Below are 57,671 nucleotides of genomic sequence, written 5' to 3'. Positions count from 1 at the left end.
GAGGTAGAGCTGGCAGCCGAGGCAGTAGTCGAAGACCGAGTTCAGGAACGCCGCGATGAACGCGAAACCGGCGGCGATCCCGACTGCGGGGGCGAGACCGAACAGTCCGAGCACGACGCCGATGACGGTCACGAACAGGCCGACCCCCTGGGCGAAGGTCGGCGGAGCGGCGTCTTCGAGTTCGGCGGGCGGTGCAAGGCGGGGACGTACGAATCGCTTGAACAGCAGGCCGTACGGGTGCCGGCCGACGCCTGCGAATGCTCCCCAGGCGAAGAGCGCCGCGATCGCGGCGAGCAACACGAGAGCGGCGACGGATGCCCCGGTCAGGGAGAGGAAGATCACGACGAGCAGGAGCACGGCCGTGATGGCGGCGCTGAACCGCGGGCCTCGGGGGTCGACGGGCGCGCGACGGGGCGGAGCGGCGGGGCTCGGCGTGGTTGCGCGGTTCGCGGAGGAATCACTGGGCATGGGGGCTCCCTGGCAGGTGTGACGCGGTGAGGGGGTTCGCCGATTCGGGCCCGGCGAGATGGTCGAGGTGACGGAGGACATCCGCCCGGTGCGGCGCGCCGCCGACGCGGGCGTGCACGCGACCCGCGCCGTCGAGGATGAGCGTCGTCGGGGTCTGCAGCACACCGAAGCGGTTCGCGAGGTCGGCCCGGTGCGTGAGGTCGACGTCGACGTGGGCAACGCCGGGACGGCCATCGGCGATCTGGCTGAGGAGTCGGTGGGTGCCGGGGCAGCGGCTGCAGAACTCCGTGGAGAACTGCACGAGGGTGGCCGCGGGGCCGAAGGGGACCTGGCTGCCGACATCCGCAGGGGTCAGCACGGTCGTTTCGGTGTCGGCGACGTCGCGGAACAACCCCTGGCGCGAGCGGTAGACGAGGCCGAGCACGGTCGCGACCGCGACGAGGGCGACCACGACGAGTGCGGCGCCGAAGGGGTTCATGGGGTCGACGTTACGCGGGACTCGAGCGAGGAATCTTCGTGTGACGAGAGATTACGGACGGCGCCCCCCGTTAGGGTGGGACCCGTGCCTCACAATTCCCGGGCGCGTCCCTCCCGCGCGCTCCGCCATTCCGCCGCTGTCGGCGCAGTCGTCAGCGTCGTAGCGCTCCTCGCCGGCTGCACAGCGGCACCGGGCTCCGCGTCTCCGACGGTCTCGTGCGCGGTCACATCGACGGCCGACCTGGTTCCACACACGGGGGTTCTGTTCGGGGTCAACCTGGACTGGGGCGCCGAGACCCTCGCCGAATTCAGCGGTAGCGGCCTCCGTCCCGCGGTCGCCGTCTCCTTCTCCGGCCTGCCGATGAGTGCGGACGACCGCGCCAACGTCGGGGCCGCAGCGGGCCAGGTGCTCGCCAACGGCGGCGAACTCCTGCTCACCCTCGAACCTCGCGCGGGTCTCGCCGCCATCACCCCTGCCGTTGCCGACAACCTCGGCGCCCTGCTCGGCGGACTCAACAACCGCGGCGTACCCGTCGTCGTGCGCTTCGCCCACGAAATGAACGGGTCCTGGTACGAGTGGGGCCAGCAGCCGACGGAGTATGTCGCGGCGTTCCGCAGGGTCGCGGACGCCGTGAAACGCGATGCCCCTGGTTCGGCGATGATGTGGGCGCCGAACTACGGCGGCGGCTATCCCTTCGCCGGTGGAGTGTACGCGGCGAAGCCCGGCACGCCCGATTTCACCGCCCTGGACACAGACGGCGACGGCACGCTCACCATCAGGGACGACCCCTACCTGCCGTACTACCCCGGAGACGACGTGGTGGACTGGGTCGGCATGTCCCTGTACCACTGGGGATCCGCATACCCCTGGGGCGAGGACGAAGTGCCGGAGCCCGGCAAGTTCGCCGCCCAGCTCACCGGAACCTACGCAGGGCTCGCCGGCGACGAGACCGCCACGCCCGACTTCTACGGCGTCTACGGCGAGGGGCACGGCAAACCCGTCGCGATCCCGGAAACCGCGGCGCTCGTGGTGTCCGGGGGAGATCCGGCCCAGGAACTGGCGATCAAGCGGGCGTGGTGGCGCCAGGTGTTCTCGGCCGACACGGCGACGAGGTTCCCCAGGCTGCACATGATCAACTGGTTCGAGTGGGAGAAATACGAGACCGAGATCGGGGCGCGCGTCGACTGGACCCTCGCCCGCAGCGCCGCGGTACGGTCGGCCTTCCTCAGCGATCTTCCGGGCTGGCTGATCTTCGGGCATCCCGACGAGTCGTGCGCCCAGAAGGCCGGTTAACGCGGCCGGGACTGCCGCCGGACGCCGGCAAGGCGATAGCCTGTCCACGTGTCTATGTCTGAGAATCCGTTCGGCCAGGTCCTCGTCGCCCTGGTAACCCCCTTCACCGCCGACGGTGAGGTCGACTGGGCGGGCGTGGCGAAGCACATCGACGACGTGATCACGGCCGGAGCAGACGGCATCGTCGTGACCGGAACAACGGGGGAGACCTCGACCCTCACCGACGCGGAGAAATTGCGCCTCGTCGAGGTCGGCAAGGACGTCGCGGCCGGCCGCGCGAAGATCATCATGGGCGGTGGCTCGAACGAGACCGCGCACGCGATGCAGCTGGCCAGGCAGAGCGAGAAGGCCGGCGCCGACGGCAACATGATCGTCACCCCGTACTACAACAAGCCCACCCAGGCCGGCATCCTCACCCACTTCCGCATGATCGCCGACGCGACCGACCTGCCGGTGATCCTCTACGACATCCCCGGCCGCACCGGCGTCGCGATCGCATACGAGACTCTGCTGCGCGCCGCGAAGCACCCCAACATCCTCGCCGTCAAGGACGCCAAGGGCGACCTCGCCCAGGTGAGCCGCGTGCTCAACCAGACCGACCTGCTCTACTTCTCCGGCGACGACCCCAACGTGCTCCCGCACCTGTCGATCGGCGCGACCGGACTGATCGGCGTGACCGCGAACATCGCGGCGACCCCGTACCGGCAGATGGTCGACGCGGTCAACGCCGGCGACCTCAAGACCGCAACCGCCGCACACAAGCAGCTCGAGCCGCTCGTGCGCGCCGTGATGACCCACGTGCCCGGAACCGTCGCCGCCAAGTACATCCTGCACGGCCTCGGGCGCATCACGAGCCCCCGCGTGCGGCTGCCCCTCGTCGGCCCGGAGGAATGGGAAGCCGCCGAGATCGAGGACGAGATCGACCTCGTCAAGAACATCCCCGGTGTGGACTTCTCCAACTTCCGCCCGGACCGCAACGCCGCCGCCGGCGGGGCCCTGCCCAAGATCGCCGGAACCACCCGCTAGTCAGCACACCGAACCACGAGGAGGGCCCATGCCCATCGACGTCTACGAACCGGCCACACTCGAACCGGGAACGCTCCGGATCATCCCGATCGGCGGCCTCGGCGAGATCGGCCGGAACATGACGTCGTTCGAGATCGACGGCAAGATCCTGATCGTCGACTGCGGCGTGCTCTTCCCCGAGGAGCACCAGCCGGGCGTCGACCTGATCCTGCCCGACTTCAGCCCGATCAGGGACCGCCTCGACGACATTCTCGGCGTGGTGCTGACGCACGGGCACGAGGACCACATCGGCGCCGTACCGTACCTGCTCAAGCTGCGGGCGGACATCCCCCTGATCGGTTCGGGGCTCACCCTCGCGTTCATCGAAGCCAAGCTCAAGGAACACCGGATCGTGCCGTACACGCTCCAGGTCGCCGAGGGGCAGACCGAGCGGCTCGGCCCGTTCAACCTCGAGTTCGTCGCGGTCAACCACTCCATCCCGGATGCCCTCGCCGTCGCGATCAAGACCGCGGGCGGCACCGTGCTGCACACCGGCGACTTCAAGATGGACCAGCTCCCTCTCGACCACCGGCTGACCGACCTGCGCGAGTTCGCCAGGCTCGGCACTGAGGGAGTCGACCTCTTCCTCGTCGACTCCACCAACGCGGATGTCCCCGGCTTCACCGCCTCGGAGCGGCTGATCGGTCCCGTCCTCGACGACGTCATCGCCCGGGCTCCGCGCCGCGTCATCGTCGCGAGCTTCTCCAGCCACGTGCACCGGGTGCAGCAGGTGCTCGACGCCGCGCACGCCAACGGACGCCGGGTCGCCCTGCTCGGCCGCTCCATGGTGCGCAACATGACCATCGCAGCCGATCTCGGCTACCTGACCGTGCCGGAAGGGGTGCTCGTCGACTTCAAGAAGGCCGGCAGCATCCCCGACGACAAGATCGTCTACATGTCGACCGGCTCCCAGGGCGAACCGATGGCCGTGCTCGCGCGGATGGTCAACCAGGACCACCAGGTCGAGGTCGGCCCCGGCGACACCGTGATCCTCGCGAGCTCACTCATCCCCGGCAACGAGAACGCGGTCTACCGCATCATCGACGGCCTGACCAAGCTCGGTGCCAACGTCGTGCACAAGGGCAACGCAAAGGTCCACGTCTCCGGCCACGCCGCCGCGGGCGAGCTCACCTACTGCTACAACATCCTGAAGCCCAAGAACGTGCTCCCGGTGCACGGCGAATACCGGCACCTCGTCGCCAACGCGAAGCTCGCCGCCGAGACCGGGGTGCCGCCGGAGAACGTCATCCTCGCCGAAGACGGCACCGTGCTCGACCTCAAGGACGGCGTCGTGCGGAAGGTCGGCCAGCTCGACCTCGGCTACGTCTACGTCGACGGCTCCACCGTCGGCGAGATCACCGAGGCCGACCTCAAGGACCGGCGCACCCTCGCAGAGGAGGGCTTCATCTCGATCATCATCGTCGTCGACGCCAAGACCGGCAACGTCATCGTCGGCCCGGAGATCCACGCGAAGGGCTTCGCGGAGGACGACTCTGTCTTCGATGCGGTGCTGCCCAAGATTCGCGCCGCCCTCGGCGAGGCCGCCGAGAACGGGGTCCGCGACCCGCACGCGCTGCAGCAGATCGTGCGCCGCACGGTCGGCCGGTGGGTCAACGTCACGTTCCGCCGCCGCCCGATGATCGTGCCGCTCGTCATCGAGGCCTAGGGTCGCCGGAGGCGCTCGCGTGTGCGGCGCCACGACCAGGACCGCGTGGGCTCACGCGGAATCGGTGGCTCGGCGGTACCGTGGACTTCATGGCCACGAGCACTAAGTCGACCGGGCGCGCCCGCACCACGCCGGCCCGCGGTACGCCCGCGCGCAAGCCGGCTGCCCGCACCACAGCACAGAAGACGGTCAAGTTCGCCGCAGCGGAGGCCGAACCCGGCCTCTTCGTGCGCTCCTGGCTCGCCCTCGCCCATGTCGCCGGCGCCGCCGCTCGCGCACTCGGCCCGGAAAAGCTCTCCAAAGAGGAACGCCGCGACGGCCTGCCGTTCTTCCTCGTGCTGCTCGCCGTTGCCGGCGCGGTCGTGGAATGGTTCCTGATCGACAACGCGATCGCCCGCAACTTCGACGCCTGGACCTTCGGCGGGCTCTTCGGCCGGGTCGCGTTCGCCCTGCCGGTGATCCTCTTCGTCTTCGCGATCTGGCTGTTCCGCAAGCCCAGTTCTGTGCACGACAACGGGCGCATCGGCATCGGCCTGAGCCTGCTGCTCGTCTCCGTCTCGGGGCTCTGCCACGTCTACGGCGGCCAGCCGACGCCCACCCAGGGCATGAACGTGCTCGCCCTCTCCGGCGGCGTGATCGGCTGGATGATCGCAGCCCCGCTGATCGCCCTCACGACAGCCATCGGCGCCACCGCCATCATCATCCTGCTGCTCGCCCTGAGCCTGCTGATCATCACGAAGACCCCGCCGAACCGGATCGGCCAGCGTTCGCGCGAGCTCTACGCCTGGCTGTTCGGCGCGGAGCTCTCCACGGAGGACGAGCGCGCGGCGGCGAAGACCGCGAAGATCGAGCGCGCCGAGAAGACCGCCCAGGTCGAACTCGACGGTCTCGACGGCGAGCCGGACGGCAACAGCGCCCTGCCCTGGTGGCGTCGCAACAACAGCAAGCGCGAGGAAGACCCTGACTTCGGTGGCGCCCTCGTGTCGGATGCCGGCGCTCACGGTTCGAAGGCGGGCGACGGCCCGTCCGGGGCCGGCGACGATCCCCTCAGCACCCTTCTCGGCGGCGACGGCCGCGGCGGCTTCGACAGCGCCATCGCGCCCGCGGACGGGTCCCCGGTGCCGACACCGGCCACGCCGTTCTCGGTCGGGCTGTCCGGCGGCGGTTCCGGCGGCGACCACTACGGCACAGAGGTACTCGAGGACCTGCTCCGCGCCGAGGACGCCATCAAGCGTTTCACCGGCGAGATCGACGTGCCGCGCGGCTCGGACTTCGGCCTGCACGACGACGAGGCGACCGGCGGCCCAGGCTCGGCCGCGGCGGCGGGACTCACCGAGGTGCTTCCGGGACTCGACGGCCTGGGTGCCGCAGGGGCGACCGGTGCGGTGCCCGGCGAGGACGGGCATCCGCTGCACCCGGACACCGGCGATCACCCGGCCGTGCCGTACGAGCTGCCGTCGAACACGACCCTGACCGCCGGACCTCCCGCGAAGGCGCGCTCGGCGGCGAACGACGTCATCGTCACGTCGATCACCGAGGTGCTCACCCAGTTCCAGGTCGACGCCCGGGTGACCGGGTTCTCCCGCGGCCCGACCGTGACCCAGTACGAGATCGAACTCGGCCCCGGCGTCAAGGTCGAACGGGTCACCGCCCTCAGCAAGAACCTCTCGTACGCGGTCGCGTCCAACGAGGTGCGCATCCTCTCGCCGATCCCCGGCAAGAGCGCGATCGGCATCGAGATCCCGAACACCGACCGCGAGATCGTCACCCTCGGCGACGTGCTCCGCTCGGCGGCGGCCACGAACAGCACCCACCCGATGACCATCGGCGTCGGCAAGGACGTCGGCGGCGGATTCGTCGTGGCCAACCTCGCCAAGATGCCCCACCTGCTCGTCGCCGGTTCGACCGGTTCCGGTAAGTCGAGCTTCGTGAACTCGATGATCACGAGCCTGTTGATGCGCGCCCAGCCGAGCGACGTGCGCATGGTGCTGATCGACCCGAAGCGGGTCGAACTCGCCGCATACGCCGGCGTGCCCCACCTCATCACGCCCATCATCACGAGCCCGAAGAAGGCCGCCGAAGCGCTGCAGTGGGTCGTCAAAGAGATGGACATGCGCTACGACGACCTGGCCAGCTTCGGCTTCCGCCACATCGACGACTTCAACAAGGCCGTCGTCGGCAACGAGATCGTGCTTCCGGCCGGGAGCGCCCGCACCCTCAAGCCGTACCCGTACCTGCTCGTCGTCGTCGACGAGCTCGCCGACCTGATGATGGTCGCCCCGCGCGACGTCGAAGACTCGATCGTGCGGATCACGCAGCTCGCCCGTGCCTCCGGCATCCACCTCGTGCTCGCCACCCAGCGTCCGAGCGTCGACGTCGTCACCGGCCTGATCAAGGCCAACGTGCCGTCCCGCCTCGCGTTCGCGGTGACGAGCGTCACCGACTCCCGGGTCATCCTCGACCAGCCGGGCGCGGACAAGCTCATCGGCCAGGGCGACGCGCTCTTCCTGCCGATGGGCGCATCCAAGGCCATCCGCGTGCAGGGCGCCTGGGTCAGCGAGGCGGAGATCGAACGGGTCGTCAAGCACGTCACCCAGCAGGCCCGCCCCGACTACCGGCCGGACGTCTCGATGGAGGCGCCGCGCAAGGAGATCGACTCCGACATCGGAGACGACCTCGAGGTGCTCCTCGCCGCCGCCGAACTCGTCGTGTCGACCCAGTTCGGCTCGACCTCGATGCTGCAGCGCAAGCTGCGCGTCGGCTTCGCCAAGGCCGGCCGGCTGATGGACCTGCTCGAGTCCCGCGAGATCGTCGGCCCGTCCGAGGGGTCGAAGGCCCGCGACGTGCTCGTCACCGTCGAACAGCTCCCGAGCGTGCTCGCCCTGCTCCGCGGCTCCGACGACGAGCACCACGCCGCAACGGCGGCCCGCCAGGCCAACGCCGCCCACGAGGCGGATGCCCGCCGCGATTCCCAGCCCGACCCCCGCTACGCCGGCGACCCGGTCGCGAAAATGAGCGAGGGCTACCCTGAGGAAGAGGCGTCGTCAGCAGACGAGGATGCCTGGAACCTCACCGGCAGGGACTGATCATGGCCACAGCATCCGAACCCGTCGCACACCCCAGCAACTGGAACCTGCCCAACCTCATCACGGTCGTGCGGATCCTGCTCGCCCCGCTGTTCATCTGGATGCTGCTCGCCGACGCCGGCCAGGACGGCGCGCTGCGCTGGGCGGCCGCCGTGCTGTTCATCCTCGCGATCGCCACCGACGGGATCGACGGAGCGATCGCCCGCAAGTACAACCTCGTCACCGACCTCGGCAAGCTGCTCGACCCGATCGCCGACAAGGTGCTCACCGGGGGAGCGCTCGTCGCCCTCTCGATCCTCGGCGAACTGTGGTGGTGGGTCACGATCGTGATCCTGGTCCGCGAGCTCGGCATCACGGCGTTCCGCTTCGTGATGCTCCGCGACCGGGTCATCCCGGCCTCCCGCGGCGGCAAGCTCAAGACGATCATGCAGTCCGTCGCGATCTCGCTCTTCCTCGTGCCGCTCTGGCTCGTGCTCGGCGACTGGATCCACTGGGTCAACTACGCGGCCATGGCCGTCGCGCTCGTGCTGACCGTGTCGACCGGCATCGACTACCTCGTCGCCGCCCGGCGTGTCTCGCGCCAGTCCCGGCACGACGGCTGACCTGCCGTGACCATCCATACGAACGATGTGCCCGATCCGACCGATGTGACGGTGAATGCGACCGAAGCGGATGATCCGACCGCGGCCCTGATCTTCGAACTCACCAGCCGGCGCCTCACCATCGCCGTGGCCGAGTCCCTGACCGGGGGAGCACTCGCGGCCGAACTCATCAGGATCCCCGGGGCATCCGTCGTCGTCGCCGGCGGCATCGTCGCGTACCAGACCGAACTCAAGCACACCCTCCTCGGCGTCGACCCCGCACTCCTCGCCGCGCACGGCCCCGTCGACCCGGAGGTCGCGTGCCAGATGGCCGCGGGCGCGCGCAGGCGGCTCACCCTCGGCGGCCGCGGCGCGGATATCGGGGTCGCGACGACCGGTGTCGCCGGTCCGGACCCCCAGGGCGACCGACAACCGGGGACGGTCTATCTCGGCCTCTCAATCGGAACCGAATCCTCAGCGGTCCTGCTCACCCTCACCGGTGACCGCGCCGCGATCCGGGCGAAAACGGTCCGGGCGGCCGTCGAAGCTGTGCGTGGGCTGATAGCCACGTTACCGACGGAATAGTTCGCGTAAACGCTGGGTTACACAGTACATATTCACAAGCAAACCCCAGTCGTTCTGGGTAGTCTGCAGGAGTCGGGTGGATGTAGTACTGTTATCCATCCGCCACCGGCATGACCGAAGTAGCTTTACTTGATAAGGCTGCACTTGATAAGTAATAGAAGGAGGTTCCGATGATTCTTGTACGACAGGAAATCGGCGATGTGCTCAGGGACTTCCGACTGCAGAAAGGGCGCACACTGCGTCAGGTCGCCAGCAAGGCCAGCGTGGCCCTGGGTTACCTGAGCGAAGTGGAGCGCGGCCAGAAGGAAGCGTCATCCGAGATTCTGGCGTCCGTCGCTGACGCGCTGGACACCCCGATCTCGGTCATCATGCGTGAGGTGGGAGACCGCCTCGCCGTCATCGAGGGAATCGATCGTTTCCCCGACACCGTTCCCGACGAGCTCGTCGCGACGTACGACACCGGCATGATGGTTCGTTGACCCCGGCCTTCCCCATCCCCTCCTTCCCCGCCGTTGAGGTGGCTTCGTGAGACTCAGTGAATTCCGTCAGGCGTTGAAAGACGAATTCGGCGAGTCGTACGGTCGTGTGCTGACCCGCGACCTCGTGCTCACCTCGCTCGGGAACACCGCCGACCAGGCCCTGGCCGGCGGTGTTCCGGCGCGCGACGTCTGGCTCGCGCTGTGCGCGGAGACCGACGTGCCCAAGAGCCGTTGGTTCGGCGCAGGGGTGCCGGCGCCGCGCCCGTAGTCTTCCTCCGGACTTCGACGACGCACCCGTTTCGGCGCGTCGGTGCTCGAATACGTGTTCGACCTTTGGTAGGCTCCTCACCAGCAGGAGTCAGTGCAGAAGTGTCCACCGTCGTAGCGCTTCCCGATCAATGTCGGGGGTGCGGCGTACAGTCGCCTTCGTCAGTGACAGACAGCGAATGCCTTGTCCCAGAGCACGCACCGGGGTCCTCCCGGTGAGTGTTTCGCGACAGCCTATAGGCGCCGAAACGCACGACCGAAGGAGACCCACCATGGCATCAGCAGCAGACCGCGAGAAGGCGCTCGACACCGCGCTCGCCCAGATCGACCGCCAGTTCGGCAAGGGTTCGATCATGCGCCTCGGCAGCGACGACCGGGCACCGGTCGAAACCATTTCCACCGGTTCGATCGCACTGGACGTGGCCCTCGGCATCGGCGGGCTCCCGCGCGGGCGCATCGTCGAGATCTACGGTCCGGAGTCCTCCGGTAAGACCACGCTCACCCTGCACGCCATCGCCAATGCCCAGAAGGGCGGCGGCATCGCCGCGTTCATCGACGCCGAGCACGCGCTCGACCCTGATTACGCAAAGAAGCTCGGCGTCGACATCGATGCCCTCCTCGTCTCCCAGCCCGACACGGGGGAGCAGGCGCTCGAAATCGCCGACATGCTCGTGCGCAGCGGCTCGATCGACCTCATCGTCATCGACTCCGTCGCCGCCCTCGTGCCCCGCGCCGAGATCGAGGGCGAGATGGGCGACTCCCATGTCGGCCTCCAGGCCCGGCTGATGTCGCAGGCCCTCCGCAAGCTCACCGGCGGGCTCAGCCAGACCAACACCACGATGATCTTCATCAACCAGCTCCGCGAGAAGATCGGTGTCTTCTTCGGCAGCCCGGAAACCACCGCGGGCGGCAAGGCACTCAAGTTCTACGCCTCGGTTCGCCTCGACATCCGCCGGATCGAGACCCTGAAGGACGGCACAGAAGCCGTCGGTAACCGCACCAGGGTCAAGGTCGTCAAGAACAAGATGGCGCCGCCCTTCAAGCAGGCCGAGTTCGACATCATCTACGGCATCGGCATCTCCCGCGAGGGCAGCCTGATCGACTTCGGTGTCGAACAGGGAATCGTGAAGAAGTCCGGCGCCTGGTACACCTACGACGGCGACCAGCTCGGGCAGGGCAAGGAGAACTCCCGGAACTTCCTGCTGAAGAACCCGGACATGGCCAACGAGATCGAGAGCAAGATCCTCTTCAAGCTCGGCATCTCGCCGGAAGGCGCAGCCGCCAAGAAGGCCGCCGCCGCCGCGGAAGCTGCGACGGAGCTCGCCGCGAAGGAGGCCGCGACCGCTGCCCGCGCGGCGGCAGGGGACGACGTGACTCAGCCGAAGACCACCCAGGCCAGGCTCGCCGCCCGGAAGGGCGCGTAAGCATGGTGCACTTCGAACCCAAGGCCGAGCCGGACATCAAGCCGGCCGCCGCGGCGGCCACCGGAGCCCCGGCCAAGCGTCGGGGCACTCTCGCGACGGTGAGCTACCTGCCGGGCGCCCAGGCATCCTCCTCTGTCGGGGACGTCTCCGAGGTTGACTCCGGCGGGGTCGCCTCGGGTGCGGTCGATACCGGAGACCTCGACCACGCCGTCGACCCGGACAGCGAACACGCCGAGCAGGTCCTCCTGCAGCGGCTTCGCGGTCGCTCGTTGTCCATCTCCGAGGCCCGCGGCGTGCTCGTCGGACTCGACCTTCCGGAGAGCGAGATCGAAGAGATCGTCGAACGGTTCATCCGCCTCGACTATCTCGACGAAGCGAAGCTCGCCGAGCAGATCGTTTACAGCCAGCACGAGCGCAAGGGCCTCGGGCGCTCCGGCGTCCAGGCCGAGATGCGCCGCCGCGGCCTCGACAAGGAGCTCATCGCGGAGACGCTCGACGCCATGCCCGACGACGAGACCGAACGGGCCATCGAGGTCGCGATCAAGCGCGTGCAGCAGCTGGGCCGCCTCGACGATCGCACCATCGATCGCCGGCTCAATGCATTTCTGATGCGCAAGGGTTACCCGTCCTCGGTCGTGCGCGAAGCGGTCCAGGCCGCGCTCGACTCGCGCAACGGCGGCGGCTCGTCCGGCGTGCGGTTCCAGTAGCCGAATCGGGAAGGTCCGGCGCGGTCGCGTAAACTGGAGTCACTATGACCCTGAGCACGAAGACCCTGATCGCCCCGTCGCCGGCGGCCCGCGACGACGACGGCCGGGCACGCACCTATGAGGTGCGCACCTTCGGCTGCCAGATGAACGTGCACGACTCCGAACGGCTGAGCGGTTCCCTCGAGGCGGCCGGGTACGTTCCCGCCGACGGGGCCGAAGCCGACATCGTCGTCCTCAACACCTGCGCGGTGCGCGAGAACGCCGACAACAAGCTCTACGGCAACCTCGGCCAGCTCGCGTCGATCAAACGGCGCCACGCGGGCATGCAGATCGCCGTCGGCGGCTGCCTCGCCCAGAAGGACAAGGACGTCATCCTTGGGAAGGCGCCGTGGGTCGACGTCGTCTTCGGAACCCACAACATGGGTGCGCTGCCGAGCCTGCTCGAACGCGCCCGGCACAACGGCGAGGCCCAGCTCGAGATCCTCGACGCCCTCGAGACCTTCCCCTCGACACTGCCGACCAAGCGCGACTCGAGCTACAGCGGCTGGGTCTCCATCTCCGTCGGCTGCAACAACACCTGCACCTTCTGCATCGTCCCCGCCCTGCGTGGCAAGGAGAAGGACCGTCGGCCGGGCGAGATCCTCGCCGAGATCCAGGCCCTCGTCGACGACGGAGCCATCGAGGTCACGCTGCTCGGCCAGAACGTCAACTCCTACGGCGTCGAATTCGGCGACCGCCTCGCCTTCGGCAAACTTCTCCGCGCCGCCGGGAAGATCGAGGGACTCGAGCGCATCCGCTTCACGAGCCCGCACCCCGCCGCGTTCACCGACGACGTCATCGAGGCCATGGCCGACACTCCCGCCGTGATGCCGCAGTTGCACATGCCGCTGCAGTCCGGTTCCGACCGGGTGCTCAAAGCCATGCGCCGGTCCTACCGATCCGAGCGTTTCCTCGGAATCCTCGACCGGGTTCGTGCGCGGATGCCCGATGCGGCGATCAGCACCGACATCATCGTCGGCTTCCCCGGCGAGACGGAGGAGGACTTCCAGGAGACCCTCCGTGTCGTCGAACGGGCACGGTTCGCGACGGCCTTCACCTTCCAGTACTCGATCCGCCCGGGCACACCGGCCGCGGAGATGGCCGACCAGGTGCCCAAGGAGATCGTCCAGGATCGGTACGAGCGCCTCGCAGTGCTTCAGGAACGCATCTCGTGGGAAGAGAACCAGGCCGTGATCGGCCGGGAGCTCGAACTGCTCGTCGCGAACGGGGAGGGCCGCAAGGACTCGGACACCCATCGGATGAGCGGGCGTGCGCCCGACAGCCGCCTCGTGCACTTCGACGTGCCGGACGGTTCGGAGCGCCCGCGTCCCGGGGACCTCGTCACGGTGACGGTGACCCAGGCCGCACCGTTCCACCTCATCGCCGACTCCCCGGACGGGGCGCCGCTGCGCATCCGCCGGACCACGGCCGGCGACGCCTGGGACCGTGCCGAGGCGGATGCCTGCGGCGTGCCGAGCCACGCCGGCACCTCCGCTGCTGGTTCCGTCTCGCTCGGGATGCCCACGCTCGGCCTTCGTCCCGCGGCCCCGCACGCCGCGTCGCACTCTGCCACGCCGCACTCTGCCACGCCGCATCCTGTTGCGGCCTCCGCCGCGGCCCAGGGCCCTGCTCCGGTGCCCGCCGTTCCGACCGCTTCCGGCCGGATCCCGGCGGTCAATGCCAGCTCGACGGTACCGATCTATGCCGTCGACGACGGTGAGCGCTAACCGGGTGCTTGTCGTCATCGTCGGACCGACCGGCACCGGCAAGAGCGAGCTCTCGCTCGACCTCGCCGAGAGCCTCAGGGCAGAGGGCACCCCGGCCGAAATCGTCAACGCGGACGCCATGCAGCTCTATCGCGGCATGGACATCGGCACCGCCAAGCTTGGAGCCGACGAGCAGCGGGGGATCCCGCACCACCTGCTCGACGTGCTCGCCGTGACCGACGAGGCCGCGGTCGCCCGTTACCAGACCGAGGCCCGTTCGTCGATCGAGGACATCGCCGCCCGCGGGGCCGTGCCCATCCTCGTCGGCGGATCCGGGCTCTACGTCTCCTCCGTGGTCTTCGACTTCCAGTTCCCGGCGACCGACCCGGTACTGCGCGCCCGGCTCGAGGCCGACCTGGTCGAGCAGGGCCCCGGCGTCCTCTATGCGCGCCTGAAGGTCGTCGACCCCGGCGCCGCCTCCCGGATCGGCGCGAGCAACGGCCGCCGCCTCGTGCGCGCGCTCGAGGTCGTCGAACTCACCGGAGCGCCGCACCTCGCCGCCCTACCGGGGGAGCCCGTGTACTGGCGTCCGGCCGTGACCCTCGGCCTGAGGGCGCCGCGCGAGGAACTCACCGCGCGCCTCGATGCCCGTGTCGACCGGATGTGGGCCGGCGGTCTCCTTGACGAGGTGCGGGGCCTCATCCCGGCCGGCCTCGAAACCGGGGTGACCGCGAGCCGCGCCATCGGCTACGCGCAGGCGCTCGGCCAGCTCAGCGGCCGGCTCAGCCAGGCCGAGGCGATCGAGCAGACCCAACAGCTCACCCGTCGCTACGCGCGCAGGCAGGTCAGCTGGTTCAAGCGCTCACAGGACACGCACTGGATCGACTACGACGCCCCCGACCGCGTCGAGGCTGCCCGCTCGCACCTCTGACCCGGAACCGATTCGACGGGGAGTGTGGGTCTGTGGTGCCCGGTCTGCTCCCTACACTGGTCTGATGGGCATCGATCTCAACTTCACCAAGGGCCAGGGCACGGGCAACGACTTCGTGTTGTTCGCCGATCCGGACGGGGAGATCGAGCTGACCCCGGCGCAGATCCGCGCGATCTGCGACCGCCGCTTCGGCATCGGCGCCGACGGCATCATCCGCGCGGTCCGCTCGCGCAGCCTCGAGGCCGGCGCCCCAGCCCTCGCGGAGGACGACCAGGCCGAGTGGTTCATGGACTACTGGAACGCCGACGGGACGCTCTCCGAGATGTGCGGCAACGGCATCCGTGTCTACGCCCGGTTCCTCGCCGAACAGGGCCTCGCCGACGTGCCCGGCGGGGACACCCTCGTCGTCGGAACGCGCGCGGGCGTCCGTGACGTGCAGCGGAACGCTGCGGGCTACCAGGTCGACCTGGGCCGCTGGCGGCTCGACGGCGGCGAACCGCTCGTCCGTGCCAGGAACCTCGCCGTCGCCCGGCCCGGTCTCGGGATCAACGTCGGCAACCCGCACGTCGTGGTCGCCCTCGCGGACCTCGGTGAACTCGAGAGCGCGGACCTCGGCTACATCCCGCAGCTCGACCCCGAACCGGCCGACGGGGCCAACGTCGAATTCGTGGTGCCGGGCGACCCCCTGGTCGTCGACGGCGTCGGACACATCCGGATGCGCGTCCACGAACGCGGCAGCGGCGAGACGCTCTCCTGCGGCACGGGAGCCGCAGCGGCCGCCCTCGCGACCCGGCACTGGGCGGGCGCGGGAGCCCCGAACCAGTGGCGCGTCGAGGTGACCGGCGGCACGCTCGGCGTGCGGATGTTCCCTGCAGAGGACGGCGAGCACGTCGCGCTCTCCGGGCCGGCCGAGCTCGTCTACGACGGCGTCTTCCGCCTCAACTGACCAAGGCCCCCAGGTCGGGGATTCGCCCGTCCCTGCCGCGAGAGTACGAATATGGCCCCTTCGCGGTCCGCGAAAGGGCCATATCTCCGCTCTCGCGGAACCTTGCGGGCGCGGGCTCAGCGGGGGAGTGCTCTCGCGGTTAGAGGGTGGGGTCGCCGTGGCGCTTGACGCGGAGGACCCGGAAGCCCTTGCTGATCGCGAAGCGGGAGACCGCGAAGTCGTGGGGGAGTTCGCCGTCGAGCCAGCGCTGCAGGGAATCGGACCCGAGGTTGCGCTGCACGACGAGCCAGGCATCCGAATCGGGCTCGAGGCGCGGTAGCCAGCTACTCAGCAGGTTGTGCAGCTCGTTCTTGCCGACCCGGATCGGCGGGTTCGACCAGATCGTGCGGAACTGCACGTGCGAGGGAACCTGGTCGGGTGTGACGGCCGTGATGTTCGTCAGCCCGAGCTTCTCGGCATTCAGCCGTACGAGGTCGAGGGCGCGCTCGTTGACGTCGACCGCCCAGATCGTGGCGCGCGGCGAAGCGAGCGCGAGGTGGAAGCTGATCGGACCCCAGCCGCAGCCGAGGTCGAGGAAGTCGCCCCCCGGCGGCGGCGCCGGCGTGTTCTCGAGGAGCACCTTGGTGCCCGTGTCGATGTGGTCGGGACTGAACACCGAATTGGCGGTCGTGACCTCCCGCGCCTGACCGCCCAGGTGCACGGTCACCTGCTGCAGCCTGAGCTTGCTGTCGGGGGCAGGGGTGAAGTAATGGTCGGAGGGCATAGAGGGAACCTACCGCTCTTCGAGGAAGTAAGGTTAAAGGAATGATTGAACCAGTTGAAACCCCGGACGACGACGTTGTGGCACGGGTCCTTGCCAGTGCCGATTCCAAGGCCGCCGGCTACTCCCTGTTCCGCAGCGGGAGCGCCCAGGCCCTCGACGCCGAGCCCCGCTCCGACGAACACGATGACGGCCATGACGGCGCCCAGCTCGACCGCGAAGACCGCAACGCCCTCCGCCGCGTTCCCAGCCTCTCCACCGAGCTCGAGGACGTCACCGAGGTCGAATACCGGCAGCTGCGCCTCGAGAACGTCATCCTGATCGGCCTCTACACCCAGGGCACTGTCGCGGACGCCGAGAACTCCATGCGCGAACTCGCTGCCCTCGCCGAGACCGCGGGCGCCACCGTGCTCGACGGCCTCATGCAGCGCCGCGCCACCCCGGACACGAGCACCTACCTCGGCAAGGGCAAGGCGCAGGAACTCGCCGGCATCGTCAAGGCGCTCGGCGCCGACACCGTCATCGCCGACACCGAACTCGCGCCCAGCCAGCGACGCGCCCTCGAGGACGTCGTCAAGGTCAAGGTCATCGACCGCACCGCCACGATCCTCGACATCTTCAGCCAGCACGCCAAGAGCAGGGAGGGCAAGGCGCAGGTCGAACTCGCCCAGCTCGAATACCTGCTGCCCCGCCTCCGCGGCTGGGGTGACTCCATGTCGCGCCAGGCCGGTGGCCAGGTCGGCGGAACCGGTGCCGGAATGGGTTCCCGCGGCCCCGGCGAGACGAAGATCGAACTCGACCGTCGTCGCATCCACACCCGGATGTCCCGGCTGCGCAAGCAGATCCTGGCCATGAAGCCAGCCCGCGAGGCCAAGCGCGCCAACCGCAAGCGCAACGCCGTGCCCTCCGTCGCCATCGTCGGCTACACCAACGCCGGCAAGTCGAGCCTGCTCAACCGGATCACGCGGGCCGGCGTGCTCGTCGAGAACTCCCTCTTCGCCACGCTCGACGCGACCGTCCGGAAGTCGACAACGAGCGACGGCCGGCTGTACACGCTGACCGACACCGTCGGCTTCGTCCGCAACCTGCCGCACCAACTCGTCGAGGCCTTCCGGTCGACCCTTGAAGAGGTCGCCGACGCCGACGTCATCGTGCACGTCGTCGACGCCTCCCACCCCGACCCGGCGAGCCAGCTCGCGACGGTCCGCGAGGTCATCGGTGAGGTCGGCGCCCGGGAGATCCCTGAGCTCGTCGTCTTCAACAAGAGCGACCTCGTCACGGACGACGATCGTCTCGTGCTGCGCGGCCTCTGGCCGAAGGGCATCTTCGTCTCCACCCGCACGGGTGAGGGCGTCGACGAGGTGCTCGCCGCGATCGCCGGACTGCTTCCGCGCCCGTCCATCGAACTCGACCTGCTCATTCCCTACGAGCGTGGCGACCTGATCGCGATGCTGCACGCCCAGGGCACGGTGCTCACGACGGACTACGCCGAAACCGGCACCCGGGTGCGCGCCCTCGTCACGACGGAGATCCAGTCCCAGTTCGCACCGTTCGCCGTCGCACCGGCGGCCGCCGTGCCCGCCGTCGCAAGCTGAACCAGGTAACGAACGGTCACACTCGTGCAATCCGATTAAGGGATTGCTAGAGTTTTCTTCAATCGTTGCCGACGGATTTCTTCCGCCGGCATGGAGCGACAGCCGAGCCCGGCACCCGCCCGCGAACACCCGCCAGGGCTTTCTGGCGGTCCGCGGCCGCCCGGCCATTCAGTGCACACACTGGCTACTGTCGAATGAGGAATGAATGTCCACTCCAACGGACTCCGCCCGCACACGGCGCATCCCCTTTTCGTTCGAGCTGTATCCGCCGAAGACGGATGCCGCAGCATCCGCTCTCGCGACGACGATCGACCATCTCGCAGCGGCGGGCCCCGACTTCCTCTCGGTCACCTACGGAGCCAACGGATCCTCACGCCGCTCCTCGCTCGACGTTCTCAGCCGAATCCTCCGCACGACGAACGTCGAAGCGATGGCCCACCTCACCTGCGTCGGCTCCACCCACGACGAGGCGAACCGGCTGATCCGCGAATTCCTCGACGCCGGAGTGCGCAGCTTCCTCGCCCTCCGCGGCGACCCCCCGGCAGGCACGAAGGAGGGCGAGGCGTTCCTCGGCGACTTCGGCAGCGCCGCCGAACTCGTGCAGCTCATCCACCGGGTTCAGGCCGAGAAGTCCCCGTACCGCGAGACGATCATCCCCGGTATCCCCGCCGCACGCGCCGTCAAGCCCGGCCACGAGAAGGTGCGGATCGCCGTTGCGGCGTTCCCGAACGGCCACCCCCGGTCACGTTCATCGGCGCAGGATATCGACACCCTGCTCGCCAAGCAGGCCGCGGGCGCGAACCTCGGCATCACCCAGCTCTTCTTCCACGCCGACCACTTCCTGAGCTTCGTCCAGCGCGCCAGGGAAGCCGGAGTGCTCTTCCCGATCCTGCCCGGCATCATGCCGGTGACCAGCCCGGCCAGGCTGCGGCGGATCATCGAACTCTCCGGTGAGCAGATGCCGGCAGACCTGTCCATCCGGCTCGAGATCGAACCGACCAAGGAAGGACAGCGTGAGATCGGCATCCAGCACGCCGTCGACCTCGCCAGCCAGGTGATCGCCGGGGGAGCGCCCGGTCTGCACCTCTACGCCTTCAATCAGCACGAGACCGTACTGGAGGTGCTCGACGGCTGCGGCCTGCTCGGCGCGCCGGCTCCGGTCCGGACGCCGACGGCACTGCCCACGATCGTGTAACCCGGCCTGGCGCCCCGCCCCGCCCCGGACGCCATCGCCGCTCCCGCTCCACCGACCGCCATACGGGCGCCTCGGGTTTCCGTCGCGCCCGAAAGCACCCTGCACGCCGCGGCATCCGCCCCACACACCACCCGCCAGCATCCGCTGCACCGCCCAACCGCAAAGGAAACGTTATGACCAGCACTGCCCCGTTCCCCGCAGGCACGATCCTCGGCTATCCGCGCATCGGCCCGCGCCGAGAACTCAAGAAGGCCGTCGAATCCTTCTGGGCCGGCACATCGAGCGCCGCCGAACTCGAGGCCGCTGCGGCCGGACTCCGTCAGGCCACCCGCGACCGCCTCGCCGCCCTCGGCCTCGGCCGCACCGACTCCGCCATCCCGGAGTCGTTCTCCTACTACGACCAGATGCTCGACGCGCTCTGCACGGTCGGCGCCGTGCCCGCCCGCTTCGCCGGACTCGTCGACGCCGACGGGCACATCGACCTCGCCGGATACTTCACCCTCGCCCGCGGCGAGGGGGACAGCCTCCCGCTCGAGATGACCAAGTGGTTCGACTCGAACTACCACTACCTCGTGCCCGAGATCGGGCCGGAAACGGAGTTCTCCCTCTCGAGCGACCGGATCGTGCGCGAATTCGAGGAGGCACGCGCCGCCGGCTTCCTGACCCGGCCCGTCATCGTCGGCCCGGTCACGTTCCTGCTGCTCAGCAAGCCGAGCGACGAAGCCCCTGCGGGCTTCGAGCCCCTCGACCGGCTCGATGACCTCATTCCGGTGTACGCGACCCTGCTGCAGCGCCTCGCCGACGCCGGTGCCGAGTGGGTGCAGCTCGACGAACCCGGCCTCGTCAGCGAGAGCATCCACGTGCCCCGCGCCGAGACCCTCAGCGCCGTGCAGTGGGCGTACGGGACCCTCGGGCACCTCGCCCAGCGTCCGGCGATCTTCGTCGCTGCCCCCTACGGCAGCCTCGACGACGCCCTGCCCGTGCTCGCCGGCGCACCGATCGAGGCCATCGGCCTTGATCTCGTCCGCGGCACGCTCCCCGAGACCGCCCCAGGGCTGGACGGGAAGACCCTCGTCGCCGGTGTCATCGACGGGCACAACATCTGGCGCGGTGACCTGGCGGATGCCTTCGCTCAGGTCACCGGGGCCGGCGCACTGTCGCCGCGGATCGCCGTCTCGACCTCGACGAGCCTCCAGCACGTCCCGCACACCGTCGCGGACGAGACCGCGCTCGGCGCCGAACTCGTGAGCTGGCTCGCATTCGCCGACGAGAAAGTCGGCCAGGTTGTGACCCTCGCCCGCGGCCTGGCCGACGGACGGGAGGCCATCAGCGCCGAACTGGACGCTGCGACCGGCGCACTCGCCGCCCGCAGCGCCGCCCCCGGCGTCCGCGACGGTGCCGTGAGGGCCCGTGCCGCGGAGCTCACCGACGCCTCGTACAGCCGAGGGGTTTACGCCGACAGGCTCGCCGCCCAGGAGGCCGCACTCGCGCTGCCCTTCCTGCCGACGACGACCATCGGCTCCTTCCCGCAGACCGGGGAGATCCGCCGTGCCCGCGCCCGTTTCCTCACCGGAGTGCTCAGCGACGCCGAATACCGCGACCTGATGCGCGCGGAGATCGCCAGGGTCGTCGCCCTGCAGGAGGAGATCGGCCTCGACGTGCTCGTGCACGGCGAACCCGAGCGCAACGACATGGTGCAGTACTTCGCCGAGAACCTCGACGGCTTCGCGGTCACCGAGAACGGCTGGGTCCAGTCCTACGGCAGCCGCTGCACCCGCCCGTCCATCCTGTGGGGCGATGTCTCCCGCCCGAAGCCGATCACCGTCGACTGGTCGACCTACACGCAGGGGCTGACGGCGAAGCCGGTCAAGGGCATGCTGACCGGCCCGGTCACCATCCTCGCCTGGTCCTTCGTGCGCGACGACCAGCCCCTCGGCGAGACGGCGCGCCAGGTCGCCCTCGCCCTCCGCGACGAGATCGCCGACCTCGAGGCCGCCGGAATCGGCATCATCCAGGTCGACGAGCCGGCCCTGCGCGAACTGCTTCCGCTCAAGAAGGCCGGCCACGCAGACTACCTCGACTGGTCCGTCGGCTCGTTCCGGCTCGCGACCGCCGGGGTGCGGGACGCCACCCAGATCCACACCCACCTCTGCTACTCCGAGTTCGGTGTCGTGCTCGAGGCGATCCGCGCTCTCGACGCCGACGTGACGAGCATCGAGGCGGCCCGCTCCCGGATGGAGGTCGTGACGGACATTCAGGCCAATGGCTTCGACCACGGCATCGGCCCGGGCGTCTACGACATCCACTCACCGCGGGTGCCGGGCGTTGCCGAGCTGACGGAGCTGCTCGACCGTGCCGTCGCCGCCATCCCGGCCGGTCAGGTCTGGGTGAACCCGGATTGCGGGCTCAAGACCCGCGGCTACGCGGAGACGGTCGAGTCTCTCGGAAACATGATCGAGGCGACCCGCATCGTGCGCGCCCGCCTCGCCGCAGGCGTGCCCGCCCTCGCCTGATCCTCCTCGCGGCGAACACCCGCCGCGCGCGACGCGCCGTTTGCGCCGCTTCGCGCCAGGCTTGCCTGGCGCGAAGCGGCGCAGTTGGCGCGCACGGGGGATCTACAGGGAGCTACAGGGAACGCAGGACGGCGACGATCTTGCCGAGGATCTCGGCGTGGTCACCGAGGATCGGCTCGAAGTTGGTGTTCCTCGGCAGCAGCCAGGTGTGGCCGTCACGCTGCCGGAAGACCTTCACCGTCGCCTCGCCATCGAGCATCGCGGCGACGATCTCGCCGTTCTCCGCGGTCTTCTGCTGGCGGACGACGACCCAGTCGCCGTCCATGATCGCGGCGTCGATCATCGATTCGCCGACGACCTTGAGCATGAACAGCTCGCCCTTGCCGACGAGCTGGCGCGGGAGCGGGAAGATCTCGTCGACCTGCTGGTCGGCCATGATCGGAACACCGGCCGCGATCCGCCCGACGAGCGGCACCATTGCCGCGTCGCCCACCGGGGTACCCTGCTGGAAGTTCTCGGCGGCGCCGGCCGCGGTGTCCTCCGGCGACTGCGGCAGCTCGATCAGGACCTCGAGCGCCCGGGGCCGGTTCGGGTCCCTGCGCAGGTAGCCGCTCAGCTGGAGCTGGTTGAGCTGGTGGGTGACGCTCGACAGCGACGACAGGCCCACGGCGTCACCGATCTCCCGCATGCTCGGCGGATAGCCGCGCTGGCCGACAGAGCGCTGGATCACGTCCATGATCGCGCGCTGCTTGTCGCTGAGGCTCTTCCTCCGACGTGTTCCGCCTCGTTCGGGGGAACTGCCGGCGAACGGGGTCACGCTGTCCGGGGTCTCGCTGTCCGGGGTCACGCTGTCCTGGGTCACGATGTCGCTCCTGTCGGTGGCGGTGGGCGGTGGCGGGCGGTCGCCCCGGTGGATGCCGTGAGGCGACCGTATCCGAATGTCAGTGGTCGCTGGTTGAGTTCACACCAGTCAATCGAAACTGTAACCAGCCTGGGGCGAAGTGCAGACATTCATTCGAGTGTGTCGTGTACTTCACCCCAATAATAACCGGAGAAAGTCTTGATTGTTCGAACAATCGAATATATATTCGGAACATAGCTTCGTATCCGGCTCTCCCGGCCGAGAGTCGGATACGAATACACAGGAGGCAGACATGAGCACAACAATCGAGCTGGTCCCGGGGGCGCACACCCGGCTGCGCATCACCCGGCGCGGTCGTGCCGTGCTGACCGCGATCGCCGGCGTCCCCCTCGTCGTCGGCGCGCTTGCCCTCGCCCTCAACGGCGGCCTCGCCGCCGCAGACGGCAGCACCTTGAGCGGCAGCGGCATGAGCGCCGACGCGGGTGGAAGTGCGACGACCTTCGACTACGTCACGATCCAGTCGGGCCAGTCGTTGTGGCAGCTTGCCGAGCGCATCGCCCCTTCTGCCGATCCGCGCGAGGTCATCGCCGAGATCGTCAACCTGAACCAGCTGCCCTCCGAGAGCGTGCAGCCGGGCCAGCGCTTGGCTCTCCCTGCCGAATACTGAGCAAGCCGGATACTGAGCAAGCCGGATACTGAACCACCGGAGTACTGAGCAAGCCAAATACTGAACCACGGGCAATATGACCCGCCGGTGCTGAGGCCCATCGGTAACATGGGGGGAGTGACCAGTCTCAACGACCTGCCCCTCCGCGACAATCTTCGCGGGCTCACTCCCTATGGGGCGCCGCAGCTGCACGTGCCGGTCGCGCTCAACGTGAATGAGAACACCCACGGCATCCCCGAGGACGTGGCCGTCGACATCGCCGCAGCACTGGCCGCCGCTATCCGGGGGATCAACCGGTACCCGGACCGGGAATTCACGGAACTGCGCGAGGCGATGGCCCGCTACCTCGGACACGGTCTCACCCGTCAGAACATCTGGGCGGCCAACGGCTCCAACGAGGTTCTCCAGCAGGTGCTGCAGGCCTTCGGCGGGCCGGGACGCACCCTCCTCGGTTTCGCCCCCACCTATTCGATGTACCCGTTGCTCGCCTCGGGAACCGGAACCCGCTGGGTCGCCGGTGACCGCGACGCCGACTTCGAACTCACCCCGGAACGCGCCGTCGACTGGGTCAACCGGGTCAATCCCGACCTCGTCTTCCTGTGCTCCCCGAACAACCCGACCGGCACCCCGCTCTCTCTCGACGTGATCGCCGCCGTCTACGACGCCTGTGACGGCATCGTGGTCGTCGACGAGGCCTACGCCGAATTCGCTCCGGTGGGGACGGCATCCGCTCTCACCCTGCTGCCCGGCAGGGAACGCCTGCTGGTCTCCCGCACGATGAGCAAGGCCTTCGCATTCGCCGGGGCCCGGGTGGGCTACCTCGCCGCCGACCCGGCCGTGACTGATGCGCTGCGGCTCGTGCGCCTGCCGTACCACCTCTCCGCGCTGACCCAGGCCGCGGCCGTCGCCGCTTTCGCGCACACGCCGGAGATGCTGCGCATGGTCGACGACATCCGCGGCCAGCGCGACCGCCTCGTCACCGAGCTGCACCGGCTGGGCTACCGCCCCTTGCGGAGCTGGAGCAATTTCGTGCTGTTCGGCGGGGTCTCCGACCCGCGCGGAACCTTCGAGGCGCTGCTCGCCGAGGGCATCCTCGTGCGCGACGTCGGGATCCCCGGCCACCTGCGGGTCACGGCCGGCACCGAGCGCGAGACGAGCGTATTCCTCGACGCCCTCGAAGCACTGGGCCACGCGTAACCGCCCGGGCCAATAAACTAGCCGCATGAGCTCACAGTCACCGGCCGCACAGTCATCGACCGCACAGGCCCGCATCGCGCACCTGCAGCGGGAGACGAGCGAGTCGAGCATCGACCTGACGATCAACCTCGACGGCACCGGCGTCTCCGACATCCACACCTCGGTGCCGTTCTACGACCACATGCTCACCGCGTTCGCCAAGCACTCGCTGACCGACCTCACCGTGCGGGCGTCGGGGGACATCGAGATCGACGTGCACCACACCGTCGAAGACGTCGCCATCGTGCTCGGACTCGCCATCCGGCAGGCGCTCGGAGACAAGTCAGGCATCTCCCGCTACGGCGACGCGCTCGTGCCCCTCGACGACGCCCTCGCCCAGGCTGTCGTCGACATCTCCGGCCGCCCGTACCTCGTGCACACCGGGGAGCCTGCCGGCTTCGAGTTCCACCTCATCGGCGGACACTTCACCGGCTCGATGGTGCGCCACGTCTTCGAGGCGATCGCATTCAACGCGGCCCTCACCGTGCACGTCACCGTGCTCGGCGGCCGCGACCCGCACCACATCGCCGAGGCCGAATTCAAGGCCTTCGCCCGCGCCTTCCGCCAGGCCAAGGCCTACGACCCGCTCGTCTCCGGCATCCCCTCGACCAAGGGCGCCCTGTGACGAGCGTCGTCGTCTTCGACTACGGCACCGGCAACGTGCACTCGGCCGTCAAAGCCCTCGAACTCGCCGGCGCCGACGTGACCCTGACGAGCGACCGCCGCACCGCCCTCGAGGCTTCCGGCCTCGTCGTGCCCGGCGTCGGAGCGTTCAGCGCCGTGATGAGCGCCCTCACCGCCGTGCGCGGCGACGAGATCGTCGACCGCCGCATCGCCGGGGGACGGCCGGTGCTCGGCATCTGCGTCGGCATGCAGGTCCTGTTCGAGCACGGCGTCGAACGCGGCTCGGACACCGAGGGACTCGGCGAATGGCCCGGCACCGTCGCCCAGCTGCCCGCCAGGATCCTGCCGCACATGGGCTGGAACACCGTCACCCCCGACCCGGACTCGCGCCTCTTCGCCGGCATCGAGGACGAGCGGTTCTACTTCGTGCACTCCTTCGCCGCCCAGGAGTGGACGCTCGAGGTCACGCCGCCGTTCCCGCGGCCCCGGCTCACCTGGGCGGAACACGGCGGACCGTTCCTCGCCGCTGTCGAGAACGGACCGCTCTCCGCGACCCAGTTCCACCCGGAGAAATCGGGCGAGGCCGGCATCCGCCTGCTGAAGAACTGGATCGGTACCCTGCGGGACTGACCGTCCCCTCTCGCTTTTGTTCGGCGGCCCGGCCGCACCCATCCCTGATCTGAGGACTACCGTGACTGAAACCACCCCCCGCCTCGTCCTGCTCCCGGCTATCGACGTCGCAGACGGCAAGGCCGTGCGCCTCACCCAGGGCGAGGCCGGGACCGAGACCAACTACGGCGACCCCGTCGACGCCGCCCTCGACTGGGCGAGGCAGGGCGCCGAGTGGATCCACCTCGTCGACCTCGACGCGGCCTTCGGGCGCGGCACGAACACCGACGTGATCAGCCGGGTCATCCGCGAGGTCTCCGGAGTCAAGATCGAACTGTCCGGCGGGATCCGCGACGACGCCTCCCTGCAGGCGGCGCTCGGCGCGGGCGTCAGCCGGATCAACCTCGGCACGGCGGCCCTGGAGAACCCGGACTGGGCTGCCCGCGTGATCGCCGAACACGGTGACCAGGTCGCCGTCGGCCTGGACGTGCGCGGCACGACCCTTGCCGCCCGCGGTTGGACGAAGGAGGGCGGCGACCTCTGGGAGGTGCTCGCCCGCCTCGAGGAAGCGGGCTGCTCCCGTTACGTCGTGACCGACGTCACCAAGGACGGTACTCTGCAGGGTCCGAACCTCGACCTGCTCCGGCAGGTGCTCGCGCACACCGACCGTCCCGTCGTCGCCTCCGGCGGCATCTCGAGCCTGGCCGACCTCGTCGCCCTGCGCGAGCTGGTCCCGCTCGGACTCGAGGGCGCGATCGTGGGCAAGGCGCTCTACGCCGGCGCCTTCACCCTCGGTGAGGCCCTGGATGTCGCCGGCCGTTAATCTCGGATCGACCGGCCTCCCCGGGGGCCCAGAAGGCCAGGGAGGCCCCGGTCGCGCCGGCGTCCCTGCCGACTCCGCCGGGCAGCCCTGGGCCGGCCGTGCCTTCGAAGCCAACGACCACGCCGACGACGACGGATCGGCCCCGCTCGACCTCCTCGCCGCCCTCGCCCGCTACCGCGACCGGGAGTCCGGGGAGGAGGCCGTCGTCGACGCGATCCGCTCGTCCCGGCTGCTGATCCCGCTCGTGACGGCGCTCGGCGACTCCGGGCACACCGACGCCGGTCTCCTCGTCGACAAGACCCAGGAACTCTCGGTCATCACGGTCGCCGGACCGGACGGTCGGAACGTGCTCCCGGTGTTCACCTCGGCCGAAGCCATGGCCGCGTGGAACAGTGCGGCGCGGCCGGTGCCGGCCGACGGCATCCGGATCGCCCTCGCCGCGGCACAGGAGAACACCGACCTCGTCGTGCTCGACCCGACCGCGCCGACCGAATATGTCGTGCGGAGGCCGGCCCTGTGGGCGATCGCGCAAGGCCAGCCCTGGACGCCGAGCTACGCGAGCCGCGCCGTCGCCGACGCCTTCGCGGCGTCGATCACGAGCGAGCTGAGCGTGCTCGGCGTCGCGCTCTCCGCCGGCGACCCGCTCGGCCGGCTCGCCGGGCCAGAGCTCGTGGTGCGCCTCGAGCTCGTCGACGGCCTGACCCGCGCCGAACTCGACGCGACGCTCGCCCGGCTCGCCGCGCGGTGGTCGGCGAGCGACACGATCGCCACCCAGGTCGATTCCCTGCGCGTGCAGCTCGCCGCGTCACGCTGACCGGGCCGGTCGCTGGGGCCGATTGTCAGGGGTGGGCGGGAAGATGGAGAGATGACCGAGGTCCTGCAGAGATTCTCGCCCGCCACCCGGGCCTGGTTCGGCCAGGCCTTCGCCGCGCCGACCGAGGCCCAGCTCGGCGCCTGGGACGCCATCTCCCGTGGCTCGCACGCGCTCGTCGTGGCCCCGACCGGCTCGGGCAAGACCCTCGCGGCCTTCCTGTGGGCCATCGACCGGCTGGCGACGCCGGCCCCTGAGTCTTCCGCGGCCACGGATGCCGCAGGGACGGTCGCCGCCCCGCTGCCGCGCACCCGGGTGCTCTACATCTCCCCGCTCAAAGCGCTCGGCGTCGACGTGGAACGGAACCTCCGCGCTCCGCTCGTCGGCATCACCCAGGCGGCGGCCCGGCTCGGCTTCCCTCCGGTCACGGTGACCGTCGGCGTGCGCTCGGGGGATACCCCGGCCGCCGACCGGCGCAGCCTCGTCAAGACGCCCCCCGACATCCTGATCACGACCCCCGAGTCGCTCTTCCTGATGCTCACCTCCGCCGCCCGTGACTCCCTGCGGGGTGTCGACACCGTCATCATCGACGAGGTGCACGCCGTCGCGTCGAGCAAGCGCGGCGCCCACCTCGCCGTCTCTCTCGAACGCCTCGACGAGCTGCTCGCGCGGCCGGCGCAGCGGATCGGTCTCTCTGCGACCGTCCGCCCGGCCGCGGAGGTCGCCCGGTTCCTCGGCGGCGCCGCCCCCGTGCAGATCGTCAATCCTGCCGCGGGCAAGCGCTTCGACCTCCGCGTCGTCGTCCCCGTCGACGACATGACGCAGCTGGGCCCCGTTCCCGAACGGGAGGGGTCGACAGCGGCCGCCGCGCCGCAGGCCGGTTCGATCTGGCCGCACGTCGAAGAAGCCATTGTCGACGAGGTGCTCGCGCATTCCTCGTCCATCGTCTTCGCGAACTCGCGCCGCCTTGCCGAGCGACTGACCGCGCGCTTCAACGAGATCTACGCCGGGCGCCTGGCGGATGCCGCGGAGCAGGCCGCGGGCGAGCTCGCGCCGGTCGGGGCAGGGGTCGCACCGGCATCCGCTGCCGAGGGCGCTGCAGCGGGCGCAGCCGGTGCGGGCTCAGACGGTGCGGGCTCAGTCGGTGAAGGCTCAGCACGCGGTTCAGCGGGCCCTGCACGGCCGCCGGCAGACCTGATGGGAGCGAGCGGCCAGAGCGCAGGGGCCGAGTCGCTGCTCGCCCGCGCGCACCACGGCTCGGTGAGCAAGGAACAGCGTTCGATGATCGAGGAGGACCTCAAGGCCGGGCGGCTGCGCTGCGTCGTCGCGACGTCGAGCCTCGAACTCGGCATCGACATGGGTGCCGTCGACCTCGTCGTGCAGGTCGAGTCTCCGCCCTCTGTCGCGAGCGGGCTGCAGCGGGTCGGCCGCGCCGGGCACCAGGTCGGCGAGATCTCCCGCGGCGTCATCTACCCCAAGCACCGTGCCGACCTCATCCACGCCGCCGTCGCCGCCGAGCGGATGGTCGCCGGACTGATCGAGTCGATCGCGGTGCCCTCGAACCCGCTCGACATTCTCGCCCAGCAGACCGTCGCGGCGGTGGCGCTCGAGCCGATCCAGGCCGAGGACTGGTTCGACATCGTGCGCCGCAGCGCCCCATTCCAGGGCCTGCCCCGCTCGGCATACGAGGCAACGCTCGACCTCCTGGCCGGGCGGTACCCCTCCGACCAGTTCGCCGAGCTCCGCCCCCGGATCGTCTGGGACCGCGACACCGGCCTGCTCACCGGGCGTCCCGGCGCGCAGCGCCTCGCCGTCACAAGCGGCGGCACCATTCCCGACCGCGGGCTTTTCGGCGTCTTCATGGTCGGCGGCGAGCAGACCACAGGGCGGCGTGTCGGCGAACTCGACGAGGAGATGGTCTACGAATCCCGGGTCGGCGACGTCTTCGCACTCGGCACGACGAGCTGGCGGATCCAGGAGATCACCCACGACCGGGTGCTCGTGCTCCCGGCGTTCGGCGAGCCGGGGCGGCTGCCGTTCTGGAAGGGTGACGGCCTGGGCCGGCCGGCGGAACTCGGCGAGGCCGTCGGCGCCTTCGTCCGGGAGGTCTCCGCGTTGCCGGAGGCCGCCGCCCGGGTCCGCTGCGCGGCCGGGGGGCTCGATGAGCGCGCCGCGAACAACCTCCTGGTCTTCCTCGCCGACCAGCGCGCGGCCACCGGCCAGCTGCCGACCGACCGCACCCTCGTCGTCGAACGGTTCCGCGACGAACTCGGCGACTGGCGGGTGATCCTGCATTCCGCATACGGCATGCAGGTGCACGCGCCGTGGGCGCTCGCGGTCGCCGCCCGGGTGCGGGAACGCTACGGGCTCGACGGCGGGTGCGTCGCAAGCGACGACGGAATCGTCGCGCGCATCCCCGACACCGACGCCGAACCGCCCGGCGCCGAACTCTTCGTCTTCGAGGCGGAGGAGATCGAGCAGCTCGTGACCGATGAGGTCGGCGGCTCCGCCCTCTTCGCCGCCCGGTTCCGTGAGTGCGCCGCCCGCGCCCTGCTGCTCCCGAAGTACAACCCCGGCACCCGGTCGCCGCTCTGGCAGCAGCGGCAGAAGGCCGCCCAGCTGCTCGAGGTCGCCCGCACGTTCCCCACTTTCCCGATCATCCTCGAGACCGTGCGGGAATGCCTGCAGGACGTGTACGACCTGCCGGCCCTGCTCGACCTCACCCGCAAGATCAACAGCCGCACGATCCGCCTCGTCGAGACCCGCACGGAGACCCCGAGCCCCTTCGCGAGCACCCTGCTCTTCGGTTACGTCGCCGCGTTCATGTATGAGGGCGACTCACCGCTCGCCGAGCGCCGGGCCACGGCGCTGTCCCTCGACTCGAGCCTCCTCGCGGAGCTGCTCGGCAGGGTCGAACTGCGAGAGCTCCTCGACCCCGCCGTGATCGAGCAGACGGATGCCGAACTCCAGCGCCTGCCCGCCGACCGGCACGCGCGGGGCGTCGAGGGTATCGCCGACCTCCTCCGCCAGCTCGGGCCCCTCACGACCGAGGAGGTCGCCGCCCGGCTCGATACCCAGGACGACCCCGACGCCGAAACCGGCCTGCTCGAGCTCGTCGCCGCACGCAGGGCACTCAGGGCCGGGTTCGCCGGCCGCCAGTGGTGGGCCGTGATCGAGGACGCCAGCCGGCTTCGCGACGCCCTCGGCGTTCCGGTGCCGCTCGGGGTGCCCGCCGCCTTCACCGAGGCCGTGCCAGACCCGCTCGGCGACCTGGTCAGCCGGTACGCGCGGACGCACGGCCCGTTCACGGTGGCGGATGTCGCCGACCGCTTCGGTCTCGGTCCGGTCGTCGCCCTCGGGGCGCTGCGACGTCTCGCCGGCACCCGCCGGGTGATCGAGGGCGAGTACCGGCCGCACGGCACCGGCAGCGAATGGTGCGACGCCGAGGTTCTGCGCCGACTCCGCAGGCGGTCCCTCGCGGCGCTCCGCCACGAGGTCGAGCCCGTCGATCAAATCACGATGGGCCGGTTCCTGCCGTCCTGGCAACATGTAGGCGGACGGCTGCGCGGCGTCGACGGCGTCGCATCCGTCATCGAACAGCTCGAGGGGGCCCGCATCCCGGCGTCCGCCTGGGAATCGCTCGTGCTGCCCGCCCGGGTGAGCGACTACCGGCCGGCGATGCTGGACGAACTCACCAACGCGGGCGAGGTGCTCTGGGCGGGGGCAGGCACCCTCGCGGGCAACGACGGCTGGATCAGCCTGTACCTCGCCGAGACCGCCGCGCTCACCCTGCCGCCGCCAGCCCTCGTCGAGACCACGGAGCTGCAGGGCGAGGTGCTCGCGACCCTCGGCGGCGGGGGAGGGTTCTTCTTCCGGCAGCTCGCCGACGCGGTCGGCAGCCAGGACGACGTGCTCCTCGCCGACGCCCTCTGGGACCTGGTCTGGGCCGGCCTCGTCGGCAACGACACCTTCGCCCCGGTGCGGGCGCTGCTTTCCGGAGGCCGCACGGCGCACAGCACCCGGAGGGCGGTGCCTCGGGCACGCCTGCACGGCGGCCGCGGGTTTGCCCGGTCGGCGATGCCGTTGCGCGGCGGACCGCCGACGGTGTCCGGCCGCTGGTCGATCGTGCCTGTCGCCGACGATTCACCCACCCGCCGCGCCCATGCCCTCGGCGAGACCCTGCTCGAACGCTACGGGGTCGTCACCCGCGGCGCCGTCGTGGGGGAGGGCGTCACCGGCGGCTTCGCGCTCGTTTACCGCACCCTGAGCGGCTTCGAGGAATCCGGCCGCTGCCGGCGCGGCTACTTCATCGACGGGCTCGGCGCCGCACAGTTCGCGACCGCCGGAACGATCGACCGGTTGCGTTCCTTCACCGAGTCGGAGTCCGGCGCGCACGGTGGCCGGGGAGCGGGTCCCGCCGCGGCAGGGCAGGGGGCGCCGGTCGTCGTCACGCTCGCCGCGACCGACCCGGCCAACCCGTACGGGGCCGTGCTGCCGTGGCCGGCCCTGCCGGCCGGCACCACTCACCGTGCTGCCCGGAAGGCCGGCGCGATCGTCGTGCTCGTCGACGGCGCCCTCGCGCTCTACGTCGAACGCGGCGGCAAGACCGTGCTCGCCTTCGACGGAAGCCAGGTCGGAGGGGCCGACGATGTCGACGCCGGCGCCGTGCCGGCGGGTAACCGCGCCGATGCCGACGATGCCGTTGGTGCTGCCATCGGTGCCGACGTCGCCGCCGCCCGTGACGCACTCTTCGCGGCCGCGGCCGGTGCCCTCGCCGCCACGGTGACGAGCGGCCGGATCGCCAAACTCGGCGTCGAGACGGTCAATGGCGCCTTCGTGATCGGCACCCCGTTCGGCCGCGCGCTCCAGGCCGCCGGATTCGGCGTGACGCCGAAGGGACTGAAGCTGCATGCCTGAGGCCGACCGTGCCTGAGGGCGACACCGTCTGGCTGACCGCGCACAACCTCGACACGGCACTGCGCGGGGCCGTCCTGACCCGCTGCGACATCCGCGTGCCGGCCTATGCGACCGTCGATCTCACCGGCGACACCGTGCACGAGGTCACGAGTCGCGGCAAACACGTGCTGATCCGGGTGGGGGAGGCCAGCATCCATTCACACCTGAAGATGGAGGGCGCCTGGTACCTCTACCGGCACGGCTCGGCCTGGAAGCGGCCGGCCTTCCAGGCCAGGGCCGTGCTCGAGACGGCCGACTGGATCGCGGTCGGCTTCGAACTCGGGGTGCTCGAGGTGTTGCCCATCGGGGAGGAAGGTGCCAGGCTCGACTACCTCGGCCCCGACCTGCTCGGCGCCGACTGGGACCCCGCCGAGGCCGTGCGCCGCCTGGAGGACCGGCCCGAGCGTCCGATCGCGGTCGCACTCGCCGACCAGGCGAACCTCGCGGGTCTCGGCAACGAGTACGTGAACGAGCTCTGCTTCCTGCGGGGCGTGCTGCCCACCCGGCCGGTGGCCGACGTGACGGATGTCGCCGGTCTCGTCGACCTCGCGCACCGGCTGATCGTCGCGAACCGCGGCAGGACCGACCGGATCACCACGGGTTCCGCCCGCCGCGGCGAACAGTCCTGGGTCTACGGTCGTGCCGGCCGGCCCTGCCGACGCTGCGGCACCCGCATCCGCCAGGGGACGCTCGGCCGCTCTGAGCTCGAGCAGCGGGTCACCTACTGGTGTCCCCGCTGCCAGACCTGACGTGCCGGCTCAGGTGTCGCATATCGACGTTCGCGGGTCGCGGGAACGTCGATATGCGACACCTCAGGGAAGGGTGATCGGGCTAGTTGACCGGGCCGGTGTACTTCTCGCCTGGGCCCGCGCCGATCGGGTCCGGGATCGCGGAGGCCTCGCGGAACGCGAGCTGCAGCGAACGCAGCCCGTCGCGCAGGCTCCGCGCGTGCATGTCGGCGATGTCGGGGGCGGCCGCCGTCACGAGCCCGGCGAGGGCGTTGATGAGCTTCCGGGCCTCGTCGAGGTCGATCTGCGTGTCGGGGTCGTCGGCGAGCCCGCACTTCACCGCAGCGGCGCTCATCAGGTGCACGCACGCCGTCGTGATGATCTCCACGGCGGCCACATCGGCGATATCGCGGGTTTCCTGGCTGGCATCCTGGCTTGTGCTACTGGTCACTGCATTCCTCTGTTAGACTCGTCCGGGCTCCGAGGTATTTATCTCGGTACGAAAGTGGATAATCTCCCACCCGCGCATACCGCTTCACAAAGGTTACCGGGTTGTTTGCACTCCGCCGTCGTGGCACTGGAAACAGTGGCGCGAAGGTAGACAGGGTGCCGTACGCAGTGTTTGAGCAATAACGCTCCACCATTTCGCACGCGATTTTCCTCTCTTCGTCGCCAGGCGGCATCCGTTGCCTGGCTGTAGTCACGATGCATGAGAGAAGGAGAGACGCATCAGCGATCCCCGTACAAATGACCGTATCCGCGTCCCTGAAGTCCGTCTTGTCGGCCCCGCCGGCGAGCAGATCGGGGTCGTGGCCATTGACGTCGCACTGCGCATGGCACAGGAGGCGGATCTGGACCTCGTCGAGGTTGCCCCTACCTCCAAGCCGCCGGTCGCAAAGATCATGGACTACGGCAAGTTCAAGTACGAGGCTGCGCAGAAGGCCAAGGAGGCCCGGCGCAACCAGGCGAACACCATTCTTAAGGAAGTTCGGTTCCGCCTCAAGATTGACACGCACGACTACGAGACCAAGCGCAAACGCGCCGAAGGCTTCCTCAAGGCCGGCGACAAGGTCAAGGCCATGATTCTTTTCCGTGGCCGTGAACAGTCCCGTCCCGACCAGGGCGTACGACTGCTCCAAAGATTTGCCGAGGATGTCGCGGAATTCGGTTCGGTCGAATCGAGCCCGACTATCGACGGTCGAAACATGGTCATGGTGATTGGCCCACTGAAGAACAAATCAGAGGCCAAGGCAGAGGCCAATGCACATAGAGCTGCTGATAAGGCAGCGAAACAGGAGGAAAAAAATGCCTAAGATGAAGACCCACTCCGGGACTAAGAAGCGCTTCAAGGTAACCGGCAGCGGCAAGATCATGAAGCAGCAGGCCGGTTTGCGCCACAACCTCGAGGTCAAGAGCACCCAGCGCAAGTCCCGCCTGAACCACGACCAGGTGTTGGCCAAGGCCGACGCCAAGGTCATCAAGAAGCTTCTCGGTCGCTAGACCCCGTACCCCTAAAGGAACAAGAAAATGGCAAGAGTAAAAAGAGCGGTCAATGCTCACAAGAGCCGCCGCGTCATCCTCGAGCGCGCCAAGGGTTACCGCGGCCAGCGCTCCCGTTTGGTCACGAAGGCCAAGGAGCAGCTCACTCACTCCTTCACTTACAGCTACCGTGACCGTCGTGCACGTAAGGGTGACTTCCGTCGCCTGTGGATCCAGCGGATCAACGCTGCGTCCCGCCAGAACGGCCTGACCTACAACCGCCTCATCCAGGGCCTCGCCCTGGCCGGCATCGAGGTCGACCGTCGTATCCTCGCCGACCTCGCGGTCAACGAAGCGGCCACCTTCGCCGCCATCGTCGAGAGCGCCAAGGCAGCACTGCCCGCCGACACGTCCGCACCGAAGGTCAAGGCCTAGCCTTCACGCTTCAGCGCCGTTCAGTTCGCGAGCAGTTCGTTCCACCAGCACTCCGCATCACCCAAAACGGGAGCGGGCCCCAGGGCCCACTCCCGTTTTTGCGTTCCCGCGCCCGGAACCGGGTCAGGCGGCGGGGGTCGAGAGGTCGTAGACCGTCGAGCCGCCGACCGTGGTCGCGGTGTATGTCGCGGCCACCCAGGTCGCGATGGCCGTCGCGGTGCTGTCGCCGCCGCCCATGCCGCCGCCCTGGCTTCCGGAGATGTAGTAGCCGACGTCACCGGCCGCGACGTACGCCTGGAACTCGGCGAGGGTCGGCGTCGGGTCACTGCTCCAGCCGCCGATCGCCATCACGGCGACGCCGGTGGACAGTTCGAGCGTCGCAGCGGACTGCGATCCGTCGACCGCCGCGGCCCAGCGAGCCGTCGAGGCCGTGAGCAGGGCGGTGAGCTCGGACGAGGTCGCGGAATCCGAACCCGCGCCGGAGGGAGCGGAGCCGGAGTCGCCGGCGTTCGCCGCGGCATCCGTGCCCGTGTCGCTCGTGCCGGAGCCGGTATCGGTGCCCGTCGTTCCGGTCGTGCCCGAGCCGTCCGGACCGCCGGTGCCTCCCGTCGGGGGAGTGCCGCCTGCGCCGTCCGGCGCCGTGCCGCCATCGGGCCTCGTGCCGCCGCCGTCGCCTGTGGGGGCACCGCCCATCGCGCCGCCCGCGCCGCCGCCCATTCCGCTCGAGGACGAGACAGAACCGACAGAGGGAATCGAGCCGTTGTGCGCGACCGACGCCGTCGCGATCGCGTATGCCGCACTTCCGCCGAGGCCGCCGAGCATGCCGACGAGAACCGCGACGGTCGTGAGGCGACGCCAGCTCAGTGCGGCACCGACGACGAAGCCGGCCGCGCCGAGCAGGGTCACCGTGAGCAGTGTCCAGCGCAGCCACGGCAGCCAGTCCGCGTTCTCGGACAGGAGCACGAAGCCCCAGGCGCCGGCGGCGGCGATCATCGCGGCGAGGCCGAGCCGGCCGAACCAGTGCGAACGGCCGTGCCAGAGCACGACGCCGCCGGTTCCGACGAGGCCCGCGATCGCCGGGGCGAGGGCGACGGTGTAGTACGGGTGGATGGTGCCGCTCATGTAGCTGAAGACGAGTCCCGTCACGAGCAGCCAGCCGCCCCAGATCACGAGAGCAGCGCGGGCACCGTCGGTACGGTGCCGCTTGCGGGTGGCCCAGAGGCCGAGGACCAGGGCGAGCAGCGCCGTCGGCAGCAGCCACGAGATCTCGAGGCCCATCTCGCTGCTGAACAGGCGGCTGAGTCCGGTCGCGCCGCCGAAGCTCGAGCCGGCCGCGGCCGTCGTGCCGCCGCCCGCGTTTCCGCCGCCGCCTGCGGTCGCCCCGAAGATCCGACCGAGGCCGTTGTAGCCGAAGACGAGGTCGAGCACGGTGTTGTCCGTGGACCCGCCGATGTATGGGCGAGCGGATGCCGGCCACAGGGCGACCGCGAGCACCCACCACCCCGCCGACACGACGAGGGCGCCCGCGGCGACGCCGAGGTGTGCGAGGCGGCGCCAGACGGTCGTATTCGCCAGGAGCAGGTAGGCGAGGCCGAAGGCCGGCAGCACGACGAGGCCCTGGAGCATCTTGGTCAGGAAGGCGAAGCCGAGGGCGACGCCGGCGAGGGCGAGCCAGCGCCAGCTCGCGGCGGGCAGCGCGCGGACCACGCAGTACGCGGCAGCCGTCATCAGCACCGTCAGGAGTGCATCGGGGTTGTCGAAGCGGAACATCAGCGCCGCGGCGGGCGTGAACGCGAGCACCGCGCCGGCCACGAGCCCGCCGACGGCGCCCAGCCGTTGGCCGAAGGCCACGAGGCTGCGCCGCACGGTCGCGAAGACGAGGGCGACGGCCGCGACGCCCATCAGCGCCTGCGGCACGAGCACACTCCAGCTCGAGAAACCGAAGATCCGCGCCGAGAGCCCCATCACCCAGAGCGATGCCGGCGGCTTGTCGACGGTGATGAAGTTCGAGGAGTCGAGAGATCCGAAGAACAGGGCGGTCCAGCTCCTGGACCCTGCCTGCACCGCGGCGGCGTAGAAGCTGTTCGCCCAGCCGCTCTCGCTCAGGTTCCAGAGGTAGAGCAGGCCGGTGACGATCAGGAGCGCCCAGAACGACGGCCGGATCCAGGCGGCGTCCGTGCGCTCTCCGAGAATGATCCGGGCGATCAGTCCGCGGCGCGCCGTCGACGGCGCTGCGGCGCCGGACGTGCTGGACCCTGTGGTCGCGCCGGATGTGCGCGGCACGGATACGGGTGGGCGGGTCACGTGACCCGGAACGATGTGGCCGGTCATGGCTCCTCCAAAGGTTGATCCTTTGAGCTTGCCGAGTGCGTCCATGGGCCAGCTATGCCGGCGCTATGAGATGGCTATGGCCGGCTGTCAGCGCGGCAACCGCGCCGCCACAGCCCCGGCAAGTAGGCTGGGAGCATGTTAGATAATCCCCGTTCTCCGCGCGTGCGGGCCGTTGCGAAGCTGTCGAACCGGGCCGCGCGCTCCGAGACCGGGCTGTTCCTTCTCGAGGGCCCGCAGGCCGTCGCCGAGGCCCTGAACTTCCGTCCGGAGCTCGTCGTCGAGCTGTACGCAACCCCGACGGCCCTCGAGCGCCACCCCGAGATCGCCGAAACCGCCGTCGATGCGGGCGTCGACGTCGAATTCGTCACCGAGCAGGTCCTCGAGACGATGGCGGACACCGTCACCCCGCAGGGCTTCGTCGCGGTCTGCCACCAGTTCCCCACCTCGGTCAAGGAGATCTTCGCCAAGGAACCGAAGCTCATCGCGATCCTCGAAGAGGTGCGCGACCCGGGCAACGCCGGCACGATCATCCGGGCAGCGGATGCCGCCGGCGCCGACGCCGTGATCTTCACCGGTCGCAGCGTCGACCTCTACAACCCCAAGGTCGTGCGCTCGTCCACGGGCTCGATCTTCCACCTGCCCGTCGCCGTCGGCGTCACCCTTGACGACGTCCGCGAGCGCGCCCGCTTCGCCGGCCTCCAGATCTTCGCCGCCGACATCAAGGGCACCGACCTGCTCGCCGCCCGCAATGAGGGACTCCTTCTCGCGCCGACAGCCTGGCTGTTCGGCAACGAGGCCCGCGGCCTGACCGATGAGGACCTGGCCCTCGTCGACCGCTCGATCACCGTGCCGATCTACGGCCACGCCGAATCGATGAACCTCGCGACCGCGGCATCCGTCTGCCTGTACGAAAGCGCCTTCGCGCAGCGCAGCTAGTCGCGGGAACCGGGCCCGCCGGCGTGCGGATTGGTTTGCGCTGCTAACAATTTCCCCTAGATTGGGGGATATGGAGCCTACAGATCCCACGCCGGCTACGTCGAACATCACGGTGCGTCGGGGCGAGCCCCTCGTGGTCGTTACCGATGTCAACAAGCACTTCGGCGAGCTGCACGTCCTCAAGAACATCAACGCCGTCGTCACCCGTGGCGAGGTCGTCGTCGTCATCGGCCCGAGCGGGTCGGGCAAGTCCACGCTCTGCCGGGCGATCAATCGCCTCGAGACGATCGACTCCGGCGTCATCACGATCGACGGTCAGGCCCTTCCCGAAGAGGGCAGGGGCCTGGCCCGGCTGCGGGCAGACGTCGGCATGGTCTTCCAGGCGTTCAACCTGTTCGCGCACATGACGGTGCTGCAGAACGTCACCCTCGGGCCGATCAAGGTGCGCGGGCTGTCCAAGGCCGACGCCGAGACCCGGGCGATGGCCCTCCTCGAGCGGGTCGGCGTCGCCGACCAGGCCCACAAGATGCCCGCCCAGCTCTCCGGCGGCCAGCAGCAGCGCGTCGCGATCGCCAGGGCCCTTGCCATGGAACCCAAGGTCATCCTCCTCGACGAGCCGACGAGCGCACTCGACCCCGAAATGATCAACGAGGTTCTCGAGGTCATGATCGATCTCGCCAACGACGGAATGACCATGATCGTGGTCACCCACGAGATGGGCTTCGCCCGCAGGGCCGCCAACCGGGTCATCTTCATGGCCGAGGGCGAGATCGTCGAGGAATCGACCCCGGACCGTTTCTTCACCAACCCGCAGACCACCCGCGCCAAAGACTTCCTTTCGAAGATCCTCGCGCACTGAGGATCCTCTTCCCGCAGTACTTGCCGGTCACACGACCGGCGATCCCCGCACACAGCACCCAGGAGGACACCATGCGACTCAATAAAGGTCTAGTGATTTCTGCCATTGCCCTCGCGAGCGTTCTCACGCTCAGCGCCTGCACCGACTCCGGTGCATCCCCCTCTGCGGCCCCCGTCGCCGCCACCCCGACGTTCGCGCCGGGCACGACCATGGCCAAGCTCGCCGAAGCAGGCAAGATCACCATCGGCACCAAGTTCGACCAGCCGTTGTTCGGACTCAAGGGCCCGAACGGCCCCGTCGGATTCGACGTCGAGATCGGCAAGCTCATCGCGGCCAAGCTCGGCATCGCAGCGGACAAGATCAACTGGGTCGAGACCGTGTCGGCCAACCGGGAACCGTTCATCACGAACGGCCAGGTCGACATCGTCATCGCGACCTACACGATCAACGACAAGCGCAAGGAGGTCGTCTCCTTCGCCGGCCCGTACTACGAAGCCGGACAGGACCTGCTCGTGCTCGCCGGGAACCCGAACAAGATCACCGGGCCAGAAGACCTCACTGGGAAGCCGGTCTGCACCGTGAGCGGCTCGACCTCGGAGAAGAACATCGCCGCGTACACGACCAACGTGATCGCGACGGACACTTACTCCAACTGCCTCGGCCCGCTGCGCAGCGGTGAAGTCGTCGCGGTCACGACCGACAACGTCATCCTCGCCGGTCTCGCCGACCAGAACTCCGGCGAATTCGAGGTCGTCGGCAAGCCATTCACCAAGGAGCCGTACGGCATCGGGCTGAAGAAGGACGACACCGAATTCCGCGCCTTCATCAACGACACCCTGGACGCCTCCTTCACCGACGGAACCTGGGCAGCGGCCTGGGAGGCCACCGCAGGCAAGGTCCTCGACACCCCCACCCCGCCGACCATCAACCGCTACTAGAACCCGCGCGACGCCGGGCGGATGCCTGATGCGGCATCCGCCCGGCCTCGCGTTCGAATGCACCCACCGACACCCACAGACACAGACATAGAAGAGGAGTTGAGGCATGGACGCAGTCATCGATAACCTGCCGGTCTTCCTCGAAGGCTTTCGAAACACCCTCGGCCTGCTCGTCATCTCCGGGGTGGGCGCACTCATTCTCGGCCTGATCGTTGCCGGCCTGCGCATCTCGCCCATCGGCTCGTTCCGCGGCTTCGCCACGGTCTACACCGAGATCATCCGCAACACACCCCTGACCCTGATCCTCTTCTTCTGCGCGTTCCTGCTGCCATACCTGCAGTTCTCGCCCGGCTACTTCACGCTCGCAGCGATCGGCCTCACCGTCTACACCTCGCCGTTCGTCGCCGAAGCCGTGCGCAGCGGTATCAACGGCGTGCACGTCGGCCAGGCCGAGGCCGCCCGCAGCATCGGGCTCGGCTTCGGCCAGTCGCTCGCCTTCGTGATCCTGCCGCAGGCGCTGCGGATGGTCGTGCCGCCCCTGATCAACGTGTTCATCGCCCTCGCGAAGAACACCTCCGTCGCCGGCGCCTTCTTCGTCTTCGAACTCTTCGGCGCCGCCCGCCAGGTCACCAACGACCGCGGCGACCAGGTCCTCGCAATCCTGCTCGCGGTGGCCGTCTTCTACCTGCTGATCACCGTGACCCTCGGCATCATCGCCGGCCGGGTCGAGAAGAGAGTGGCGGTGCTCCGATGACCTCGGTCCTCTACGATGCGCCAGGCCCCAAGGCCCGGCGGATGTCCCGCATCATCTCCTACGTCGGCGTCGCCGTGATCGCCGTCGGTGTCGTCGCCCTCGTGCTCGCCCTGGGAGCCCCGAAGGCGAGCGCCAACGGCGCCGTGCAGCCCGGACTCTGGGATCTGAGCCGCTGGGACGTCTTCAACGACCTCGAGGTCTGGCGCTCGCTCGGCCGCGGCGCGCTCGCGACCCTCGAAATGGCCGGTGTCGCGGCCGTCCTCGCCCTCGTCCTCGGTGTGCTGTTCTCCTTCGGCCGCGCCTCCGACACGGCCTGGATCCGGGTGCCCACCACGGTCGTCCTCGAATTCTTTCGCGGCATGCCCGTGCTGCTGATGATGCTGTTCGTCCTGCTCGTCTTCTCGACCGGATCGTTCTGGGCCGGCGTCGCCGCCCTCGCCGTCTACAACGGCGCGATCATCGGCGAGGCCCTCCGGGCCGGTATCAAGGCGCTCCCACGCGGCCAGCGCGAAGCCGGTCTCGCGATCGGCCTGACCCCCATCGCGACGCGACTCCGGATCGAATTCCCGCAGGCTTTCCGGCAGATGCTGCCGATCATCATCGCCCAGCTCGTCGTGCTGCTCAAGGACACCTCGCTCGCCTTCGTGGTGGGATACTCCGAGCTCCTGCGCAGCATGCGCGACCTGACCAACTTCTTCGGCAACCGATACTCCTTCTCCTTCTTCTTCGTCGTGCTCGTCATCTACCTCGCGATGAACCTGTCGCTGTCGTGGCTGGCCCGGCGGATCGCCCGGCGGAGCGGTTCGAAGCCCACGCACTAAACTTGGGACTTGTGTCTGAATCCACCGAAAACCCCGCACCGGCCGAAATCTCCGAAGCGGCCGTGACCGCGGCGGTCACCGCCGCCCTGGCCGCCATATCCGCCGCCGCCGACTCGTCCGCCCTCAAGGCGGCCCGGAGCGAACACGCCGGTGAGGCGTCTCCGCTCTCCCGCCTGAACGCACTGATGCGTTCGGTGTCGAAGGAGCAGAAGGCGGCGGCCGGCAAGCTCGTCGGCCAGGCCAGGGCCCGGGTCAACCAGGCCCTCTCCGCCCGCGAGGCGGAGATCGGCGCGGCAGAGGCCGCCGCACAGCTCGCCGCCGAAACGGTGGATGTCACGGCAGCGGCGTCGACCTGGCACGCCGGGGCGCGGCATCCGCTCGCCCTGCTGCAGGAACGCGTCGCCGACGTCTTCGTCGCGATGGGCTGGGAGGTCGCGGAAGGCCCCGAGCTCGAAAGCGAGTGGTTCAACTTCGACGCGCTCAACTTCGACGAGGACCACCCGGCGCGCGCGATGCAGGACACCTTCTTCATCGACCCGCCCGAGGCGCACCTCGTGCTGCGCACGCACACCTCGCCCGTGCAGATGCGCGCCCTGCTCTCCCGCGAGCTGCCGGTTTACGTCGTCGCGCCCGGCCGGGTGTACCGCACCGACGAGCTCGATGCGACCCACACTCCCGTGTTCCACCAGATCGAGGGCATCGCCGTCGACAAGGGGCTCACGATGGCGCACCTCCGCGGCACCCTCGACCACTTCGTGCAGGCCCTCTTCGGCCCGGAGGCGAAGGTACGGCTGCGGCCGAACTACTTCCCGTTCACCGAACCGAGCGCCGAGCTCGACGTCTGGCACCCGACCTTCAAGGGCGGCGCGCGCTGGATCGAGTGGGGCGGCTGCGGCATGGTCAACGCCAACGTGCTCCGCTCCGCGGGGATCGACCCCGAGGTCTACTCTGGCTTCGCGTTCGGCGTCGGCGTCGAACGAGCACTGATGTTCCGCAACGATGTGAAGGATATGCACGACATGGTCGAAGGCGACGCACGGTTCAGCCAGCAGTACGGGATGACCGTCTGATGCGCGTTCCCCTGAGCTGGCTCGGCGAATTCGTCGACCTCGAACCCGGCACGACCCCCGAAGCCGTACACGCCGCCCTCGTGAGCGTCGGCCTCGAAGAAGAAGAGATCCACCGCTTCGAGCTGACCGGCCCGATCGTCGTCGGCGAGGTGCTCGAGTTCGTCGGAGAGCCGCAGACCAACGGCAAGATCATCAACTGGTGCCAGGTGCGCGTCGCGCCCGGCGACGAAACCGCGGCCGACGGCGGCCCCGCCGTGCACGGCATCGTCTGCGGCGCCCACAACTTCGTCGTCGGCGACAAGGTCGTCGTGACCCTGCCCGGCGCGGTGCTCCCCGGCCCGTTCCCGATCGCGCCCCGCAAGACCTACGGCCACGTCTCCGACGGCATGATCGCCTCGGCCCGCGAGCTCGGCCTCGGCGACGAGCACGATGGCATTCTGCTCCTGAAGAACCTCGGCCTCGACGACGCCCCGGTCGGCACCGACGCGATCGCCCTCCTCGGACTCGACGACACCGCCGTCGAGGTCAACGTGACCCCCGACCGCGGCTACGCGTTCTCGATCCGCGGCATCGCCCGCGAATACTCGCACGCGACAGGGGCCGCCTTCCGCGACCCCGCCCTCGCGACGGTGACCGCGGTTTCCACGATTGATTTCCCCGTCACGCTCGCCGACGCTTCCCCCATCCGCGGTCGCGTGGGCGCGAGCGTCTTCGTGACCCGCGCCGTGCGCGGCGTCGACCCGTCCCGGCCCACTCCGGCCTGGATGATCACCCGGCTCGCCCTCGCGGGCATGCGGTCCATCTCGCTCGTCGTCGACGTGACCAACTACGTCATGCTCGAACTCGGCCAGCCGCTGCACGGCTACGACCTCGACGCCCTCGCCGGCGGCATCCTGGTGCGCCGGGCGGAACCGGGGGAGAAGCTCACGACCCTCGACGGCGTCGTGCGCGCCCTGCACTCCGAGGACCTCCTGATCACCGACGAGTCCGGTGCCATCGGCCTCGCCGGCGTGATGGGCGGCCGCAGCACCGAGATCGGTGCATCCACCACGAACGTGCTCATCGAGGCCGCGAACTTCGACCCGGTGTCGATCGCCCGCAGCGCCCGCCGCCACAAGCTCCCGAGCGAGGCCTCCCGTCGCTTCGAACGCGGAGTGGACCCTCAGGTCGCCGCCGTGGCAGCTGCCCGCGTCGTGCAGCTGCTCGTCGACCTCGCCGGCGGAACCGCGGACGGCCTCGGCTCCGCGCTCGACTCCTCCGTGCCGCCCGTCGCGATCGAGCTCCCGCGCGACTTCATCTCCGGCTTGATAGGGCGCACCTACTCGGACGACGAGGAGCGCTCAGCCCTCGCCGAGATCGGCGGCCTGCTCGTCGAAACCCCGACCGGACTCTCGGTGACCCCGCCGACCTGGCGCCCCGACCTCACCGACAAGTGGACCCTCGCAGAGGAGGTCGCCCGCATCGTCGGCTACGACAGCATCCCCTCTGTGCTCCCGGTCGCCCCGCCCGGCCGCGGCCTGACCCTCGTGCAGCGCCTGCGCCGCACGGTCGCGCAGACCCTCGCGGCCACCGGCCACACCGAGGTGCTCGCCTACCCGTTCGTATCCGAGGCCGACAACCGCCTCTTCGCACCGCTCGCGACCACGACGGATGCCGCCGGTGCCGCCGCCGGCATCCCCGCCGTCGCCGAGGTCCCCCAGATCCGCGTAGCCAATCCGCTCGACGGCGAGGCGCCTTTCCTGCGCACCTCGATCCTCCCTGGCCTGCTGCGGATCGCGCACCGCAACCGTTCTCGCGGGATCACCGACCTGGCCGTCTTCGAACAGGGACTCGTCTTCCGGCCGGTGGCGGGCATCCGCTACGGCAGCCTCGTCGTACCGGCGGGTGCCACCCGCCCCAGCACGGCACTCGAGGCCGAGCTCAACGCGGGCATCCCGCCGCAGCCGTACTCCGTCGCCGTCGCTCTCACCGGGAACACCGTGCGGCACCAGCCCGGCCGGGCGCCGATCGCCGCAGGCTGGCAGGACGCCCTCGCCGCCGTGCAGCAGGTCGCGCTCGCGACCGGCGTGCCGATCCTGGTGCGCCAGGGAGTGCACCCGGCGATGCACCCCGGCCGCACCGCCGAGTTGTTCGTCGCCACCGCAGACGGGGAGCTGAGCGTCGGCTTCGCGGGCGAACTGCTGCCCGCCGTCGCGACCGGCTTCGACCTGCCCGCCGTGGTCGCCGTCGCCGAGATCACCCTCTCCGACGTCTTCGCCCAGGCCGGTTCCGAACTGCACGCCGCACCGATCAAGACGATGCCCGCAGCGACCCAGGACCTCTCGCTCGTCGTCAGCGCCACGGTGCCCGCAGCCGAGGTGCTCGCGGCAGTGGCTGAAGGGGCCGGCGCGCTGCTCGACCACATCGAGCTCGTCGACGACTACCGCGGCACCGGGATCGAGCCCGGCCGCAAGTCGCTGACGTTCGCGCTGCGATTCCGGGCCCCCGACCGCACCCTGACCGCCGCGGAAGCGAGCGACGCGAAGCTCGCCGGCGTGGCCGTCGCGGCCGCCCGCTTCGACGCGACCCTCCGCGAGTAAGACTCCGGGGTGCGCGTCACGTGCGCCGTTTCGCGCCAGGCATGCCTGGCGCGAAACGGCGGAAATGGCACGCGATCGGGCGCGATTGGCGCGTAGCGGCGGAGGTGGCGCGCAACTTTCTTGCGTGCGCAGCTGACGTGCGCTCGGGTCTCCGGGTGCGGATGCCGGCGGGAACCGGCCCGATGTCGCCCGGATTCCCGGGGGCGCGGGGCAGCGCGATAGGTTTGTCACATGGCTTTTTCGGTAGCAATTGCAGGCGCGAGCGGTTACGCGGGCGGAGAATTGCTGCGAATGCTCGCCGGACACCCTGAATTCGAGGTGCGCACGGTGACCGCGCACAGCAACGCGGGCCAGCGATTGATCGACGTGCAACCGCACCTTCGCGGCCTCGCGCACCTCACCCTCGTGGACACGAACGCCGTCAACCTCGCCGGGCACGACGTCGTCTTCCTCGCCCTGCCGCACGGGGCATCCGGTGCCCTGAGCGCGGAGCTGTCGCCCGACACGCTCGTGATCGACTGCGGCGCGGACCACCGGCTGGAGGATGCAGCGGACTGGGCGGCGTTCTACGGCGGCGACTACTTCGGCTCGTGGGCGTACGGCGTCCCCGAACTCCCGATCCCCGGTGGCGGCAAGCAGCGCTCCCGCCTGGTCGGAGCCCGCCGGATCGCCGCGCCCGGGTGCAACGCGAGCACGGTCGCACTGGCCCTCGCGCCCGGCATCCACGCCGGCGTGATCGAACCGGCCGACCTCGTCGCCGTGCTCGCCGTCGGACCATCGGGTGCGGGCAAGAGCCTCAAAGTCCCGAACCTCGCCGCAGAGGTGCTCGGATCCGCCAACCCGTACGCGGTCGGCGGCACCCACCGGCACATTCCCGAAATCCAGCAGAGCCTGCGCTGGGCGGGCGCCGTGAATCCGACCATCTCCTTCACGCCCGTGATCGTGCCGATGTCCCGCGGCATCCTCGCGACGGCGACGGCGCGCCTCGTGCCCGGCACCTCCGCAGCCGCGGTGCGCGCAGCCTGGGAGAGCGCATACGCAGACGAACCGTTTGTGCACCTGCTCCCGGCCGGACACTTCCCCCGCACGAGCGACGTGCTCGGCGCCAACACCGCACTGATCGGCCTCGCCGTCGACGAGGCCGTCGGCCGCGTCGTCACGGTGACCGCCGTCGACAACCTCGCCAAGGGCACCGCCGGTGCCGCGATCCAATCCGCAAACCTGGCCCTCGGGCTGCCCGAGACCCTGGGCCTCAGCATGAATGGAGTCGCCCCGTGAGCGTCACAACCCCCGCCGGATTCGCGGCAGCCGGCGTCACAGCCGGCCTCAAGAAGTCCGGCGGACTCGACCTCGCCGTCGTGCAGAACCTCGGCCCGCTCGCCAGTGCCGCGACCGTGTTCACGAGCAATCGCTGCAAGGCGAACCCGGTGATCTGGAGCCAGCAGGTCATGCGCGGCGGCAGCGTCCGCGCGATCGTGCTCAACTCGGGCGGTGCGAACTGCTACACCGGCAGCATCGGCTTCCAGACCACCCATGCGACCGCGGAGGCCGTCGGTGACCGCCTCGGCGTGTCCGCCGGGGAGGTGCTCGTCTGCTCGACCGGCCTGATCGGCGAACAGCTCGACCTGGACAAGATCACCGCAGGCATCTGGGACGCCACCCTCGCCCTGCGCACGGACGACTCGACGTCCGCCGAAGCGGGCCTGTCCGCCGCCAGGGCCATCATGACGACCGACACCACTCCGAAGCAGTCCGCCGTGACCGCGCCGGCCGGCTGGTCGATCGGCGGGATGGCCAAGGGCGCAGGCATGCTCGCCCCCGGCCTCGCGACAATGCTCGTCGTGATCACGACCGACGCCGTCCTCGACTCCGCCCAGCTCGACAGGGCGCTCCGGGTCGCGACCCGGATCACCTTCGACCGCCTCGACTCCGACGGATGCATGTCGACCAACGACACCGTGAGCCTGCTCGGCTCTGGCGCGAGCGGCATCGCGCCGGACGAAGCCGAATTCGCCGCCGCGCTCACCGCGATCTGCCAGGACCTCACCCTGCAGCTGCAGGCCGACGCGGAGGGCAGCGCCCACGACGTCGCCATCACCGTGCGCAACGCCGAGACCGAAGCCGACGCCGTCACCGTGGCCCGCGCTGTCTCCCGCAGCAACCTGTTCAAGACCGCCATCTTCGGCAACGACCCGAACTGGGGCCGCGTGCTCGCCGCCGTCGGCACGACGGATGCCGCCTTCGACCCGTACAACATCGACGTCACGATCAACGGGGTGCAGGTCTGCACCGCGGGGGAGCCGGACCAGCCCCGCGAACTCGTCGACCTCACGCCACGCTCCGTCACGGTGCTGATCACCCTGCACGCGGGGGACGCGGAAGCGACGATCTGGACCAACGACCTCACGCACGCCTACGTCGAAGAGAACAGCGCGTACTCGAGTTGACCCGTCACACGCACGGCAAGGCCTCGCACCGGCATCCGCTCGCGGACACCGGCACCGGAACGCACGCGAGCGACGCAGAGGTCGACACGACCGAGGCCGAGTCGAACACCCGGGCCGAGGCCGCGGTCAAGGCCGAGACCCTGATCGAGTCGCTGCCCTGGCTCAAGCACTTCCACGACAAGATCATCGTCGTCAAGTTCGGCGGCAACGCCATGGTCAGCGAGGCGCTGCAGCGCAGCTTCGCCGAGGACATGGTCTACCTGCGTTATGCCGGCCTCCGCCCCGTCGTCGTGCACGGAGGCGGCCCGCAGATCTCGGCGATGCTCGACCGCCTCGGCATCCAGAGCGAATTCCGCGGCGGCTACCGCGTGACGACCCCCGAGGCGATGGACGTCGTGCGGATGGTGCTCACCGGCCAGATCAACCGCGAGGTCGTCAGCCACATCAACGAGCACGGCCCCCTCGCGGCCGGCCTCTCCGGCGAGGACGCCGGACTCTTCCAGGGCCGCCGCCGCGGCACGATGATCGACGGCGAGGAGGTCGACCTCGGCCTCGTCGGCGACGTGATCGGCGTCGACCCAGAGGCCGTGCACGCCCAGCTCGACGCCGGCCGCATCCCGGTGATCTCCTCGATCGCGCCAGACACGGATGTCCCGGGCCAGTCCCTGAACATCAACGCCGACGCCGCCGCCGCGTCCCTCGCCATCGCGCTCGGGGCCGAGAAGCTCGTCATCCTCACCGATGTCGCCGGGCTCTACAGCGACTGGCCGAACCGGGACTCCCTCGTCTCGATCATCGAAGTGCCCGAGCTCCGCGCCCTGCTGCCCGACCTGGAATCCGGGATGATCCCCAAGATGACCGCCTGCCTCGACGCCGTCGAGGGCGGCGTCGCCAAGGCGGCCATCATCGACGGGCGCGTGCCGCACTCGATCCTGCTCGAGGTCTTCACCGGGAGCGGGATCGGCACCGAAGTAGTACCCCGGGCGAACTGAGCCCAACCGCACCACACCACCGACACGACGGATTTGAGAATGACAGGCGAAACGATCACCGACTCACCGGCAACCTACGCGGGCACGACCGACGCGGCCACGCTCGCGGAACGCAGCGAGGGCTGGCGTGACCGATACACCGCGGCGATGATGCTCACCTTCGCGCCGCCGCGCGCGATGCTCGTCCGCGGCGCCGGCTGTTACGTCTGGGACGAGAACGGCACCGAATACCTCGACTTCCTCGCGGGCATCGCCGTCAACTCCCTCGGGCACGCCCACCCCGAGCTGGTCGCCGCCGTGTCAGCCCAGGTCGGCACCCTCGCGCACATCTCCAACTACTTCGCGTCCCCCTCGCAGATCGAGCTCGCCGAACGGCTCAAGCGCATCACCGGGGCCGGCCCGGCCGGCCGCGTCTACTTCTGCAACTCGGGCGCCGAGGCCAACGAGGCGGCCTTCAAACTCGCCCGCCTCAATATCGGGAGTGAGCCCGGTCGGCCGCGCACCCGCATCCTCTCGTTGCACGAGTCCTTCCACGGCCGCACCATGGGCGCCCTCGCCCTGTCAGGCAAGCCCGCCATGCGGGCGCCGTTCCTGCCGGTGCCCGGCGGCGTCGAGCACATCCACGCGACCTTCGAGGCTCTCGAGGCCGCGATCGACGACACCGTCGCCGCCCTATTCCTCGAGCCCGTGCAGGGGGAAGCCGGCGTCATCGACCTGCCGGACGGCTTCCTGCGCCGCGCCCGAGAGCTCTGCACCCGGCACGGGGTCCTGCTCATCCTCGACGAGGTGCAGACCGGTGCCGGACGCACCGGAGACTGGTTCGCGTACCAGCACGACGGCATCCTGCCCGATGCGATCTCGATCGCCAAGGGCATCGGCGGCGGGGTACCGATCGGCGCCCTCGTCACCTTCGGTGCGACGTCCGAGCTGTTCCAGCGCGGCCAGCACGGCTCGACCTTCGGCGGGAACCCGCTCGCGACCACGACCGCCAACACCGTGCTCGGCATCATCGAGCGGGACGGCCTCGTCGCCAACGCCGCCCGCCGCGGCGAGCAGCTCCGCGACCTGATCCTCGGCTTCGACTCCCCGCACATCCTCGAGGTGCGGGGCCGCGGCCTGCTGCTCGGAATCGGACTCGCCGAGCCCGTGGCCCTGAAGCTCGCCGACGCGGCCCTCGAGGCCGGCCTCATCATCAACGCCGCAAACGAGTCCACCATCCGGCTCGCGCCGCCCCTCATCGTCGGCGAGGCCGAGCTGGCCGAATTCGGGCGCCGATTCGGGCTCGCCCTGGCCAGCCTCTAGGCTGAAGAATCCCCCATTCCAGCGAAAGTGACCCCGTGACCCGCCATTTCCTGCGCGACGACGACATCTCCCCGGCCGAACAAGCCGAGATCCTCGACCTGGCCGTTGAGCTCAAGCGCGACCGATTCCAGGCGAAACCCCTCGCGGGCCCCCAGACCGTCGCCGTGATCTTCGACAAGTCGTCGACCCGCACCCGGGTGTCCTTCGCCGTCGGCATCGCCGACCTCGGCGGAAGCCCGCTGATCATCAGCACCGCCAACAGCCAGCTCGGGGGCAAGGAGACCGCGGGCGATACCGCCCGCGTGCTCGAACGCCAGGTCGCCGCGATCGTCTGGCGCACCTACGGCCAGGCCGGCCTCGAGGAGATGGCCCTCGGCACCACCGTGCCCGTCGTCAACGCGCTCTCCGACGACTTCCACCCCTGCCAGCTCCTCGCCGACCTGCTCACCATCCGCGAACACCGCGGCGAGCTCGCCGGCCTCACCCTGACCTTCCTCGGCGACGGCGCCTGCAACATGGCGCACTCCTACCTCCTCGCCAGCGCGACGGCAGGCATGCACATCCGTGTCGCCTCCCCGGCCGGCTACACCCCGCAGCCGCAGGTGCTGGCGGATGCCGAGGCCATCGCCGCGAAGACCGGCGGCTCGATCACCCTCTACACCGACCCCGCGGAAGCGGTCACCGGCGTCGACGTCGTCGTCACGGACACCTGGGTGTCGATGGGTTTCGAGGAGGAGAAGGCCGCACGCGTCGCCTCCCTCGGCGCCTACCGCGTCGACAGCGCGCTGCTCGCCCGCGCCAAGCCCGACGCGCTCTTCATGCACTGCCTCCCCGCCGACCGCGGTTACGAGGTCACCGCGGACGTCATCGACGGGCCGCAGAGCATCATCTGGGATGAGGCCGAGAACCGCCTGCACGCGCAGAAGGCGCTGCTGGTCTGGCTGCTCGGCCACAACACCAACCCGTAAACTGAGACTTAGTAGATATTTAGAGGGAGAACCATGGCTGAACGTGTTGTGCTCGCATACTCCGGTGGACTGGATACCTCGGTCGGCATCGGCTGGCTGAAGGATGCGACCGGCAAGGAGGTCGTAGCACTCGCCATCGACGTCGGACAGGACGGCGAAGACATGGAGGCCATCCGCCAGCGTGCGCTCGACTGCGGCGCCGTCGAGGCCATCGTCGTCGACGCGAAGGACGAATTCGCCAACGACTACATCGTCCCGGCCCTCAAGGCCAACGCGCTGTACCAGAAGCGCTACCCGCTCGTCTCCGCGCTCAGCCGCCCGCTGATCGCCAAGTACCTCGCCTCCACCGCCAAGGCGCTCGGCGCCGACAGCGTCGCCCACGGCTGCACCGGCAAGGGCAACGACCAGGTCCGGTTCGAGGCCGCCGTCGCCGCGCTCGCTCCCGACCTGATCTCCCTCGCCCCGGTCCGGGACTTCGCGCTGACCCGCGACAAGGCCATCATCTACGCCGCGGAGCACAACCTGCCGATCAAGCAGTCCGCGAAGAGCCCGTACTCGATCGACCAGAACGTCTACGGCCGCGCGGTCGAGACCGGCTTCCTCGAAGACCCGTGGAACGCGCCGATCGAGGACCTCTACACGTACACCCAGGACCCCACGGTCACGCGGGACGCGACCGAGGTCGTCATCCGCTTCGACCAGGGCGTCCCCGTCGCGATCGACGGCAAGCCCGTCACGCCTCTGCAGGCCATCGAGATCATGAACAAGCTCGCCGGCGACCAGGGCGTCGGCCGGATCGACATGGTCGAAGACCGCCTCGTCGGCATCAAGAGCCGCGAGGTCTACGAGGCCCCCGCCGGCATCGCCCTCATCGCCGCGCACGAAGAGCTCGAGAACATGACCATCGAACGCGACCTCGCCCGCTACAAGCGCGGCGTCGAGGCCAAGTGGGCAGAACTCGTCTACGACGGGCTCTGGTTCTCCGGCCTCAAGCGTGCCCTCGACGTGTTCATCGACGAGACGCAGAAGTACGTGACCGGCGACATCCGCCTCAAGCTGCACGCCGGCACCGCGGTCGTCACCGGCCGCACGAGCCCGCAGAGCCTCTACGACTTCAACCTCGCCACCTACGACACCGGAGACACCTTCGACCAGAGCATGGCCAAGGGGTTCATCGAGCTGTGGTCGCTGCCGAGCAAGATCTCCGCACGCCGCGACCTGGCCGGCAAGTAGGGTCCGGAGCATGACAGGCGATTCTCCGGTCAACCGCGCCGGTGAGGCGGGCGCCCTCTGGGGTGGCCGCTTCGCCGGGGGACCGAGCCCCGAGCTCGCACGGTTGAGCAAGTCGACCCAGTTCGACTGGCCACTCGCGCCATACGACATCCGGGGTTCCCGGGCTCACGCCCGTGCCCTGGCCGCCGCTGGTTACCTGAGCGCCGAAGAACTCGCCGCCATGATCGCCGGGCTCGACCGGCTCGACGCCGCCATCAACGATGGAAGCTTCCAGCCTGCCGAGAGCGACGAGGACGTGCACTCCGCCCTCGAACGCGGCCTGATCGACATCGTCGGCGCCCCGCTCGGCGGCAAGCTCCGCGCCGGGCGCAGCCGGAACGACCAGGTCGCCACCCTGATCCGGATGCTGCTCCGCGACAAGGCCGCGAGCATCTCCGTGCACCTGATCACGGTGATCGACGCCCTCGCCGCCCAGGCCGAGGCCAACGAGACCGCGATCATGCCCGGGCGCACCCACCTGCAGCATGCGCAGCCGGTGCTCCTCGCCCACCACCTCTTCGCGCACTGCTGGCCGCTCGTGCGCGACCTCGAACGCTTCACCGACTGGGGCAAGCGCGCGGACTACTCGCCGTACGGTTCCGGCGCGCTGGCCGGGAACACCCTCGGCCTCGACGCCCGGCTCGTCGCGACCGACCTCGGCTTCGGCCACGTCGTCGAGAACTCGATCGACGGAACCGCGAGCCGCGACCTCGTCGCCGAGTTCGCGTACATCACCGCCCAGATCGGCATCGACATCTCCCGCCTCGCCGAGGAGATCATCCTCTGGAACACCCGCGAATTCGGTTTCGTCACCCTCGACGACGCGTACTCGACCGGGTCCTCGATCATGCCGCAGAAGAAGAACCCCGACATCGCCGAACTCGCCCGCGGCAAGTCCGGTCGCATGATCGGCAACCTCACCGGCCTGCTCACGACCCTCAAGGGTCTCCCGCTCGCGTACAACCGCGACCTGCAGGAGGACAAGGAACCCGTCTTCGACTCGATCGACACCCTCGAGGTGCTCCTGCCCGCCTTCGCCGGCATGATCGCGACGCTGACCTTCCACACCGAGCGGATGGCGGAACTCGCCCCCGCGGGCTACTCCCTGGCCACCGATGTCGCCGAATGGCTCGTCAAGCAGCGTGTGTCGTTCCGGGACGCGCACGAGATCACCGGGCTCCTCGTGAAGTACGCCGAGCAGAACGAACTCGAACTCCACGAGGTCGACGATGACGCGCTCCTCACGATCTCCGCGCACCTGACCCCCGAGGTGCGCAGCGTGCTGAGTATCCACGGGTCCGTCGAGGGTCGCGACGGCCAGGGCGGCACCGCCCCGGTTCGCGTTGCCGAGCAGCGTGCCGTGCTCGTCGCCCGGGTGCGCGTGCTCGCCTCGGCACTCGCGCTCTAGCGGGCGCCACGGGTGAACGCCGCGCGGGAACTGCGACGTGACGGGCGCCGCCGGTGAGCCTCGACCGGGAGCTGCTCGCACGGCCGGCGATCGAACTCGCCCCGCTCGTGCTCGGTGCGGTTCTCCGCCACGGCGGGGTCGCGCTGCGCATCACCGAGGTCGAGGCCTACCTCGGCGACGGAACCGACCCGGGCTCGCATGCCTTCCGGGGTCGCACCCGGCGTAATGCGGCCATGTACGGCCCGCCCGGGCACCTCTACGCGTATTTCAGCTATGGGATGCACGTCTGCGCCAACATCGTCTGTTCCCCGGAGGGTGCCGCGTCAGCGCTCCTGCTCCGCGGAGGCGAGATCGTCGACGGACTGGCCGAAGCCCGGTCGCGCCGCACGACCTCGAAGACCGACGGCGATCTGGCCAGGGGACCGGCGCGGCTCACGATCGCCCTCGGTATCGGGCTCGGCGACGACGGCGCCGATCTCGGCGCCCTGCCGTTCGAGCTGACCCTGCCCGCCATTCCCGCGCCTGCGGTACGCACCGGTCCGCGCACCGGCGTCAGCGGCCCAGGCGGGGGAGTGGCGTTCCCGTGGCGATTCTGGCTCCCGGGCGAGCCGACCGTGTCGCCCTACCGGCGGCATCCGCAGCTTGGAAACGCGTCGGGGGTTTGAGTCACCGACAAAACACCCTCCCGATCGCGCAGAGGGGCCGTAACTCAGCGCACGCAGTCGCTCAGCTCGTCGCGATCTTCACGAGGGCGGCGCACGCGCAGGCCCAGATCAGGCTCGCGAAGGTGCCGATGATGAAGCGCTCACGGGTTTCGGCCTCGGTGAGTTCGGTGAACCGGCCGACGCCCTTGATGGCGACGACGACGGCGATCGCCTCGGGGAACCCGGCGAGGATCGCCCCCGCGACCGCGAGCCGTTCGAGGATGCCGATCATGAGACCGCCGCGGAGCACCTCGTGCACGGCACCGGCCGCGCCGGGTGCTGCGGGCGTCGCGCCGTCGTCGACGAGGATGCCGCCGTGCTGGCCGGGCCGCGCGGAATCGTGGGTGGCGAAGTCGAGTGCGAGCAGGGCCATCGGACCGCCGCCGACGACGGCGAGGGCGAGTGCGATCAGTCCGAGGATGACGCCGAAGGTGTCGCTGCCGCCCGGAGCGGGGGCCGCCGCGATCAGCAGGGCGCCGGCGAGGCCGCCCGCCGAGATGATCGCGAAGGTCTGCTTCCGCCACCGGAACGCGAGCACGGCGCAGACAAGCGAGCCGATCGTCACGAGCAACAGCAGCATCCAGTACAGCGTGGCGAGGATCTGGAAGGACTGGATCGTCATCCGGCGGTGTCCGTTTCTGTCGAAGTCTGCTCGAGGTCTTCCACGAGCCTAACGAGTGCGGGGTGTGCAGCCTCCTCGACCCTCCAGAGCGAGGACTTGATCCGCTGGCTCACCGCGGCGGGCGTGATCCCGAGCCGGGCGGCGATGTCGACCTGGCTGAGCCCGCCGCGCAGCAGGTCGACCGCCGCCCAGCCCTCCGGCGAGCGGCGCTGGCGGAGCAGGAGCACGGTCGCGATGAGCGCCTCGACCTCGGCGCCGGCCAGAATCGGTGCGCCAGCGGGCAAGCCGGGGTGGGGCCGGCCGGCGGATGCCCCGGCCGCCGTGGCCCCGGACCCGTCTGCGTCGAGGGCGAAGCGGGCATCCGCTTTCTTGGCTCGCGTCACGGCGGCCCGCGCGGCGATGAATGCCGCGCCGGAGGCCTGCCGGGTGGCGTGGGGGAGCGGCACCCGGACCGGGCCGATGCCGAGGCCGATGCTCCAGTGCCCCGACCGGTGCAGCGCGAACACGACGTCGAGCGCGGTCGCGGCGTCGGTGAGCAGCGCCTGGATCTCGTCGCCGGAGGTCTGGTCTGGCGGCAGGAGGAAGGCGGGGCCGAAGTCGGCGGCGAGGCGGGCGATCATCTCGCCGGCCCGGTCCCGGTCGTGGCGGCTGTCGATCTGGTCTGCGGTGATCACGAACATGAGCGCGCCCTCCGGTGCGATTCCTGTGCAGCGCGGGAGTTCGCCCGCATAAAGTAAGCGTACACGCTATATATCTGAATATTCATTCTTCAGACTTAATTATTCACGATAAAGGCTCAGGCCTGTCCTCCCGGCCCGGCACGGCCGCGCTGGTAATCTGGGCTGCGTGTCAGATCCCGTGATCCTCAAGCAGCAGTCCAACGACGTCACCTTCGAGAATGTCTGGGAGGAGATCTCCTGGCGTGGCCTCGTGCAGGTGTCGACCGACGAGGCCGAGCTGCGCGCGCTGCTCGCGGGGGAGCCGATCACCTTCTATTGCGGGTTCGACCCGACCGCGCCGAGCCTGCACCTCGGAAATCTCGTCCAGCTCCTGCTGATGCGCCGCCTGCAGCTCGCCGGTCACCGGCCGCTCGGCCTCGTCGGCGGTTCCACCGGTCTGATCGGCGACCCGCGGCCCACCGCGGAGCGGGTGCTGAACACCAAGGACACCGTCGGCACCTGGGTCGGCTACCTGCAGGCGCAGGTGTCGCGCTTCCTGAGCGCGGAGGGCGACAATCCCGTCACCCTGGTGAACAACCTCGACTGGACCGGTCCGCTCAGCGCGATCGACTTCCTGCGCGACATCGGCAAGTACTTCCGGGTCGGCACCATGCTCAAGAAGGATGCGGTAAGCGCGCGGCTGAACTCCGACGCCGGCATCAGCTACACCGAGTTCAGCTACCAGGTGCTGCAGGGCCTGGACTTCCTCGAGCTCTTCCGCGCGCACGGCTGCGTGCTGCAGACCGGGGGCAGCGACCAGTGGGGCAATCTCACGAGCGGCACGGACCTGATCCGCAAGGCAGAGGGTGCGAGCGTGCACGCCATCGGCACACCCCTGATCACGAACAGCGACGGCACCAAGTTCGGCAAGAGCGAGGGCAACGCCGTCTGGCTCGACCCCACCCTGACGAGCCCATACGCCTTCTACCAGTTCTGGCTCAACACCGACGACGCCGATGTGATCCTGCGCCTCAAGATCTTCACGTTCCTGACGCGGGCCGAGATCGAGGGCCTCGAGGAATCGGTTGCCACGGAACCCTTCAAGCGGCTCGCCCAGCGCACCCTCGCCGTCTCGGTGACGAGCCTCGTGCACGGGCGGGCGGCGACGGATGCTGCCATCCACGCCGCGCAGGCCCTCTTCGGCCAGGGTGACCTCGCCGACCTCGACGAGGAGACCCTCGAGGCCGCCCTGCGTGAACTCCCCAACACGACAACGGCCCCGCACGCACCTGTCATGCAGTTGCTCGTGGACACCGGACTCACGACGAGCCTGAGCGAGGCCCGGCGCGCGATCAAGCAGGGCGGGGTGTACCTGAACAACGTCAAGGTCCTCAGCGAGGACCAGACCATCGAGGGGGCCGTGCTCCCCGGTGGTGTCGCCGTGCTCCGCCGCGGCAAGAAGACCCTGGCCGGCGTCTTCGTCGAGTAGTCCCTGCCCGGCGTCTTCGTCGAGCAGTCCCCGCCGCGAGAGTACGATTTTGGCCCTTAAACCTCCGGTTTAAGGGCCAAAATCGTACTCTCGCGGATGCTGGGGGCGGCGTGGGCAGGGGCGTGACACGCCCGGGGTGGTGCGGGTTTTGACGGGGGTGGTGGGGGCACGTAATGTCTTCACGTACCCCAAAGGTGCGGAAAAGCCGCAGTGCTTTCCGGCCTCACGTGGGACCGAAGTTTACGCTCTTCTCACTCTCGAATCCTTGATTCGGATGTGCGAGGCGTAGGCTTGAAAGTCTTCCTCCCGTAAGTTTTGTCGGATTGGTTGAACTCCTTTTGTGGACGCGTTTTCGTGTCGAGAAGCGGGGTTCCGGCCGATTTGACAGGGGCTGCGGGGGAGGTTAGGTTAGACAAGTTGCCTCGGAGCGACAGCCACTAAGCCGGTTACGGTGTGGCCTGAAGCCGGGTGCGTCCGATCCTTGAGAACTCAACAGCGTGCACAAT

At 69.5% G+C, this 57,671-nt stretch carries 51 protein-coding genes (1 of these 51 running past the window's edge); 43 read left to right on the top strand and 8 right to left on the bottom strand.

What is annotated here, in order from left to right; translation table 11 throughout:
* Both E3O50_RS01620 and E3O50_RS01615 read right to left on the bottom strand, forming a co-directional pair.
* A protein-coding gene (locus tag E3O50_RS01620) for a DUF4395 domain-containing protein (protein WP_134559751.1) crosses the window boundary here: on the bottom strand, window positions 1–468 show its 5' portion. It extends 48 nt beyond the left edge of the window; only the first 468 of its 516 coding nucleotides appear in the window; it begins with the start codon at window positions 466–468; its stop codon lies beyond the left edge, outside the window.
* Window positions 458–946 carry a thioredoxin family protein gene (locus E3O50_RS01615; RefSeq protein WP_134559749.1) on the bottom strand — a complete coding sequence of 163 codons (489 nt, stop codon included), beginning with the start codon at window positions 944–946 and terminating at the stop codon, window positions 458–460. Before E3O50_RS01615 ends, E3O50_RS01620 begins: the two co-directional genes overlap by 11 nt.
* A gap of 84 nt (window positions 947–1,030) precedes the next feature.
* On the opposite strand from E3O50_RS01615, the gene E3O50_RS01610 reads away from it, so the two are divergent.
* The 13 genes from E3O50_RS01610 (at window position 1,031) to dapF (ending at window position 15,721) form a co-directional block, all read left to right on the top strand.
* Window positions 1,031–2,239, top strand: coding sequence for a glycosyl hydrolase (locus E3O50_RS01610; RefSeq protein WP_241975414.1), 1,209 nt, complete (start codon window positions 1,031–1,033; stop codon window positions 2,237–2,239).
* A 48-nt stretch (window positions 2,240–2,287) separates the two neighbouring features.
* The gene (gene dapA / locus E3O50_RS01605) at window positions 2,288–3,265 is read left to right on the top strand and encodes a 4-hydroxy-tetrahydrodipicolinate synthase (protein WP_134559745.1); all 978 of its coding nucleotides are present in this window, start codon (window positions 2,288–2,290) and stop codon (window positions 3,263–3,265) included.
* A gap of 28 nt (window positions 3,266–3,293) precedes the next feature.
* Window positions 3,294–4,970, top strand: a complete 1,677-nt coding sequence (locus tag E3O50_RS01600) for a ribonuclease J (RefSeq protein WP_134559743.1) — start codon at window positions 3,294–3,296, stop codon at window positions 4,968–4,970.
* Between the two features lie 89 nt (window positions 4,971–5,059).
* Window positions 5,060–8,056, top strand: a complete 2,997-nt coding sequence (locus tag E3O50_RS01595) for a DNA translocase FtsK (protein ID WP_134559741.1) — start codon at window positions 5,060–5,062, stop codon at window positions 8,054–8,056.
* 2 nt (window positions 8,057–8,058) lie between these two features.
* The gene (pgsA, locus tag E3O50_RS01590; RefSeq protein WP_134446947.1) at window positions 8,059–8,658 is read left to right on the top strand and encodes a CDP-diacylglycerol--glycerol-3-phosphate 3-phosphatidyltransferase; all 600 of its coding nucleotides are present in this window, start codon (window positions 8,059–8,061) and stop codon (window positions 8,656–8,658) included.
* Window positions 8,659–8,664: 6 nt separating this feature from the next.
* The gene (locus E3O50_RS01585) at window positions 8,665–9,222 is read left to right on the top strand and encodes a CinA family protein (protein WP_241975413.1); all 558 of its coding nucleotides are present in this window, start codon (window positions 8,665–8,667) and stop codon (window positions 9,220–9,222) included.
* A 170-nt stretch (window positions 9,223–9,392) separates the two neighbouring features.
* Window positions 9,393–9,701 carry a helix-turn-helix transcriptional regulator gene (locus E3O50_RS01580; RefSeq protein WP_134446949.1) on the top strand — a complete coding sequence of 103 codons (309 nt, stop codon included), beginning with the start codon at window positions 9,393–9,395 and terminating at the stop codon, window positions 9,699–9,701.
* A 46-nt stretch (window positions 9,702–9,747) separates the two neighbouring features.
* The gene (locus E3O50_RS01575) at window positions 9,748–9,969 is read left to right on the top strand and encodes a DUF3046 domain-containing protein (protein ID WP_134446951.1); all 222 of its coding nucleotides are present in this window, start codon (window positions 9,748–9,750) and stop codon (window positions 9,967–9,969) included.
* Window positions 9,970–10,240: 271 nt separating this feature from the next.
* Window positions 10,241–11,392: a recombinase RecA gene (gene recA / locus E3O50_RS01570; RefSeq protein WP_134446953.1), complete on the top strand. Its 1,152-nt coding sequence runs from the start codon at window positions 10,241–10,243 to the stop codon at window positions 11,390–11,392.
* Window positions 11,393–11,394: 2 nt separating this feature from the next.
* Window positions 11,395–12,099 carry a regulatory protein RecX gene (locus tag E3O50_RS01565; RefSeq protein WP_134559739.1) on the top strand — a complete coding sequence of 235 codons (705 nt, stop codon included), beginning with the start codon at window positions 11,395–11,397 and terminating at the stop codon, window positions 12,097–12,099.
* Between the two features lie 44 nt (window positions 12,100–12,143).
* Window positions 12,144–13,865 carry a tRNA (N6-isopentenyl adenosine(37)-C2)-methylthiotransferase MiaB gene (gene miaB, locus E3O50_RS01560; protein ID WP_166790680.1) on the top strand — a complete coding sequence of 574 codons (1,722 nt, stop codon included), beginning with the start codon at window positions 12,144–12,146 and terminating at the stop codon, window positions 13,863–13,865.
* A complete protein-coding gene (gene miaA, locus E3O50_RS01555; RefSeq protein ID WP_134446960.1) occupies window positions 13,840–14,775 on the top strand; it encodes a tRNA (adenosine(37)-N6)-dimethylallyltransferase MiaA in 936 nt (311 codons plus the stop codon). Before miaB ends, miaA begins: the two co-directional genes overlap by 26 nt.
* A gap of 64 nt (window positions 14,776–14,839) precedes the next feature.
* On the top strand, window positions 14,840–15,721 hold the full coding sequence (dapF, locus tag E3O50_RS01550; protein ID WP_134446962.1) for a diaminopimelate epimerase: 882 nt from the start codon (window positions 14,840–14,842) through the stop codon (window positions 15,719–15,721).
* A 139-nt stretch (window positions 15,722–15,860) separates the two neighbouring features.
* On the opposite strand, the gene E3O50_RS01545 is transcribed toward dapF, so the two are convergent.
* Window positions 15,861–16,484, bottom strand: coding sequence for a methyltransferase (locus E3O50_RS01545; protein ID WP_134559737.1), 624 nt, complete (start codon window positions 16,482–16,484; stop codon window positions 15,861–15,863).
* Window positions 16,485–16,525: 41 nt separating this feature from the next.
* On the opposite strand from E3O50_RS01545, the gene hflX reads away from it, so the two are divergent.
* The 3 genes from hflX to metE all read left to right on the top strand — a co-directional run bounded on the left by hflX (window position 16,526) and on the right by metE (window position 21,784).
* On the top strand, window positions 16,526–18,076 hold the full coding sequence (gene hflX / locus E3O50_RS01540) for a GTPase HflX (protein WP_134559735.1): 1,551 nt from the start codon (window positions 16,526–16,528) through the stop codon (window positions 18,074–18,076).
* A gap of 205 nt (window positions 18,077–18,281) precedes the next feature.
* Window positions 18,282–19,271, top strand: a complete 990-nt coding sequence (locus E3O50_RS01535; protein WP_134559734.1) for a methylenetetrahydrofolate reductase — start codon at window positions 18,282–18,284, stop codon at window positions 19,269–19,271.
* A 173-nt stretch (window positions 19,272–19,444) separates the two neighbouring features.
* Window positions 19,445–21,784 carry a 5-methyltetrahydropteroyltriglutamate--homocysteine S-methyltransferase gene (gene metE, locus E3O50_RS01530; RefSeq protein ID WP_134559732.1) on the top strand — a complete coding sequence of 780 codons (2,340 nt, stop codon included), beginning with the start codon at window positions 19,445–19,447 and terminating at the stop codon, window positions 21,782–21,784.
* 112 nt (window positions 21,785–21,896) lie between these two features.
* Here the strand turns inward: metE and lexA are convergent, their stop codons facing one another.
* Window positions 21,897–22,601, bottom strand: coding sequence for a transcriptional repressor LexA (gene lexA, locus E3O50_RS01525; protein WP_255454107.1), 705 nt, complete (start codon window positions 22,599–22,601; stop codon window positions 21,897–21,899).
* Window positions 22,602–22,938: 337 nt separating this feature from the next.
* Here lexA and E3O50_RS01520 point away from each other — a divergent pair, with 337 nt between their 5' ends.
* The 8 genes from E3O50_RS01520 (at window position 22,939) to E3O50_RS01485 (ending at window position 33,121) form a co-directional block, all read left to right on the top strand.
* Window positions 22,939–23,313, top strand: coding sequence for a LysM peptidoglycan-binding domain-containing protein (locus E3O50_RS01520; RefSeq protein ID WP_134446971.1), 375 nt, complete (start codon window positions 22,939–22,941; stop codon window positions 23,311–23,313).
* Between the two features lie 108 nt (window positions 23,314–23,421).
* A complete protein-coding gene (locus tag E3O50_RS01515) occupies window positions 23,422–24,510 on the top strand; it encodes a histidinol-phosphate transaminase (protein ID WP_134447032.1) in 1,089 nt (362 codons plus the stop codon).
* Window positions 24,511–24,535: 25 nt separating this feature from the next.
* A complete protein-coding gene (gene hisB, locus E3O50_RS01510) occupies window positions 24,536–25,174 on the top strand; it encodes an imidazoleglycerol-phosphate dehydratase HisB (RefSeq protein ID WP_134446973.1) in 639 nt (212 codons plus the stop codon).
* Window positions 25,171–25,803 carry an imidazole glycerol phosphate synthase subunit HisH gene (hisH, locus tag E3O50_RS01505; protein ID WP_134559730.1) on the top strand — a complete coding sequence of 211 codons (633 nt, stop codon included), beginning with the start codon at window positions 25,171–25,173 and terminating at the stop codon, window positions 25,801–25,803. Before hisB ends, hisH begins: the two co-directional genes overlap by 4 nt.
* A 61-nt stretch (window positions 25,804–25,864) precedes the next feature.
* Window positions 25,865–26,605, top strand: a complete 741-nt coding sequence (priA, locus tag E3O50_RS01500; protein WP_134559729.1) for a bifunctional 1-(5-phosphoribosyl)-5-((5-phosphoribosylamino)methylideneamino)imidazole-4-carboxamide isomerase/phosphoribosylanthranilate isomerase PriA — start codon at window positions 25,865–25,867, stop codon at window positions 26,603–26,605.
* Window positions 26,589–27,419: an SseB family protein gene (locus tag E3O50_RS01495; protein ID WP_134559727.1), complete on the top strand. Its 831-nt coding sequence runs from the start codon at window positions 26,589–26,591 to the stop codon at window positions 27,417–27,419. Before priA ends, E3O50_RS01495 begins: the two co-directional genes overlap by 17 nt.
* A 51-nt stretch (window positions 27,420–27,470) precedes the next feature.
* Window positions 27,471–32,333 (top strand): DEAD/DEAH box helicase, encoded by a 4,863-nt coding sequence (locus tag E3O50_RS01490; protein WP_134559725.1) that lies wholly within the window; start codon window positions 27,471–27,473, stop codon window positions 32,331–32,333.
* 8 nt (window positions 32,334–32,341) lie between these two features.
* Window positions 32,342–33,121: a DNA-formamidopyrimidine glycosylase family protein gene (locus E3O50_RS01485; protein WP_134559723.1), complete on the top strand. Its 780-nt coding sequence runs from the start codon at window positions 32,342–32,344 to the stop codon at window positions 33,119–33,121.
* An 82-nt stretch (window positions 33,122–33,203) separates the two neighbouring features.
* On the opposite strand, the gene E3O50_RS01480 is transcribed toward E3O50_RS01485, so the two are convergent.
* Window positions 33,204–33,551 (bottom strand): DUF1844 domain-containing protein, encoded by a 348-nt coding sequence (locus E3O50_RS01480; protein WP_134446984.1) that lies wholly within the window; start codon window positions 33,549–33,551, stop codon window positions 33,204–33,206.
* 277 nt (window positions 33,552–33,828) lie between these two features.
* Between E3O50_RS01480 and infC the strand changes: the two genes are divergently transcribed.
* Genes infC through rplT form a run of 3 tightly spaced genes read left to right on the top strand, consistent with a single transcriptional unit; the run spans window position 33,829 to window position 35,014 of the window.
* Window positions 33,829–34,413 carry a translation initiation factor IF-3 gene (gene infC / locus E3O50_RS01475; protein ID WP_134446986.1) on the top strand — a complete coding sequence of 195 codons (585 nt, stop codon included), beginning with the start codon at window positions 33,829–33,831 and terminating at the stop codon, window positions 34,411–34,413.
* Window positions 34,406–34,600 carry a 50S ribosomal protein L35 gene (gene rpmI, locus E3O50_RS01470; RefSeq protein WP_134446988.1) on the top strand — a complete coding sequence of 65 codons (195 nt, stop codon included), beginning with the start codon at window positions 34,406–34,408 and terminating at the stop codon, window positions 34,598–34,600. Before infC ends, rpmI begins: the two co-directional genes overlap by 8 nt.
* Window positions 34,601–34,627: 27 nt before the next feature.
* Window positions 34,628–35,014 carry a 50S ribosomal protein L20 gene (gene rplT / locus E3O50_RS01465; protein ID WP_134446990.1) on the top strand — a complete coding sequence of 129 codons (387 nt, stop codon included), beginning with the start codon at window positions 34,628–34,630 and terminating at the stop codon, window positions 35,012–35,014.
* A 123-nt stretch (window positions 35,015–35,137) separates the two neighbouring features.
* On the opposite strand, the gene E3O50_RS01460 is transcribed toward rplT, so the two are convergent.
* Entirely contained in the window at window positions 35,138–37,345 is a 2,208-nt protein-coding gene (locus E3O50_RS01460; protein WP_134559721.1) for a glycosyltransferase family 39 protein, read from the bottom strand.
* A gap of 135 nt (window positions 37,346–37,480) precedes the next feature.
* On the opposite strand from E3O50_RS01460, the gene E3O50_RS01455 reads away from it, so the two are divergent.
* From E3O50_RS01455 to E3O50_RS01385, 15 genes are all read left to right on the top strand, one after another.
* Window positions 37,481–38,281, top strand: a complete 801-nt coding sequence (locus E3O50_RS01455; RefSeq protein WP_134446993.1) for an RNA methyltransferase — start codon at window positions 37,481–37,483, stop codon at window positions 38,279–38,281.
* Between the two features lie 70 nt (window positions 38,282–38,351).
* On the top strand, window positions 38,352–39,140 hold the full coding sequence (locus E3O50_RS01450) for an amino acid ABC transporter ATP-binding protein (protein ID WP_134446995.1): 789 nt from the start codon (window positions 38,352–38,354) through the stop codon (window positions 39,138–39,140).
* A 71-nt stretch (window positions 39,141–39,211) separates the two neighbouring features.
* Complete coding sequence (locus tag E3O50_RS01445; protein WP_134559719.1) at window positions 39,212–40,078, top strand: glutamate ABC transporter substrate-binding protein; 867 nt, start codon at window positions 39,212–39,214, stop codon at window positions 40,076–40,078.
* 106 nt (window positions 40,079–40,184) lie between these two features.
* A complete protein-coding gene (locus tag E3O50_RS01440; RefSeq protein WP_134446999.1) occupies window positions 40,185–40,832 on the top strand; it encodes an amino acid ABC transporter permease in 648 nt (215 codons plus the stop codon).
* Between the two features lie 41 nt (window positions 40,833–40,873).
* The gene (locus E3O50_RS01435) at window positions 40,874–41,653 is read left to right on the top strand and encodes an amino acid ABC transporter permease (protein ID WP_241975412.1); all 780 of its coding nucleotides are present in this window, start codon (window positions 40,874–40,876) and stop codon (window positions 41,651–41,653) included.
* A gap of 11 nt (window positions 41,654–41,664) precedes the next feature.
* Window positions 41,665–42,723, top strand: a complete 1,059-nt coding sequence (pheS, locus tag E3O50_RS01430) for a phenylalanine--tRNA ligase subunit alpha (RefSeq protein ID WP_134447003.1) — start codon at window positions 41,665–41,667, stop codon at window positions 42,721–42,723.
* On the top strand, window positions 42,723–45,302 hold the full coding sequence (gene pheT, locus E3O50_RS01425; RefSeq protein ID WP_134559717.1) for a phenylalanine--tRNA ligase subunit beta: 2,580 nt from the start codon (window positions 42,723–42,725) through the stop codon (window positions 45,300–45,302). Before pheS ends, pheT begins: the two co-directional genes overlap by 1 nt.
* Before the next feature lie 231 nt (window positions 45,303–45,533).
* Window positions 45,534–46,580, top strand: a complete 1,047-nt coding sequence (gene argC / locus E3O50_RS01420) for an N-acetyl-gamma-glutamyl-phosphate reductase (RefSeq protein ID WP_134447007.1) — start codon at window positions 45,534–45,536, stop codon at window positions 46,578–46,580.
* On the top strand, window positions 46,577–47,749 hold the full coding sequence (argJ, locus tag E3O50_RS01415) for a bifunctional glutamate N-acetyltransferase/amino-acid acetyltransferase ArgJ (RefSeq protein ID WP_134559715.1): 1,173 nt from the start codon (window positions 46,577–46,579) through the stop codon (window positions 47,747–47,749). The genes argC and argJ overlap by 4 nt, the downstream gene beginning before the upstream one ends.
* 140 nt (window positions 47,750–47,889) lie before the next feature.
* Window positions 47,890–48,741 (top strand): acetylglutamate kinase, encoded by an 852-nt coding sequence (gene argB, locus E3O50_RS01410; RefSeq protein ID WP_241975416.1) that lies wholly within the window; start codon window positions 47,890–47,892, stop codon window positions 48,739–48,741.
* Between the two features lie 39 nt (window positions 48,742–48,780).
* On the top strand, window positions 48,781–50,043 hold the full coding sequence (locus E3O50_RS01405; RefSeq protein ID WP_134559711.1) for an acetylornithine transaminase: 1,263 nt from the start codon (window positions 48,781–48,783) through the stop codon (window positions 50,041–50,043).
* A 35-nt stretch (window positions 50,044–50,078) separates the two neighbouring features.
* A complete protein-coding gene (gene argF, locus E3O50_RS01400) occupies window positions 50,079–51,011 on the top strand; it encodes an ornithine carbamoyltransferase (protein ID WP_134559709.1) in 933 nt (310 codons plus the stop codon).
* A 33-nt stretch (window positions 51,012–51,044) separates the two neighbouring features.
* The gene (locus E3O50_RS01395) at window positions 51,045–52,244 is read left to right on the top strand and encodes an argininosuccinate synthase (RefSeq protein ID WP_134447017.1); all 1,200 of its coding nucleotides are present in this window, start codon (window positions 51,045–51,047) and stop codon (window positions 52,242–52,244) included.
* Window positions 52,245–52,254: 10 nt separating this feature from the next.
* Window positions 52,255–53,691, top strand: a complete 1,437-nt coding sequence (gene argH / locus E3O50_RS01390) for an argininosuccinate lyase (protein WP_134559707.1) — start codon at window positions 52,255–52,257, stop codon at window positions 53,689–53,691.
* Window positions 53,692–53,744: 53 nt separating this feature from the next.
* Entirely contained in the window at window positions 53,745–54,356 is a 612-nt protein-coding gene (locus E3O50_RS01385) for a DNA-3-methyladenine glycosylase (RefSeq protein ID WP_134447020.1), read from the top strand.
* A gap of 61 nt (window positions 54,357–54,417) precedes the next feature.
* On the opposite strand, the gene E3O50_RS01380 is transcribed toward E3O50_RS01385, so the two are convergent.
* Both E3O50_RS01380 and E3O50_RS01375 read right to left on the bottom strand, forming a co-directional pair.
* Window positions 54,418–55,017 carry a hypothetical protein gene (locus E3O50_RS01380; RefSeq protein WP_134559705.1) on the bottom strand — a complete coding sequence of 200 codons (600 nt, stop codon included), beginning with the start codon at window positions 55,015–55,017 and terminating at the stop codon, window positions 54,418–54,420.
* Entirely contained in the window at window positions 55,014–55,697 is a 684-nt protein-coding gene (locus E3O50_RS01375; RefSeq protein ID WP_134559704.1) for a winged helix-turn-helix transcriptional regulator, read from the bottom strand. The genes E3O50_RS01380 and E3O50_RS01375 overlap by 4 nt, the downstream gene beginning before the upstream one ends.
* 166 nt (window positions 55,698–55,863) lie before the next feature.
* Between E3O50_RS01375 and tyrS the strand changes: the two genes are divergently transcribed.
* Window positions 55,864–57,165 carry a tyrosine--tRNA ligase gene (tyrS, locus tag E3O50_RS01370; RefSeq protein ID WP_241975411.1) on the top strand — a complete coding sequence of 434 codons (1,302 nt, stop codon included), beginning with the start codon at window positions 55,864–55,866 and terminating at the stop codon, window positions 57,163–57,165.
* Window positions 57,166–57,671: the final 506 nt, after the last annotated feature.

The organism is Cryobacterium sp. MDB1-18-1 (genome assembly GCF_004402735.1).
Taxonomy (GTDB): domain Bacteria; phylum Actinomycetota; class Actinomycetes; order Actinomycetales; family Microbacteriaceae; genus Cryobacterium; species Cryobacterium glucosi.
This window is presented reverse-complemented; position numbering and strand designations above follow the sequence as displayed.

Excerpts from the sequence above, each read along its gene's own strand:
- E3O50_RS01615 (WP_134559749.1), bottom strand. The coding sequence starts at position 946 with ATGAACCCCTTCGGCGCCGCACTCGTCGTGGTCGCCCTCGTCGCGGTC.
- E3O50_RS01600 (WP_134559743.1), top strand. The coding sequence starts at position 3,294 with ATGCCCATCGACGTCTACGAACCGGCCACACTCGAACCGGGAACGCTC.
- E3O50_RS01595 (WP_134559741.1), top strand. The coding sequence starts at position 5,060 with ATGGCCACGAGCACTAAGTCGACCGGGCGCGCCCGCACCACGCCGGCC.
- pgsA (WP_134446947.1), top strand. The coding sequence starts at position 8,059 with ATGGCCACAGCATCCGAACCCGTCGCACACCCCAGCAACTGGAACCTG.
- E3O50_RS01580 (WP_134446949.1), top strand. The coding sequence starts at position 9,393 with ATGATTCTTGTACGACAGGAAATCGGCGATGTGCTCAGGGACTTCCGA.
- recA (WP_134446953.1), top strand. The coding sequence starts at position 10,241 with ATGGCATCAGCAGCAGACCGCGAGAAGGCGCTCGACACCGCGCTCGCC.
- E3O50_RS01565 (WP_134559739.1), top strand. The coding sequence starts at position 11,395 with ATGGTGCACTTCGAACCCAAGGCCGAGCCGGACATCAAGCCGGCCGCC.
- miaB (WP_166790680.1), top strand. The coding sequence starts at position 12,144 with ATGACCCTGAGCACGAAGACCCTGATCGCCCCGTCGCCGGCGGCCCGC.
- miaA (WP_134446960.1), top strand. The coding sequence starts at position 13,840 with ATGCCGTCGACGACGGTGAGCGCTAACCGGGTGCTTGTCGTCATCGTC.
- dapF (WP_134446962.1), top strand. The coding sequence starts at position 14,840 with ATGGGCATCGATCTCAACTTCACCAAGGGCCAGGGCACGGGCAACGAC.
- E3O50_RS01545 (WP_134559737.1), bottom strand. The coding sequence starts at position 16,484 with ATGCCCTCCGACCATTACTTCACCCCTGCCCCCGACAGCAAGCTCAGG.
- hflX (WP_134559735.1), top strand. The coding sequence starts at position 16,526 with ATGATTGAACCAGTTGAAACCCCGGACGACGACGTTGTGGCACGGGTC.
- E3O50_RS01535 (WP_134559734.1), top strand. The coding sequence starts at position 18,282 with ATGTCCACTCCAACGGACTCCGCCCGCACACGGCGCATCCCCTTTTCG.
- metE (WP_134559732.1), top strand. The coding sequence starts at position 19,445 with ATGACCAGCACTGCCCCGTTCCCCGCAGGCACGATCCTCGGCTATCCG.
- E3O50_RS01520 (WP_134446971.1), top strand. The coding sequence starts at position 22,939 with ATGAGCACAACAATCGAGCTGGTCCCGGGGGCGCACACCCGGCTGCGC.
- E3O50_RS01515 (WP_134447032.1), top strand. The coding sequence starts at position 23,422 with ATGGGGGGAGTGACCAGTCTCAACGACCTGCCCCTCCGCGACAATCTT.
- hisB (WP_134446973.1), top strand. The coding sequence starts at position 24,536 with ATGAGCTCACAGTCACCGGCCGCACAGTCATCGACCGCACAGGCCCGC.
- E3O50_RS01495 (WP_134559727.1), top strand. The coding sequence starts at position 26,589 with ATGTCGCCGGCCGTTAATCTCGGATCGACCGGCCTCCCCGGGGGCCCA.
- E3O50_RS01490 (WP_134559725.1), top strand. The coding sequence starts at position 27,471 with ATGACCGAGGTCCTGCAGAGATTCTCGCCCGCCACCCGGGCCTGGTTC.
- rpmI (WP_134446988.1), top strand. The coding sequence starts at position 34,406 with ATGCCTAAGATGAAGACCCACTCCGGGACTAAGAAGCGCTTCAAGGTA.
- rplT (WP_134446990.1), top strand. The coding sequence starts at position 34,628 with ATGGCAAGAGTAAAAAGAGCGGTCAATGCTCACAAGAGCCGCCGCGTC.
- E3O50_RS01460 (WP_134559721.1), bottom strand. The coding sequence starts at position 37,345 with ATGACCGGCCACATCGTTCCGGGTCACGTGACCCGCCCACCCGTATCC.
- E3O50_RS01455 (WP_134446993.1), top strand. The coding sequence starts at position 37,481 with ATGTTAGATAATCCCCGTTCTCCGCGCGTGCGGGCCGTTGCGAAGCTG.
- E3O50_RS01450 (WP_134446995.1), top strand. The coding sequence starts at position 38,352 with ATGGAGCCTACAGATCCCACGCCGGCTACGTCGAACATCACGGTGCGT.
- E3O50_RS01445 (WP_134559719.1), top strand. The coding sequence starts at position 39,212 with ATGCGACTCAATAAAGGTCTAGTGATTTCTGCCATTGCCCTCGCGAGC.
- E3O50_RS01440 (WP_134446999.1), top strand. The coding sequence starts at position 40,185 with ATGGACGCAGTCATCGATAACCTGCCGGTCTTCCTCGAAGGCTTTCGA.
- E3O50_RS01435 (WP_241975412.1), top strand. The coding sequence starts at position 40,874 with ATGTCCCGCATCATCTCCTACGTCGGCGTCGCCGTGATCGCCGTCGGT.
- pheT (WP_134559717.1), top strand. The coding sequence starts at position 42,723 with ATGCGCGTTCCCCTGAGCTGGCTCGGCGAATTCGTCGACCTCGAACCC.
- argC (WP_134447007.1), top strand. The coding sequence starts at position 45,534 with ATGGCTTTTTCGGTAGCAATTGCAGGCGCGAGCGGTTACGCGGGCGGA.
- E3O50_RS01405 (WP_134559711.1), top strand. The coding sequence starts at position 48,781 with ATGACAGGCGAAACGATCACCGACTCACCGGCAACCTACGCGGGCACG.
- E3O50_RS01395 (WP_134447017.1), top strand. The coding sequence starts at position 51,045 with ATGGCTGAACGTGTTGTGCTCGCATACTCCGGTGGACTGGATACCTCG.
- argH (WP_134559707.1), top strand. The coding sequence starts at position 52,255 with ATGACAGGCGATTCTCCGGTCAACCGCGCCGGTGAGGCGGGCGCCCTC.
- E3O50_RS01380 (WP_134559705.1), bottom strand. The coding sequence starts at position 55,017 with ATGACGATCCAGTCCTTCCAGATCCTCGCCACGCTGTACTGGATGCTG.
- E3O50_RS01375 (WP_134559704.1), bottom strand. The coding sequence starts at position 55,697 with ATGTTCGTGATCACCGCAGACCAGATCGACAGCCGCCACGACCGGGAC.